The organism is Salinivibrio sp. IB574 (genome assembly GCF_001996205.1).
In the GTDB taxonomy this organism is placed as follows: domain Bacteria; phylum Pseudomonadota; class Gammaproteobacteria; order Enterobacterales; family Vibrionaceae; genus Salinivibrio; species Salinivibrio proteolyticus.
On the sequence record NZ_MUFN01000006.1, the window covers coordinates 1 to 57,671 of the forward strand.

Below are 57,671 nucleotides of genomic sequence, written 5' to 3' on the forward strand. Positions count from 1 at the left end.
GGTTCTTGTTTTTGTTGGTAACTGTCGAGTACTAATCTCACAAATTTTACTCGGTTTTGCACCATTACTCTACATTAATACAAAATATAAATATAACTCTGAGATAGTTTCTTTTGTTTTGCCTTCTTTCTTTCAAGCTATACTTTTTTTTATTGCTATGCTTTCAATTGTTATTTCAGTGATTGAGTATAGGAAAGGTAATTCAAAATATCTTCACGTGTCTGCACTAGTTTTTGTTTCTGTATTATTCTCGGGGCATCTAGATTACATATACTTAACTGATGAATATCACAATGGGGAAATTTTTACTGCTTTTCACCAGCTATATGATATCGGATCAAAAGCCTATTCTGAATATATACCTACTAAAGGCTTTATGCATATAGCTATAGGTTATGTTAATCAAGTTGTCTTTAATGGTGCATATTTAACTTTGTATCCCTCTATCATCCTATCAACGTTCTTATTTTCTGTTTTTTTGGTTTTTCTTCTCAAAGCCTTTTTTAGTAATATAAGTGTATTTTTCATTCTGTTAGCCGGTTTGCCAACCTTTGGTTATAATGCCCTAATTATTCCATCTTTGTTAATTATTTCGAGAGTCATTAGAACTGGGCAATTGATTCCTACGATATCTATTTGTAGCTGGCTATTCTTTATATACTTTCTGTATTACAATGCATTTGCTATTGTTTTTGTTTTATCTGTTCTTCCAGCTTTAATATATTTAATTAAACATCTTGAAGTGGGAGAGATTAGAAATAAACTTAATATCATCTGTTTGTTTTTTATCACATTACTTTTAGCTGTTTGTATAGCAAATCACGAGTATATATATGAATCAGCTAGGTATGTGTTGACTAATGCATNGCTCTATTGGGGAAATTATGGTTCGCGTTCTGAGCTAGTTAAAGCAAACTTTTGGTTTATTGCTTTCTCTGCTTTGTTTTCGATATTCCTATTTGATAGGAAGTCTTTTAGTAATGATAAGATATTATGGTTATCTTATTTGTTAGTGTCTCCATTATTAATGGTAAGCTATCTGGTTTCGAGAGCGGGCGGAGACTTCCCTAGAGCCTTCCACTATAGTATTTTTTATTTTATAGTTATACTAGCTTTTGTTATTTTTTATCTAAAGGGAAAGAAAAGATTATTTATATCAACGGTGCTGCTTATTAGTATATGTATTATGAACAATCATAATGCTTTAAGTATTCGTGATGGTTTTCGTAATTTTGTAACTAAGATGATTTCACCTAGTATGGTTCTGTCTAGTGATAATCAAATCCCCAAGCTTGGTAAGGGGTTTATTGAAAAAGAACGTCTAAATGACTTAAAGTCAGAGTTTGAATTAGTTAAATATCTAAATGAAGATGAAAGCTTTCTAATTATAGATTATCATACGGTGCAAACTGCTCGTTACGCATTATATGATCTTCGTATACCTACAAAATCACATGCTATATTAAATGTGCCAAGTGTTAGAGCACAAAAGATTGAATTAGAGCAAGTATCTTCTCGTAATGTTAAGATAGTAAGGTTGAGTAAGGGCCTTTTACGCTATCACCTATTTCATAAATACTTGTTATCATTACAGGATTTTTCTGCATTTGAATATAACGGGAGATTATATTTAGTCAGTCAAGACTATATCGAACGCTTACCTAGCTCATTGAAATTGAAGTTAGTGAATAGTTTAAGTGCAATGCTTTCTGTTAATGACTTTTCATCATTGCCATACAAGTGGGGGAGAGCCCTGTCAAATGAGAAGAACCTCTTAGAAGCGCTTAAACTTCCTCATCGTCTGCTTGGTGTTAATAATTATTCTATCCAATCTGGTAGAGTTTTAGGTCATGACCCTTATGCTGTTTTTAAGCTAAATGGTTTGATTGAAGGAAAAAAGATTGATCTCTTAAGTGTAAAACTGTCTGGTAAGTTTGATGATCTATGTAGGGCTCAGCTTTTTTGGTCCAGTGATAAAGACTTTATAGAACCTCAAAGTGTAAGGTTCACTTTTTCCAATGGAGATAACCTTTTACCTATTCATATGAATAGCGTATGGACGTCTAGTGAAATTAGATTTTTGAGGTTAGATTTGGATTCTTGCGCTCATAAATCTATTGTGATTGAAGGGTTTAAGTTTTATAAATATCGCTAGGTGGCGAGCTCAGTCGTCTGAAAGCGATGGCGAGTGGTTATAGAATGAGCGTCTAGTATAACATCATATGCTAGACGTTTTTAGACCAATGTCGGTATACGTAGTTGAAAAGTTGGTTGCTGTTCACTACATGTCACTGAGTTCAATATACGATTAAAGTAGTTCCGACACGATCCACTAGGATAGCGTCAAAATAGACGATATCGAAAAACATGGTTTCAGATGTAGTGTGGTTACGCTGCGTTTAAGCAAAACGTTCAATATGTTTAAAACATAAAGTACCGTAGGCATGATGGCATTGCAAATGAGCGTGCGACTGTTATCGACATCACATCTTCTACTACTTATATCACGCTTTTTATATATAAAACATATGCTTATATTTTACTCCGCCTGATAAAGTAGTAATCTCGACTGACAAATATAACTAATAAGGTTGATAACAATGAAGTTGATGTTTAAAGCAAAGTTGCTGTTACTTGCCGTTGTTCCTTTGGTGCTATCTATCTTGGTAACCAGTATAGTTACTGCCTACAATGAGCAGACACTAATCGAAGAGAATATTGCAACATTTCGCGAAAAACTTGTGGGTGAACGTAAAAAACAACTAAAAGAAGTGACACAAGTAGCGGAAAATGTGGTTAAACGTATTAACCCTGGTAGTAATCAGGTGCGTTTAGCTGAGGTGAAAACTGCGCTTAGCGACATCAAGTTTGGCGATTCCGGTTACTTTTTTATGTACGATAAAAAAGGCGTTAATGTGTTTCACCCGATGAATCCAAGCCTAGAGGGGAAGAATCTAATTGATTTAACCGATCCGAAAGGAAATAAGGTAATTCAAGGTTTGATCGAAACGGCGCAGCGTGGCGACGGCTATTTTAACTTCATGTTTGAAAAACCGGGTACTAATGAACTCATTGATAAAATTGGCTATGCAGTAATGGTGAACAACAATCAATGGATGTTGGGAACAGGTGCATATATTGATGATATTGAGCATGAAGTTTCTAAATATCGAATTACAGCTGAAGCCGCATTAGAGGCGCAGATCTGGCGATTATCTCTATTCGGATTGGGAACAGTGGTTATTACCGGACTGGTCGTTGGTTGGTTTGCGCAGCGCATGGGGCAGCCTGTTAACAACATGCTTGAGAAGCTCAATGATATTGCCAGTGGCGATGGGGATTTAACGCAGCGTCTGAGTGTAAATGGGCATGATGAAATCGCACTGTTGGGACATGCGTTCAATCGGTTTGTTGAAAAGCTTCAAGGGACGATTCAGCACGTTGCTCAAGTCACGGCACGTGTCACCAGTACCGCGAATGATATGGCCAACCAGACGTCATCTGTTGCAAAGAAATTACAAGTTCATGATAACGAAACTGAGCAAGTTGTAACTGCTGTTACAGAAATGAGTTCAGCAGCCCAAGAAGTGGCACAAAATACGACTCAGGTAGCGGATGCGGCAACATCTGCGACGCAAGACGCGCAAGATGCGCAAGCTCAAGTACATGACTCTATTGCTTCTGTTCAGCGTTTAGTGGAAAGGATGGGACAGTCGAGCAATGAAGTTGATCAACTGAAATCTCAGTCTGACAAGATCACTTCTGTGCTATCAGTGATTGGCGATATTGCTGAACAAACTAACTTACTTGCCTTAAATGCGGCCATTGAAGCGGCTCGAGCCGGCGAGCAAGGCAGAGGTTTTGCAGTAGTAGCCGATGAGGTTCGAACATTGGCCAGTCGAACGCAAACGAGCACTCATGAAATTCGCGACATGCTAGATGGGCTGCATGTTCACGTTGACAGTGCGGTGAAAACCATTGCAGAGAGTGATCAAGAGTGTAAAGCGATGGCAGAATCTTCAGCAGAAATTGGTGAAAAAATTACATCGGTGAGTGCGGCCTTTGCGCAAGTAAATGATATGACGTCGCAAATTGCGAGTGCGGCTTCTGAGCAAACGACGGTTACTGAAGATATTCATCGGAATTTGGTGTCTATACGTGACATTGTGGCTAGTCTACTTGTATCGAGCGAGGCTTCTTCGAGTGCTGCAGCTGATCTAAGTGCATTGGGACAAGAATTAGATGCGTTGGTAGGACAATTCAAAATTTAATTAAAAATTTACAACATATAAGAGTAATAGAGGGCGTATTGTAAATGCGCTCTTTATTTTTAGATGCACATCAAAAAGTGATCCGCTTCGATAAAAATAGCTTCTGACGTCCTCTAATTGTTTTTTATCTACGAGAGACGGTACTATAAGCTTATCTTTATCAGACTGTAAAATTAAAATGACGGATTATGCAATTGGCATCGACTTGGGGACCACTCACAGTAGTATTGGTGTTTGGCAAGGCGATAGCCCCGTACTCATACCTAACTCACTTGGCGAATATTTAACGCCTTCGATTATTAGTTGCGAAGGCGATCATGTTTTGGTAGGTAAAGCCGCTTATTATCGTAAGTTTACGCATCCAAAAAGTACGGTAAGCGTGTTTAAGCGTTCAATTGGTACAGAAAAAACCTATCGTTTGGGTAATAACAAGGTATTTAATGCACGAGAGCTGTGTTCCATAATACTCTCGACATTGAAAAAGGACGCTGAGATCTACCTAAATACTGAGATAAGAGAAGTGATTGTTTCAGTACCTGCGTATTTTAACGATCAGCAGCGCAAAGAAGTGAGGTTAGCGGCTGATATGGCTGGTCTAGATGCGGTACGCTTAATCAATGAGCCGACCGCCGCTGCGCTAGCTTACCATGTAGATAAAAAAGATGATGGTCAATATCTTGTTTTCGATTTAGGTGGCGGAACATTCGATGTTAGTATCGTAGAGTATTCAGCCGGTCTCATTGAAGTTCATTCATCTGCTGGCAATAATCGTTTAGGAGGAGAGGATTTTACGGAAGATTTAGTGGATGTAGTGCTAGAGCGAGCGTGTTTAGATCGAGAGACGATAAGTTTAACTGACATTCAAGCCATTTACGAGGCATGTGAGAAGGCTAAGAAGCAGTACAGTAAATCGATGTTTATAGAGTATGCGTTTAAGAACGAGGAAGGAAGTAAAGAGCAAGGAATTTATCTCTCTGACAGTGATCTCGACACGATTTGGCGACATACCCTGAGAAAGCTCAAGCAGCCACTCGAGCAATCTTTGAGAGATGCTAAAGTGAGTGTCCATGAGATTGATGATGTTATTTTTGTAGGAGGCGCAAGTCGTCTCCCCCATGTACAAAAAATGGCAACACGATTATTAAGTCGATTTGGTCGCCGAGATCTTGATCCTGAGACGGTTGTTTGCCTAGGCGCTGTAACGCAGGCTGCATACAGAATGAGACACAAGGCGATTGACGATCTTGTGATGACAGACGTATGTCCGTATAGCTTGGGAGTAGCAGCAGAGGTCAATGGTCAGTCGGGCATTTTCAGCCCGGTACTGGAGAGAAACACGACAGTCCCTGCTTCTCGTGTCCAACGTTATTACACGAAGCATGACGCCGAAAATGAAATTATAATCTCAATATATCAAGGTGAGTCCTTTTGGGCTCAAGATAATATCCATATTGATAATATTGCGATTGATGTTTCTAGCTGTTCGGCAAATCATCCTATTGATGTTCGATTTAGCTATGATGTGAATGGTTTACTTGATGTGAATGTTGATGTCCTAGACAAGCCTATCCAAGTTGAAAAAACCATAGATATGAGTCCTACTGGAATCAGTAAAGAAGAAATAGAGGCCAGTCGAGAAAAATTAAGCAAGCTAAAAGTTCATCCGAGAGAAAAAATACCTAATATTGTGTTGTTAAATAAATTACACAAACTCTATGAAGAAACACTTGGTCATGCGAGAAAATCTATTGAGATGTTAATTATCTCTTTTGAGGAGGCATTAAGCTCTCAGGATTCTCGACATATAGATAAAGCCCGCCAACACATTCACGAGGTGTTGGCGGACCAATATGATTAAACTAAATGTAATCTGAGAGATGAATATCCCCCTCTCTTTTAAGAGCGTATGGCCATCCTTTAGATGTAATGGATGGCCTGTCTTTGGCTGGAGCTATTAAATAAGTTAACCATAATAGCGTACTTAGCCAATAACTACCCGTCAATACAAAGACAGAAAGCCATAACGTAATCCATATGCCGAGTAGTTTTCTCTTTTTGCGAATAATACAAGTTCCAACTAATAGACGAGTAAGAATTAAATTTAGTAAAATACAAAAAACAAAAAGAGGGCTGACAACAATAGCTTCATTATTAACGATTGGAGTAATAACGCTGTGGTAAAAACCAACGTCGGCCGATGATACGGTGAAAGAAAAAATAGTAACCAATAACGATTGAATAAATAACATCTTATTACTTGGCCACTTAAATGCTGACGGTTTTTTATGCCTCGCTTCTTCTAATTCTCGATTTAGCTTCTGTTCGACATAGAAAGAAAGCACTGAGAATGTAAATACACTCTCTTCACCTCGGTTATTATTTATTCTTTCGATTTGTTTCGTATTAAATCCAACTTTGTTGGTGCTTGTTTGCATAAAACAAAGTAGATAGCACATTCCATGCAAATAGTTTAATAGGCTGCCATTAAATTCATTACAATCTTCATTTGTATTGTTTTCTTGAATCACTTCACATTGATTTATGATCTCCTTTTCATCACCAAATAATACAGCATTAAACATAGGCCATAGATGCGAGGTGCTCTGATATGTATCCATAGCCATAATACTGTCTTTAAGAATATGTTTTATCTCACTGTAGTTTTCATTATTACCTACAAGTATTTCAATTATTTTATATATGATGAGTGCTTCATGAGTCGTACCATTTTCTTTATTGTAATGGCACGCTTGTACAAGCTGCATAATCGTATTTTCTTTCGATATGTTTTCAAAGTTCTTCTTAAGAAAATCTGGATTGTATGAGTGAACATATTGACAGTAAATCTCTCGTTGGCAAAATATATCTGCTGTCCCAGTTTCCAATATGTCTTTGGCATAATCAATATCATTTTTTAATGCTATCCGAGTAATAACATCTAGCTGAGATTGGGGTAGAGGTGGTGCGTAGTGACTCATTTTTTTCTGTATGCATTTCGTATATGAATACGGGAATGATAGATGGTATAAGTAGAACTCAGCCCACTTTGTTGTGTCTGCGCCAGTAGTGGTTTTTACTTTTTTATAAAGTGTATTGTTATGCACTTCTCTTTTCGCAAGCTGTTCATTGTAATCATCCAATTCAGGCTGCAATATAGTAACATCTGATCTCGCCGACAATAGATCGTAGAGATTTTTAGGGATAACAGGATGTCGATTAAGTGCGTCTTGCCATTCATCACTTGTGGGTGTTAATACATCATCTTGTATAAACTCTTCATAATTTAGCCACTCAGGCGAATAATACATCGATGATATTTTTTCGAAAATAGGAATTTCTCGAGCACGGTCAAGTTCTTTTTGTCCTTTATCCAAGATAAAGCCAGCAAGATACTTCCATCGATAATGTGTAATATCTTGATTATTTAGTTTGTCAATTGCACATTGGATCCCTTGCCATGCGCCATGATGTAAATGCCACCAAAGCGAAGCTAGACATCCTTGTAGGGTTGTAAGTTCAAATATAATATCAACTTTTGGGAGAAAACCTTCATCAATAGCATGGTAGAAGAGCATATCGGTAATTGCTGACTGACTGAAATGACTATGAAGTGGATAAGTCATCGCCATTGCATATGGTTGACTAATCCAGTCCATTTGTCGCTGAATAGCTATCGCCCACAAAGCGAATGTTGGGTCGGTATCGATGTAAAAAGATTGTAAGAGAGAAAGTATTGATTTATCACTTTTTTCTAGCGTAGCTAGTCTCTGCAACGAGAGTAAAAAACATTTTTCATTTTTGAGATAAATACAATGCTTTGCTAGGAGAATTAATAGCTCTGCATTAAGGTTTTCTTCTGCTAATGCGCGAGAAACTAACCACAGATGCGTCTCTCGCGAAATGCCAACATGCTTGTAATCGAGTGCTTTAATACTCCGTAATAGCCAATAAATGGTGTTTATATCATTTAATGTGGTAACTCTATCTTGATGGATAATATGGCTAAGTGCATTAAGATCAGCATTGTTAACAGCAATAGCCAATGATTGATAGTAGCACAGTGTTATCCGCTGATTTTCTAAGCATCTATCTGCAATAACGCTCACACTCTTTGGATTATCCAACTGTCTCCAACTGTCAAGCAAACAAGCCAGCTGGTAGTCTTGCCGATCACCATTGTAGAGAGCGCCCCAGTCTAGAAGTACCCATAAGTCTTGTATAACTTCTGCGGATATCCAAAGGTTGTTAGCAGCAAAATTAGCAAGTTCTTTTGATAGTGGTATAGACTGATCGAGTGGTAAAGACTCAATGATATCAATCCACTTTTTCCACTGGATTTTGAAGTCTTTAGAAATGGCCTGACTAAGAAATGTTATTATTTCGTTCAATATGATATTAAATTGATGGTAATAACTGTCAGGCTTTCTTACGCCTATATCTTTACTACTGTTTGATAAAGCTGACTTTTCGATTAGATCTAGCGCTATTTCATACTGTTCTCGTAATTCTCTAAAGCCTTCTGGATTATCTTCTGGATGATTCTCTCTAAGTTTTAGCTTATAAACTGTCTTTAATTCTTTAAGACTCGTATTGCTACTTAGGCCAAAGTAATCAAATGGATTCATTATCTATCTCACTTTCGATTAAAGATTCTAGCGACTCTGGCATTTCAAAATTAGGCAATGTGATCTCTTCCCATGGAATCCAATGGATAGGGTTCTCTTTATCTTGGAAACTAATTTTTAGACGGTGGCGTAACCTTTTCTTTATATCTGGATTGAGAAACACATTATTTCTTTCATTATCATTAATGTCGAAAACTAGGTAAGCCCAATAACAGCTTCCGAATATCCATGAGTGTGAGTATTGATACCAAGAGTTATAAAAAAATCGAGCCTTGTGAGCAATCACGCTATGAATATAGTAGAATTCTTCTTCTGATAACCAATCAATTTTGAGTCCTTCTCTTGCGAGAAAGCAAGCCCTACCATAGTCGTATCCTCGTGTTCCACCCAAGCCTACTAGATCGTAAGACATCTTGACGAAATCTATTTCAGCTTTCTCTTGTCCTGAAGGATATTGTCTGGAAAAAGTGGACCACTCTTTAGATGTGTAACTTGCATATTTGGCATATAAGTGGGAGAGATTGTGGCCGTGTGTCCCTTCGAATATCAGTCTATGAATCTGATGGTAAAGAGAAGCTCTATCTTCAATTCCCCAGTCTCTCTCAAGTATATGATAGCAACAGGACTTGTCTGTAACCCAATACGGGTCTAAGTATTTTCTTTCTCCTTCGAAAATACTAGTATGAGGAGCCCCTAGCGTCAAAAACCAAGCTTTGTATCCATTACTGCTCTCTTGCATTTCTTGAAACCGATTATTCAAATAAATGCTATAAGATATGATCTTATAGGGAAATAATGGATCGTCTAGAGATAAAAAGCTTTAATTTTGGGCTAATGTCACATATTTATTAATAAAATCGTTAGTTTCCTAATTCTGCAATAACCTTATTCTTTCCTTTTTCTTTTGCTTCATATAATAATCTATCTGCTTCCTCGAGGTTAAGCAGTTGCGTTTTTTGGTTGTAGTAGCGTAATCCGACACTAACAGTGACCTGTATTGGATTAGAAAGAAAAAATGGTGTGCTTTTTTCTATCGATGTAACTATGTCTTGCCCATAGCTCTTTGCGCTGTCGAAGTTATCAAACCTTGCTACAACGGCAAACTCTTCTCCTCCAATTCTTGCTATGGTCTCTTCTTTTTTTGAGACTCTTTTTAAAATTTCAGCGACATACTGTATGACAGTATCGCCGACACTATGACCGAACTTATCGTTGATAGATTTGAAGTTATCGATGTCTAAGATAAGTAACCCTACGTGATCTAGGCCATTGTATTCATCAAGAATTTCAGAGAAAAACCTCCTATTTTTTAAACCAGTAAGACTATCCGTTGTTGATAGCATTTGTAGTTTCCTATTAGCTTCTTCCAAATACTTGGTTCTGCGAGCTATGGCTACTTTAACGCTAATCTTGTGAATCAGATAAGCGCTAATCATGATTAATAGTAAAACAAGAATTAGGTCAGCTGAGATATTAGTCATAGTAGCAACATTTAGTAACAGAACATTATCAAGAAACTAGGAAATAACCTGTTAATTTTCATAGAAAAATTAATCGACTATCATCCAATGAAAAGAAATACTATTCAATATCACACTGTGTCTCTTTTTCGAGACAACTGTAGATTTAAACTAACACATTAACTAAATATGTTTACATTTGTGTTAGTCGATTTGAGTATATGTTTACTATTTGTATCTAATGCTTTATTGCTAGCATTTATTGACATGATTATAATTTATGCGGATTGCTTGTGTCTAGTTTATCAGCAGCAACGTAGATTGATATGCGCAGTTATGTGAGGTTGAGGCGTTTTAGCTTCTAGCGTTGTGTATTTGTATGTCTGGGTATCTCTTATGTTGACAGTTTTAGTTTGTCGATAAAAAAGAGAAAGCAATATTGGGGATTAGAGACGTATCCATGACGGCGTTGGTGTAACCTTCTTCTCTTTTCCAGTCTTCCAAATCGCCGGATTTCAAGTCGCTGACACCTGTTTTACTAGGATGGTCGTCCTCCCAGTAATCCGCATTACTACGCGTGGAATGGTCGGTTTAATACCTTTTTTCCTGAGCACCTGAAGGACGATATCTTGAAAGCTAAATTGGAAAGGATGAACAAGCCAGTCGGCCTGTTCATCTTTTTTGTTTGTGGTTATCGCACAATTAGGCCGAGTAAGATGCCGACCACACCAAAGTCGGCATCGCTAAAGGTGGTGTTGGCAAAGCCCAGATCGCCGAGCACAGGGAGCAAGAACACGGGCAGGAAGGTGATTAGTAGGCCTTGCGCAAAGGCGCCTAAGATTGCGCCGCGTCGTCCGCCTGTGGCATTACCGAATACCCCTGCAGCTGCGCCGACGAAAAAGTGGGGCACCACGCCTGGGATAATCACTGTAAGCCCCAGTATATAGAGCAGGAACATACCGACAAGCCCAGCAACAAAGCTAGATAAAAAGCCTACTAACACCGCATTGGGCGCGTAGGGGAAGACGACGGGACAGTCGAGTGCTGGCTTGGCATTGGGCACCAGTTTGTCGGAAATCCCTTTAAACGCTGGCACAATTTCGGCAATCACCATTCTTACCCCTTGCAAGATCACATACACCCCGCCTGCAAAGGTGATGGATTGCATTAGTGCAAACATAAACCAGTGTTTACCATCACTTACCTCGCGCACAAAGTCTCCGCCGGCAAACAGACACGTCACCATAAAAATAATCCCCATGGTGAACGAGATGGCGACTGGCGTATCACGCAAAAACAACAGGCTTTTGGGCACGTCCATGTCTTCGGTGGAGTGGGCTTTGTTGCCAAACTTGCTGCCAATAAAGCCGGCTAACACGTAAGAGAGGGTTGAAAAGTGGCCAATGGCGACTTCATCTGAACCCGTGACTTGTTGCATGTAGCGATGGGCGATGGCAGGAAAGAACACCATCACCGAGCCGACAACCACAGAGCCTAATGCGACCAATGAGATCCCCTCCATGCCGCTGGTGGAAAGGATCGCGGCGACCATCATCGACATAAACAAGGTGTGATGGCCGGTTAAAAAGATGAATTTCCACGGGGTTAAGCGTGCGATAAGGATGTTAACCAGCATGCCGAAGAACATGATCATTGCCATTTCCTTACCAAAGGCTTCTTGCGCGATGGAGACAATGGCTTCGTTGTTGGGCACCACGCCACTGATACCAAACGCATGCTGGAAAATGGTGGCAAAATCCCCGAGCGAGCTGACTACCAATGAGGCACCGGCCCCTAGGATCACAAAGCCTAGAATGGTTTTGATGGTGCCTTTGATGCATTCAGTCGCGGGTTTTTTCTGGGCGATTAAACCAATTAGTGCAATCAAACCCACTAATACCGCGGGCTCAGAGAGTACGTCTTTCATCAGGAAGTTAAAAAAGGGCATAACGTCACTCCTTATAGGGCACCGAGTGCTTGTAGGGCCTCAGACAAGCGGGTTTTCATTGCCTCTTTGTCCACCATGTTGTCGAGTGCGACAATGCGTGGCGATACGTTCATCGCTTGTAACTGTTGGGCGATATCGTTGGTGGCGACGAAAATATCGGCCTCTGTCCCAGAGACTGAGCCCAGATCGATATGGTCGATACTGGCTTCGACGCCAAGATCGTTGATGATTGTTTTGATGCTCATTTCCATCATTAGGCTGGTGCCAAGACCATGGCCGCATACGACTGTGATTTTCATAATTCTGACCTTTTATTTGGGTTAACAGATGCGTTTTCAGCATGTTCGTTGTTTTAAAGCCGACAGCGAAGGGCGAGCCCTTTGTGTCTTTGCGTTTTGTAGCTACTGATGTAAGGGTTAGTAGTTGGCGATAATGGCTAATACTTCATCCACGTTGGTGGCGCGGCTGATCTGCGCGATGTGTGTGTCATTCATAAAAAGGTTCGCCAGTTGGGAGATAGCTTCGATATGGCTATTACTGTCGGTGGCCGCGAGGGTGACCAGCACCTTAACCGGATCGTTTTCGGCGCTGTCAAAATTGACGCCGTTTTTGATCACTGTGATAGCCAGGGCGAGGCGGTTAACGCCATCTTCAGGGCGTGCGTGGGGCATCGCGATACCTGGACCCACCACATAGTAGGGACCGAGTTCTTGATGTGAGCGATAAATCGCGTCGACATAGCTCGGCGCAATGGCACCGTTATCCAAAAGTGCTGCGCAGGCTTTGTTGATGGCATCTTGCCAATCGTTGGCATCTTGGTGAATGCGGATAACGTCGGCGGTAATCAGATCTCGTAACATGGCTCTATCCGTTTTAAAGGTTTTATTTGGTTGTTGGAGAATTGTTGATAACTCTATCGCTGAAAACTGAGCAATAAATGGACAATGATCACAATTGGTAGCGCTATCTGATAGCGCTACCATAAGATGTGATAGCGCTATCATTTTTTCTGTCTACCAATGCGTCATGCTACAAAGAGGCCATGCGGGGCACGGATTAATCGCTGATGGCTGTGATAGGATACGGTGTCATAAGATGATGAGTAATCAATAGATATAATGAGTGAACCAAGAAAACGACGCAATACGGGTAAAGTTACGCTTGCGGATGTTGCCAAACAGGCTGGGGTAGGCACCATGACGGTTTCCAGGGTGTTGCGCACCCCGGATGCTGTCTCTGACAAATTGCGCGATAAGGTTCAACGCGCCGTTGAGCAACTGGGTTATATTCCTAATAAAGCCGCGGGTGCTTTGGCATCAGCGCAAAGCTATGCCATTGCGTTGATCATTCCTTCTCTATTGGAAAAGGCGTGCGCCTTGTTTTTGCCTCGTTTTCAACAGCGGTTGAATAAAGCAGGCTATCAATTGTTGCTGGGTTACAGTGATTATTCGGTCCAGCAGGAAGAGGATTTATTGGCCGGTTTTCTAGAAAGCCGACCTGCGGCAGTAGTGCTATTTGGTAATGAGCATACGCAGCGTACCCATCAATTGCTTGAGGTGGCCAATGCGCCTGTTCTCGAAATCGCTGAGTCTTCATCAATGGTAGGCTATGCCAGCATGGGCGCGGATCACCATGAGATAGGTAAGGTGAGTACGGAGCATCTCTTAAGCCAAGGGTTTAATAATATTGGCTTTATTGGCGCGCGAGGTAACCATGCGACCTTACAGCGCAAACTGCAAGGCTGGCAGGGCGCGATGATTGAGCATTACTTAACCCCTGACCATTTTTTAACCACCCACGAGGCGCCATCGGCACAATTGGGAGCTGAAGGGTTGGCGAAATTGTTGCTTCGCGATGTCACGTTGGACGCGTTGGTATGTAGCCATGAAGAGATAGCCATCGGCGCGTTGTTTGAGTGTCACCGACGGGTGTTAAAAGTGCCGACTGATATCGCAATTATCAGCTTGGAGGGCTCCTCCATGAGTGAGCATGCCTTTCCGAGCTTAACGAGCGCTGAAATTGACTATCAATCCCTCGGCACTCAGGCAGCGACAGCGATTTTGCAAGCCATTGAAGGCCAACCGCTTACAGGCGCTAGAACTATCCCATTTAAACTCGTACACCGTACCAGCACCGCAAGAAAAAACTAGTTTTTTGGCCGTTTTATAGGGACAGACACTTTAGCCAAAGAGCTCAGGATGCGCTTGACAGGACAGGCGCGAACGCGTTACGAGGAGTATTAAGTGGAAAGTGTTCGGCCAAGCGTGAGCAACGCCGAACACGTTTGATAACGAAAGGCTATGTCTAGCCGTTATGTGCCTTTAGTGACTAAGATCGACCAAAGGCTCTGGCTTCAGTTGGACTTTTTGTTTTTTCATGATGTTGGCTACATTGTCGACGGCTTGACTAACGTCTTCTGCATTCGTTAACACGGTGTACTCAAGATCGAAATGTTTTTGTTCGCCAGCTTTTATGGTCGGCACTAGGCCTAACGGCCGTTGATATTTTGTATTATATGCATAGCTTGTACCAGGCTCTATTCCCGTTACATAGCCCTGTTTTAATGTGTCAGTGTTTTTCCAAATTGTTAGCACTGGGAGCTGATCGGTTTTAAATAGCATCGACACACCAGAGTTGGCGTCTTTATTGTGTAAAACAGCAAGAGAGCTGCCTTCTGGATCACTAATGGGCTTTAAGTTAAATACCATTTCATCAAAATCTTTTGTTGGTCCTAAATAGGTTTGCCAACTTTTAAGTCCCCCTTTTGCATAGTCATTAAATGGAGATATTTCACTTGCTGCTGCATGGATTTTGGCGCCTTTCTCTAGAATGGGTTGACCAAAGTTTGAGTGGTAGATGACTTGATATTCATCGTCGTAATCAGCTTTGTTGGTGAGTGTATCGTTTATTGAGAAGGAGTTTTCGCCAGGAATGATACTCAAACGCGTTTCTGTCGAAAGGTTTGATTTTTTAAAGGTACTCTCTGCAATAATTCCGGTGACAGTAATTGTATGTGGGGCTTCATCGTCTATTTCGACTTTCACCAGTGAGGCGGGAGTGTTTTGAACCCGTCCATGAAGGCTGAGCAATTGCCCATTGTCATCAACACCGGGGTGGCCTGTCCATTCGTACCCACAGCGAACAAGCATTTCGTTGAAACCATCTAACCAGCCAAGGCCGTTTCTGCTCTCAAGATCAATAAAAGCTGGATTGACTATCTCTTTGACGGGTGAATCCCACCCAAGAATTCGCTTACCCTCCTTGCGCACTTGGTAGATACCCATGCCTCGAGTCGGTACGAGCGTCAGTTCTAATTCACCGTTATCGATGGTGATAATGTCCACGCCATTTTGTTTGCCTGTGTTGAGTCGCTTTTTCTCAATAGAAAAAGGGGTGGTTGTGTTAATCCCAAGTTCTTGCGCCGATGTTTTCCAATGATCCACGTAGGTGTTAGTTGCGCTATCAGTGAGTACAAATTCTGCTGAAAGGGCGTAAATAGGTGTTAGTAGGGCAACAGTTGCTAGGACATTTTTGATTATCATCTTAGTCTTCCTTATTTGTTGTGTTTAGCTGAATCGTTTCAGCTTAAATGCTACGCTCATTATTTGAACAGACAAATTGCTGAAAGTGACCTTGTGATTCAGCTCTTTAATTTTTATTAACTGCTTTTGAATCATGAGTGCTGACTCACGTTCAGCATTACACAGTTAGCGGGAATTATCGGGGACAGGCACTTTTGGTTAGTCTAGTTAAAGCTACTCCGTTAACATACAGCAGAGTGGTTTTCGGTATCTAAAGGAGACAGCCCATGGCTGAGCATGACACAGAAAAGACCATTCCCGAGCGTGACCAGCGGCGGTTTGCTGTATCTGCGAATCGGGACAAAGGCAGTCACCGGATTCGTTATGTGGAAGCGGGTGGCGCCTCGGTGGATAATGATGAGTGCACATTTTGCCAAGCGGTGCCGGTGTTGAATGAACCGCTGGAGAAGAACGAGAAGTGAGACGCTTCGCTTCTAGAAACGAGAGACTAGATAGAGCAGATCGCGCTCGCATTGAGGTTCTTGCGTTTTCTGTACTCTGTATTGCGTCATCGATATTCGAGCATAGGAATACAGTTCGCTTCGCTTACAGTATAAGGGAAAGCAGCCTCGTGCTCGCATCGGCGCTCTTGCTCTTTCTGTATTCCGTATTCTGTTTTCTAGTTTCTAGTTTCTAGTTTCTAGTTTCTAGTTTCTATCTCGCCTGATATTCTCGGGACAGGCACCTCACTTTTTCCGCAACGCGCAAAACTGTACTGCCAACACAGACTGTGTGATTTATCTCTCTCTTTGCTAATGACTCCAATATCAATAGTCGATCTTTCTCACATCTGTGATGTTTACAGATGGTGAAACTTTTCTTTCATCTGCATTATTCGTCCATATCGAAACGTTTCGATGGTGTTTTCCTGAGAGAAATCGCTGTTCATAAGAAAACGTGCCAGCGCACAGTGAGCGCTGATTACGTCCATCGTGAGTGAGAAGGTGATGAATGAATAAGCATGGTTTGCTCCATCCAGAGCTTGCACGGCTCGTAACCCAAATTGGACACACCGATGAATTGACGGTGTGTGATGCGGGGCTGCCGATCCCCAACTCGGTGTCGCGTATTGATTTGGCGCTGACCCAAGGGGTGCCGAGCTTTATGCAGACGGTCGAGGCGGTGTTAACTCACACCTGCATTGAGTCGGTGGTGATTGCGGAAGAGCTTGCAGCAGTTAGCCCAGCGCTGCACCAATCCTTGCTTGCGCGACTAGAGCAAGAGAGTGCTGCGCGTCAGCAGCCGATCACTGTGACCACGATTAGCCACGAGGCGTTTAAAGCACGCACGGTGCAGAGCAAAGCGGTGGTGCGCACCGGAGAGTGCACGCCTTATGCCAATGTGATTTTTCAAGCCGGTGTCACCTTTTAGGTGAGCCTAAGCGAGTAACCACGATGACGCAACCTATCTTACAACTCCGCCAAGTCGTAAAAACCTTTCCCGGGGTGCGCGCCCTCGATGAGGCGAGCTTAAATGTCTATCCCGGTGAGGTAATGGCGCTACTCGGCGAGAACGGCGCGGGTAAGTCTACCTTGATGAAGGTCCTCACCGGGATTTATCACGCCGACAGTGGCGATGTGAACTATCAAGGCGAGCCGGTTTCGTTTAAAGGTCCGCGTGATTCACAGCACGCGGGGATCAGTATTATTCACCAAGAGCTCAATTTGATCCCAGAGCTGACCATTGCCGAGAACATCTTTTTGGGCCGCGAGTTTACTAACCGGTTTGGCAAGATTGACTGGGCCAAGATGGTGGAAGAGGCCGATAAGCTGTTGGCGCGTTTAAATGTGAAAGCCCGCAGCACTGTGCCACTTGGCAGCTTGAGCTTGGGCGAGCAGCAAATGGTGGAAATTGCCAAAGCGTTGTCGTTTGAGTCGCAGGTGATCATTATGGATGAGCCGACCGATGCTTTGACCGACACGGAAACTGCCTCCCTGTTTGCGGTGATCAACGAGCTGCGAGCGCAAGGCTGCGGCATTGTTTATATCTCTCACCGACTAAAAGAAATTTTTGAGATTTGCGATCGGATCACCGTGTTACGTGACGGCAAGTTTATTGGTGAGTGTCCCGTGAGTGATACCGATGAAGACGGCCTGATTGAAATGATGGTGGGCCGCAAACTCGCCGAACAATACCCGCGAAGCGATGTCACCCCTGATGGGATAAGCCTTGAAGTGGAAAATGTCAGCGGTCACGGAGTGAAAGCGGTGAGTTTTCAGCTGCACCGTAGTGAAATTCTGGGTGTATCGGGCCTGATGGGGGCCGGGCGCACGGAGTTAATGAAGATTATCTATGGCGCCATGCCGCGTGAAGCCGGCGTGATTCGGCTTGATGGCAAGGTGATTAACCCCGTGAGTCCGCAAGATGCGCTGGCCAACGGCATTGCTTACATCTCTGAAGACCGCAAAGGTGAGGGCTTGGTGCTGGGTTTATCGGTGAAAGACAACATGTCACTCAGTGCACTCGATAAGCTCACCCACTGGGGCAGAATACAGCCGCGCGATGAAGTGATGGCAGTGGATGATTTTATCCGTCTTTTCAACATCAAAACCCCCACCCGCGAGCAAATCATTGGCAACTTATCGGGCGGGAATCAGCAGAAAGTGGCGATCGCCAAAGGGCTGATGACCAAACCAAAAGTGCTGATCTTGGATGAGCCGACTCGGGGGGTCGATGTCGGTGCCAAAAAAGAGATTTATCAGCTAATTAACCAATTTAAAGCCGAGGGCATGAGCATCATCTTGGTGTCATCAGAAATGCCCGAAGTGCTTGGCATGAGCGACCGCATTCTAGTGATGCACGAAGGCCGCGTATGCGGTGAGTTTGATGCCAAAGACGCCAACCAAGAAACTCTGCTTGCCTGTGCGGTAGGCAAAGATGCCAATGAGGATGCAGCATGAGTGAGAATGCAATGAATAAGTCCCAGCCGTCAGAAGATGGACGCAAACCCCTGTTCAGCAAAGCGTGGTTGATTGAGCAAAAATCACTCATTGCCCTGCTGGTGCTGATCGTGGTGGTGTCATTTTTAAACAGCAACTTTTTCATGGTCGACAACCTGCTTAACATCCTGCGTCAAACCTCGGTAAACGCCATTATTGCCGTGGGGATGACATTGGTGATTTTAACCGCGGGTATCGATTTGAGTGTTGGCTCGGTGTTGGCGCTGTGCGGTGCGTTTGCCGCGAGTTTGATTGCGGTTGAGGTGCCAGTGTTAGTTGCAGTGCCCACCGCCTTGTTTGCAGGTGCGGCAATTGGTGCCATGACTGGCGTCGTGGTGGCCAAAGGCAAGGTACAGGCGTTTATTGCCACCTTGGTAGCAATGACCCTCTATCGCGGTGTCACCATGGTGTATACCGATGGTCGCCCCATCTCAACGGGCTTTACTGATACCGCCGATGCGTTCGCTTGGTTTGGTACCGGCTACCTGTTGGGCATTCCCGTCCCCGTGTGGCTGATGGCAATCGTGTTTATCGGCGCTTGGTATCTGCTCAATCATACCCGTTTTGGCCGTTATATTTACGCACTTGGTGGTAATGAATCGGCGGCGCGGTTGTCGGGCATTAATGTCGATCGAATCAAGGTGGGTGTGTATAGCCTGTGTGGCATGCTCGCAGCGCTGGCGGGGATCATCGTCACCTCGCGCCTGTCCTCCGGACAACCGACTGCCGGCACTGGCTATGAGCTTGATGCGATTGCCGCGGTGGTGCTGGGCGGCACCAGCCTGATGGGCGGTAAAGGCAAGATCATGGGCACATTGATTGGTGCGCTGATTATCGGCTTTTTGAACAACGCCCTTAATCTGCTGGACGTGTCGTCTTACTACCAAATGATTGCCAAAGCGGTGGTGATTCTGCTCGCCGTGCTGGTGGATAACAAAAACAAATAGCTGTTTGAGACAGTGCTTTTTAAAACAGAGCTTATTGGGAGCTTATTGGGACAGGCACCTTTATTTCTCTTTAAGTTGGCAGGACAGACACTTTTATTTCTATTGAATTAGCAACTAAAAACAACACCCTACAAACACAAAAGGACTGAACGCATGAAAAAACTGACTACCTTGATTACCACTGCGCTACTGTCGTCCACGCTGAGCATTAGTGCGCAAGCGGAAGATAGAATGGCAATCGTGGTTTCAACCTTAAACAACCCATTTTTTGTCACCATGAAAGAGGGTGCGGAGCAGAAAGCGCAAGATCTTGGTTATGAGCTCTTGGTGCTTGATTCGCAAAACGACGCTAGTAAAGAGTTGTCGAATGTGGAGGATTTAACCATCCGTGGCGTTAAAGCTATTTTGATTAATCCGACTGACTCTGACGCGGTCTCGAACGCTATTCGTATTGCAAATCGCGCGGACATCCCGGTTATCACCCTAGACCGTGGCGCGAGTCGTGGGAAAGTGGTGAGCCATATTGCTTCTGATAACGCTCAAGGCAGTAAAATGGCGGCGGAATACATCATCGGCAAAGTCGGGGAGCGTGCCAAAGTGATCCAACTTGAGGGTATTGCCGGCACCTCAGCCGCACGCGAGCGTGGTGAAGGCTTTATGGACGCCATCGAGGGGACCGACGTTGAGCTACTCGCCAGTCAGCCGGCGGATTTTGACCGCACCAAAGGTCTGAACGTGATGGAAAACCTGCTTGCCGCACACCCAGATGTGGAAGCGGTATTCGCCCAAAACGATGAAATGGCATTTGGCGCGTTGCGCGCGGTGCAGGCATCAGGCAAAGATGTCACTATTGTTGGTTTTGATGGCACCAAAGATGGTATTGCGGCCGTTGAGCGTGGTCAACTGGCAGCCACTATTGCCCAGCAACCGGGTATGATTGGCGAATTGGGTGTTGAAACTGCCGATAAGGTGCTGAAAGGCGAGTCGGTAGACAGCTACATCCCTGTACCGCTGAAAGTGATTAGCCAAGAAACGATCGCTGAATAAGCCGTCAGGGAAACGTATAGTGAGCACCATCGGGTTCGCACTGGGTGGTGCTTTTTTGATTTAAAAACGGGAAGGAATAGTAATGAGCCGATTGGTTGTTCTTGGCAGCGTCAATGCTGATCATGTTTTACGTGTCCCTCACTTTCCGCGTCCGGGCGAGACATTACACGGCCACGATTATGCCGTAATTGCCGGCGGCAAAGGGGCCAATCAAGCGGTCGCGGCGGTGCGTTGCGGTGCCGATGTCGCGTTTATCGCCAGCGTGGGTGATGACGCATATGGACAAAATATTCGTCAATCTTACGCGCAAGAAGGGATGAATGTCAGTGCGGTGAAGGTGCAGGCGAATACACCGACTGGGATTGCGATGATCCAAGTCACTGAGCAGGGCGAGAACAGTATTGCGCTCTCGGCAGAAGCTAATGCGGCTTTGACAGCAGAGGCCATCACCGCCGATCTTGCCAAGATAGCCGAGGCTGACTATTTACTGATGCAGTTAGAAACGCCGATGTGTGGCATTGAAAAGGCGGCGTTTCATGCCAAAGCGGCAAAGACTCACGTGGTGCTTAATCCCGCCCCAGCCGCACCGCTGAGCGACGCGCTTCTTGCTGCAGTCGATATTATTACCCCGAATGAAACAGAAGCCCAAAGCCTGACCGGTATCGCGGTAACTGATACTGCCAGTGCGCAAGCGGCTTCGGACGTGCTCCATGAAAAAGGGGTAGGGATTGTACTGATCACCCTCGGTAAACAAGGCGTATGGCTAAGCGAGCAAGGCCGGCAAGAAGGCCAGCTTATTCCTGGGTTCCGTGTCGATGCCGTCGATACCACTGCCGCTGGCGATACCTTTAACGGGGCATTGGTGACAGGACTGATAGAGGGACAGACACTTTATCAGGCGATTCGCTTTGCGCATGCCGCGGCGGCATTATCCGTGACCCAGCGTGGCGCACAAACCTCGATTCCTTCTCGTGCAAATGTTGAGGCGTTTTTGGCCCACCAAGATGCTTAATCCTTATTTCACCTTAGTCAGCGGAGCGCGATAAATGGCGACCATGAAAGATATTGCCAAACGGGCGGGCGTGTCGACATCGACGGTCAGTCATGTCATTAACAACACCCGTTATGTAAGTGAGGCCATTGCTGAGAAGGTAAACCAAGCCGCGAAAGAGCTTAACTATTACGCCCCGTCGGCACTGGCGCGCAGCCTGAAAGTGAATCGTACTAAAACCTTTGGCATGCTGGTGACCACTTCCACCAACCCGTTTTTTGGCGAGGTAGTAAAAGGCGTCGAGCGCAGCTGTTACCACAATGGCTACAGTTTGATTTTATGCAACACGGAAGGCGACGCTGAGCGTATGCGTGCTTCAGTTGATACGCTGTTGCAAAAACGGGTCGATGGCTTGATTTTGATGTGCTCGACCTTGGAAGGTGAGCGGATTGAAGGCTTTGATCGTTATCCGGATATTCCCGTGGTGGTAATGGATTGGGGACCGATTGATTTTGCCTGCGATAAAATCCAAGACAATTCCTATCAAGGCGGCTATTTAGCGACCCAGCACTTGATTGACTGTGGCCATCGCCAGATTGGTTGTATCAGTGGTCCTTTGCTTAAACAACAAGCACAGCGGCGTTTTCAAGGCTTTAAAGATGCGCTGCGTGATGCTGGACTTACTGAGAACGCTGATTGGATGGTAGAAGCGGACTTTGAGTGTGAAGGCGGCTATCAAGGCATGCAAGCGATCGCTGCGAGCGGCTCCTTGCCGAGCGCGATTTTTGCAGGCAATGATATGATGGCAATGGGCGCGATCAATGCTGCTAATTCACTCGGCATTCGGGTACCCGAGGATCTTTCTATCATGGGATACGATGACATCCACCTCGCAAAATTTGTCTCGCCCTCCCTGACCACCATCCACCAGCCCAAGTACCGTCTCGGTCAAGCGGCCGTCGAAACGCTACTCCACAAACTGGATGATCCTCAAAGTGATAGCCAAACTGTGCAGCTCGAGCCAACGTTAGTGGTGCGCGAGAGTGTGAAGCGGGTATAGCTATTGGGCGAGCTATAAATAAACTATCGGGGACAGGCACTTTGAGCGCTTTAAGCTAACGGAACTAACGGGACAGACACCTTTATGTTTATGAGCAAACGGGACAGACACTTTTGAACACTCGGGGGACAGTCACTTATATGATTGCCCTAGCGGTGTAAGGGTGAAGCCGTTATGATGCCTGTCCTCAATGGCCAACCGGTAAATCGCCTCGTTATGTTTTCAATTGTCGACCAAAACCAACACTTTGTGGTGATCAACAAGCACCACGGCGTTAGCGTGCAAAAAGAAGCCGATCACGCGGCATTGCTGCCGGCGGTCGCGGCGCATATTGGGGTTGAGAAAGTCTACCTTGTGCATCGGTTAGACAAGATGACATCGGGCTTGCTGCTGCTGGCAACCTCTTCGCATGCGGCGTCTGTCCTCTCAGGGTTGTTTGCTTCGCGCGAGATAGAAAAGTTCTATTTGGCATTAAGTGCCAAAAAGCCGCGTAAGAAGCAGGGGCTGATCGTTGGGGATATGACGAAGGGACGGCGAGGTAGCTGGAAATTGTTAACCAGCAAAGATAACCCTGCCAGAACGCGCTTTATCTCTATTGCTGGTGGTGAGGGGAGGCGACTTTTTCTCTGTCGGCCCTACACAGGCAAAACCCATCAAATTCGCGTGGCGATGAAAAGCATTGGCTCTCCGCTCATCGGTGATGATTACTATGGCGGCGAGCCTGCCGATCGTGGCTACTTACACGCTTATGGGCTGCAATTTACGTGTCGTTTTGCCGATGATCAGCCTGAAACACGCTATAGCTATGTGCTGCCCCCGAGCCAAGGCGAGTTGTGGCCAGCCTTACCAGTAGAGTGGGATGTCCCGTTTTCACTGCTCTAATTCTGTTTCGCAGAGTACAGGGAAGTGATGCACTGATTACCAAACAAATAGCTTAAAAATCGCGAGAATAATCGTCATCGCACCAAGCCCAATCCAACCTAAGGTGCGTGTAACCGTAGGGTTTTGATTGATAGCAAAGTGTGGGAATAGGATTGCCCACATTGAAACAAATGGTACGACACCAAACGCTCTTTCTGTGTAAAAATTAGGGGTGGCAGCAAAAGGTGGAATAGCGAGGTGCCAAAAACAATAAGTCCCCACGACGACCATGCAAATGACCGCTTCTTTGAATGAGGTTTCCTGAGAGTTGGTAAAAAGATAAAAACCAACCGTCACAATATAGAGCAAGGCGGCTATCACAGGTAAGTGTCTCTTGGTTTTGCTGGGTGAAGGGGCCTCGACCGACCCCCATCTTTTTAGCTAGTACAGCTTGGTGCAGTAATGGCGTTTTTGAGGATTTGTCGGCCGCGGGTGTCGCGAACCAAAATGGTATAGCTGATACCACTGTCTAACATACTGCGGATATCGTTATCCTCGCAATAACGACGCTTTAAGCCGGAAAAGAGCTGCCCCGGTGCTTTTTTGGCATTCTTCTCCAGAAGCGTCAGCTCAATAATGGCATCTTGCGCACGAGCGCGAACGAGCGAGTAGCCTTCAATATCCATCGGCAGTAATTGTGCAATCATGTCGGCACGTTGGATTGCGGCTTCTGCGGCTTGATCATGCTGGGTGCTGCTACATGCACTGAGCACTAGCCCCAGGCCGGTCATCATCAATACTTTTACTAATTGCATTAGACAGGATCCTGCGGAAGCACTTTTTTGAAAGGTTTAACGGTTACGTCTGCATAGACGCCAGCGGCTACATAAGGGTCTTTGTCAGCCCAGGCTTGGGCGGCTGATAATGACTCAAACCAAGCAATAACGGTTGACCCCGTAAACCCAGCTTCGCCCGGCTCGTCGCTATCAACGGCAGGGTTTRGTCCTGCAATCATCAAGCGGTTTTCTTTTTCCAGTTGGCGTAAGCGCTCAAGGTGTGCGTCACGCGCTTGCTTGCGTAGCGGTAGACTGTTCTCTACGTCTTGCGAATAGATGAGATACCACATCGTCATTGTCCTTGATAGATGTTAATAACCACTAGGATACAGAGTCCAGATTTCTGAGTACAGTGTATTAGTGAGTGTATTGGGGGGACAGGCACTTAAGCATCTAAAGTGTCTGTCCCCCCAACACCCCCAACAAGCTAGAATCAAGCCTGAATATCCCTTTACCTTCCTGTTACTGGAAGGCTTATTCTTCTGGGAAAACGGTCAGGAGATAATATGGGATGTTGTAATCAACCCCCGGAAGGTGGAGCTAAAGGGCTAAAGCCGCTCTTAAAAGCGGTGGGTGTGTTGTTTGTATTGATAATGGTACTGGCTTATTGGATTGGATGAGGCATTAGCGAGTTTATTTCGTGTTTACGCTATTGAGATGCACTCAACGACAAGCCTTACTCACTTGGGATCATGACGCCGGTCATGCGCTTTAGGCCAAGTGTTGGCAAGGCCGCTTGGATACTCGATAGTGAACCCACGACGTTTCCGTCTCCCAAATGAGAGCATGTACTTAACCAGGTTTCACGCGAGATGTTCAGTTGAGTGAGCAGATGTGGTCTCGGGAGTGAATTGGCGTTCTGACTCTGATCGCACGTCCATTCTACCAGAGCTAAATAATCCATAAGGCGAAAAGGGATACCGTCGGGCATCGACTTTCTCGGGTTCCCGGCGAAGGGGAATAAGCCGGCTGGCGTCGCTTTATTTTGCTTGAGTGATTCAACGCGCTTTTTAATCGATGTGTAATTGGCATGTTCAGGCCGTTTGCTAATGCCTGCGCGCACTGGATTCAAATCGACATAGGCCATGGCCGCAGCGAGTGCTTTTTCATCTAATAAGGCTTGGCTTTTAAAGCGTCCCTCCCAAAAATGCCCTGAACATTGATCCTCTCGGTTCGCTTGCGTCGAAATATATTGATTAAGCAGCTTCATAAACCAGCTGACAGACATCAAACGTTCGCGCCAGTTCTCAATGATGCGAAAACACGCTTTTCGCTCTGAGTGAGAGAGCGATTCACCCTGATGAAAACGCTGGATAAGCGCAGGCGCTTGATGAAAGGCTAGCCAGCGTTCAATAACCTCGATGTTGGTCAAAGACTGAGCCGCGTTTGCGTTGATATGTAAAACAACGTGATAGTGATTGCTCATAATAGCATAAGCACAAATATCGATACAGAACACTTTGGCTAATGCGAGTAAACGCGTTTCTATCCATGCGCGACGATGCTCATAGCTTTTTTGCGACTGAGCATCATAGCCGCACAAATACGAGCGGCGTACACAACGTGATACGCAATGATAATAGGGTGTGGCGGCCAAATTTATTTGCGATGCGCGAGCTTTGGTCATCGTCTCTCTCCCTTGGCTCCGGATAGAGGTAAATCGTACTGTATAAATAAACAGTCTTCATTGTTTCTGAATTGGATTTTCGTGACAGTGCAAGAAATGGTGTAACTACGAGAGTTGTTACTTGCTAAATGTGTCTGTCCTAGGAGTAATTCTCTCGAATACTAAGTAGGGCGTCGTGGCATAACAAGGACAGTCACTACAAGGTGACTGTCCTGTTAGGTTTATAAAGTGCCTGTCCCCACAAGAAGAAGCTAGGCAGGGGCGCCGCTGTGAAAGCGGAATTGGCTGTCGGGCGCTTGGATCAACTCAGCTTCGCGCTCGCCGATGGTTTGGATGCGGTCGCGAATGTCCTCGCCGGCGATGGTTTCTGCAAGGGTGAGGTAATCTTGATAATGGCGTGCTTCCGAGCGCAGTAGCGAGATGTAGAACTTTTGCAGTTCATCATCGAGGTACGGGGCGACTTTAGCAAAGCGCTCGCAGGAGCGTGCCTCAATGTAGGCGCCAATAATCAGCTTGTCGACCAAGGTAGCCGGCTCGTGAGTGCGTGCCGCGCGCATTAATCCTTTGGCGTAGCGACCTGCTTCTAACGGTTGATAAGGAATGCCGCGTGCGTCCATGATTTCAATCACTTGCTCAAAATGATGAAACTCTTCTTTGATTAAGCGGACCATTTTATCAATCAAGGCTTGGCCGTGGGCAAACCCCGCTTTAGGGGTTAAAGGCGCGCTGAGACCGTTTTTGCGCGCATGGAAGATCCCATCGCGAACGCCGCGATAGACAAAGTCCTCATAGGGTTTGGCCCATGCTAGCAGTTGCTCGCCACTCGCTGCGTCAACCGCATATTTACGGATCAACCACATCGCGGTTTGGCTGGCTTTTAATTCGCAGTTCGCGTGATCGCGCAAAAGAATCGATTGATTGTCAGGCTGAATGGCCGCGTCAATCCAACTATCGGGGGTTTGACAGTGCAGAAAACCATGAATAGGGATGAGTAGGGTATTAATTTCTTGGCGTAGCATGCCGGAAACACTCTCAGACTGACAACAATGGCTGGGCATTATAAACAGATGGGATGCGAGCGCAAAGAGCTGGCAGCGCAGGAGGCGCTGCCAGGTGGGCGAATTCGGCCTACTTGTTCGATGCCCAAGGGGAACGGTATTGAATACCGAACTTGTCTAAACGCGGTAACTGCGCTTTGAGTCTGGCCAGATAATCGAGCCAGTCACGGCGCTCACTGTGGCTCCAAGCCGCTTCTGCAATGGCGGTAAGTCTTGGAAATACCATGTAATCGAGCCTGTCCTGATTGGTGATCAGTTCACTCCAGAGTGCACATTGCACGCCTAGCATATGCTCACGGGCGGGATCGTCACTGGCAAGACTTGCCAGCGGCTCATATTGGTAGGCTTTTTCTAATGGCGTGACGCCCGCCCAGTCGAGGCCAGGCTCGGTGGCAGCATAATCTTGCACCATATCGAGATAGGTCGCCTGACCCGGGGTTAAAATCACATCAAACCCATGCTGCGCACAATGCAATGCGGCATCTTCGCTTTGCCATGAATAGATCACGGTGTTTTTGCTGACTTTATCGCCGTGCTGCACTTCTTCCCAGCCAACCATACGTTTGCCCAAGGCGCGAAGCTTTTGCTCAGCATAGGTCAGTATCTGTCCCTGTAGCGAAGCGGTCGTTTCTCCGTTCATGCGTCTGTCCCGATAAACTGGGCTATCCGTCCATACCCCGTCAGGGACTTCATCGGCACCAATATGAACCCATGAGGCGGGGAAAAGCTCGGCGACTTCACTTAATACCGTATCTAAAAATCGATACGTGCCATCGAGGGCTGGCGATAATACGTTATCGGTGTAGTGTTGTACGCTGCGGTAAGTAGAGCGGTCGTCGGCATCGTGTAGCCAATCAGGCAGTGCTTTGATGGCTGCGCGACAGTGACCGGGAATATCAATTTCTGGAATGACGGTAATACCGCGGGCTGCGGCGTATTCAATCACGTCACGTACGTCTTCTTGGCGATAATAACCTTCGTGACGTTCTGCAATATGACTGAATTGCGGGGCAAGGCGGGTATTGGGGCCGCGTTGACTCCCATAGCGCGTCAATTCAGGCAGGGCTTTAATCTCCAGTCGCCAGCCTTCATCGTCGGTTAAGTGCCAGTGAAAGGTATTGAACTTAAAATAGGCTAACTGGTTAATCAGTCGCTTTACCGTGTCCACCGAATGAAAATGGCGCGCGCAATCGAGCATCATCCCTCGGTAAGCAAAGCGTGGTGCATCGCTGATTTTTATTGCTGGTATTCGAAGTTGTCTTTCATGCTCTTGGCAAAGTTGTAACAGCGATGCGCAGCCGTGAATAAACCCGCGTTCAGCACAGGCTTGGATCACCACGCCTTGGTCGGTGACGGTGAGCTGATAGGCCTCATCACGGTGTGTGATATCTCGAAGTGCAGAGTCGGGTAAAGGCCGTAAGATAATGGCATGATCGCCAGTGACCGCATCTTGGTGGCGTGGGTCGAGTGCAATATCAGCTTGCGGATACATGCGAACCCATTCGTTGCTTAGCCACTGTGCGGCGGGAAGGGCCTGTGAATCCACCGCGATTAACGGTGTTGTGGGTGAAAGCGTAAAGTACCCTGGCTGGTGGCGCACCGATTTGGGCACCGGAATAATGGCGTGCTCGGCGGGATGAACATCTGGAATCGTTGATCGTGTGGTATGAGTGTGTGCCAAGTTAATGGGAGTGAGCATCACTGAATATTGCTCGCCATTGGCATAGAGCAGTGCATCTTTAAAGCCCGCACAAAGGAACCGCAATGGCGGCGTGTGGGCATCAAACTCGATGTATAAGCTCTGATTGGCATCGAGAGTTTGATGCGCCGGTGTAATGACGCAATAGCTGCCAACTTGCTCAATACTGCCTTGTGACAGGGTATTGGGGTTGATGAAGCGATCAAACAGTACCGCAATGGACAGCGCTTCCAACGAACGGTCGGTGAGGTTATGCAAGGTTAACCCCATTCGGCTGCGCGGCGGGGTATCATTGGGATACTCGTTGATCACACTAAGATCGAGGCGGTAAGTCATCACGCGTTCTCCTTGTTCGAGTGGCCGTTGCCAATCAGTGTTTGCGCACTGATGGCGAGCATAAACCAGCTTGCATGTGGCAACCACTGCTCGCCCCATCGCCAGTTTTGCGCCATATCATCGCAATATGGCGCGGGGTTGAATGCAATCTGTGTTTCATCCTCCATTCCTGAAGTAATGCCATTGCAGATCCCCCCTTTGGCATTAAAAAAGCCCAAGTACGGTAGGTAATCTGGGTTGTTGTGGCCATGTCCATCGAGCATACAGATATCAAATGGGTTTAAACCGAGGATCCAATTAAGCGCCCGTTGGCTAAAGGTGTGGAGGGCAGTATTTACTGCATCGTCATGAATATGGCGCGTGGCATGACATGCAAAGGTCGCCAGTGATCCCAAGCGTGCATTCTCGCCTTGCCACCAATAGCCGGTTTCATTGTGGTGAGGAATAAAATGACGCACCTGTTTGACGCCATCGACGGGTTTGACGTACTGACGCGGATACGCGAATGGATTATCGGCGGTTTGTGTTAGGTTGAGCTCAAACTGGCAGGCGCGTTCCAGTGCTGTTTGTGCGATAGCCTGATGGCTGGGGTCGGTTTCTACATCGAGGTAGCGAACTAATACCAACCCGGGTAGACCCGCATCGGCGGCATGGTAAAACGGGCGGCTCCCATCAGCATTTGCTGACCAATAATACTGGCAAGTTTCATAACTGCGTTGCCGTGCGACCAGCTTTTGCATCCAGCCTCGAGCCTCGCTCAAGAAGGGACAGTCACCGTTCGCACTAATGTGTCTGTCCCCGGTAGATTGCTCCTCGGTAGATTGTCGAGTGGCGTGATGTAACTCGCATGCGGCGAGAAGGGCGCAGGTTTCGTCAATAATGTTGGGCTCACCGTCATCAAGGTAATGGTGGTTATTTTCAACCAAATGCCAGTAGCCGCGAATGGCAGCGTCTAAATAGCGTGCTTGTTGATCAGACTCGGCGTAAAGCCGGGCTCGGCTTGCGGCGGCAAGGGCCGCAATCGCCATGCCGCCGCCTTGACGAAAACCGGCTTGGTAAGCCTCACTCATCACCCCATCTTGCGTCGCGTAAGCGCAAAGGGTGCGGCGCTCTGGGTCTTTCGACCATTGATCAAACACCGTCATATAAAAAAAGCCACTGGGGTGTTGCATACRGAGAAGAAAATCGGCGCCGTGTTTCGCTTCATCGGCTAATCGCGTACGCATAAACGCGGGCAGCGTGTCCGAGCTAAACTGGCTGGCAAGATCTGCCAGCCCCCAAGCCAACAGCGGGATTTGTTGCGGATTGAAGTAATTGGCATAGGAAAGGTGGCTCAGGTATTTGCTCACATCGCCAGAGGCATCGTACCAACCGCCGGACACATCCACGCGTTCATCAGAGCCAAATACCTTGGCGCGCTGATCCGCGTGTTCGTAAATACCGCTACACCGCTGCGATTTAAAGTAATGGAGCAGGTCGGAAAACGTGGTGTGAAACAGACAATTATCCCTTATCTCAAACGGATGGGAATATACCGGTGTGTCTGTTAACAGCACGAGTTGATAGCGTCCGCGATGTGCAAAGGCAGAAAAATCGAGGGTATAAGCTGTGCCCATCTGCCAGTTGTTTAACTGTGTTCCTTGGTGTAATTCAAACTGCGCCACCACGTTATCGAGTGATACTGTGTCTGTCCCACTAACAAAAGTGTCTGTCCCGGTACTTTTTTTTGCATCTTTTTCGGCATCGTTAAAGTGCCTGTCCCCAGAAGACTGCCCAGAAGAGAAGGCAATTTTATCGGCAGTGTTAAATGTGCCTGTCCCCCTAAGAGGAGGCAGGGAAATCAGTGCCACGGGCGTGTTGGTGAGGCGGTCGCTGTCACTGACGATCACCGCGTATTTGTCACCGTTTAACGAGTAGCCAATGTGATTGGTCAGCACTTGCATGATGGTATCCTTATTGGACTCTATTGCTCGTACAAATAGCAGCGCACATAGTGGTTGTCGGCGAGTTTGGTCACGCCGGGTAACTGCTCAGTGCATTTGGCTGTCGCATGTGGGCAGCGGCCAGCAAAAGGGCAGCCGACCGAATCCGGTGTCCATAGGGGGATCTCACCCTTGTTGCCCTTTAGTTTTTCATGAATAGACTTGCTCGGGTCGGGTACGGCCGAGACCAACAGCTGGGTATAAGGGTGTTGGGGATGGTGAATAATCTCTTCGGTGTCTCCCCATTCGACCATATGGCCGACGTACATCACCGCCAAGTCTTCGGCAATGTAGCGCGCGGTGGCGATATCATGGGTGATGTAGAGCAGCGACATTTGCTTCTCCACTTTCATCTCTTCCATGAGGTTAAGTACACCGGCACGAATCGACACATCCAGCATCGAGGTTGGCTCGTCGGCGAGTACCACTTCCGCGCCCACGGCGATGTTTCGCGCCAAGTTAATCCTCTGACGCTGGCCGCCCGACAGTTGGTGGGGAAATTTCTCCGCCGTTTCTTTGGCGGGCGTCAGGCCCACTTGTTCGAGCAGCTCGAACACTCGCTCTTTCAGTTGTGCTTTGTCGCGCTTGGCGACTTTTTTGTGGATCAATAATGGGCGCGCAATATGGTGAAACACATTGTGCGTGGGGTTGAGCGAGCCAAAAGGGTCTTGCCAGACCATTTGCAGGCCTTCGCGATAGCGCATCAGCTCATCACGTTTTTTAATGGTGGTGATATCGCGGCCGCGATATTCAATGCAGCCATCGGTCGGGGCATACATTTTGGCAATCATTTTCGCGGTGGTTGATTTGCCCGAGCCCGATTCCCCTACCACGGCAAGTCCACGGCCTTTATACATTTTGAACGAGACATCATTGATCGCTCGCATCATGGGTTGTTTAAGGGCATGGCTGTTAATAGGGAAATCTTTCACCACGTTTTTCCCTTCAACCAGCAGTTCTCCAAAACCTGTACTCATCACTGACTTCCTCACATTGGCGCGTTATTAGAGTTTTTGTTGGGCGATAGGCTCACCGTATAGATGGCAGTTGGAATACCGGCCCGATTCGATTTGGCGCAACGTCGTTTGGGTGGTGCGACAGCGCTCATGCACCTGAGCACAGCGCGCTTGAAAGCGGCATCCTGTCGGGATTTCGAGCAAGTTGAGCGGATTGCCCGGGATCCCCGTGAGCTGGCGTTTAGGTCCGGTAAGTGAGGGGAATGAGCTGCCCAGCCCTTCGGTGTAGGGGTGATAGGGATTGTTGAGCACCTGTTTGGATGGCGCGACCTCAATCAGCTCACCGGAATACATGATCCCAATCCGATCGGAAAACTCGACCATGAGCGATAAATCATGGGTGATAAACAGAATCGAAAAGCCAAACTCTTCTTTTAACGCGTAGATTTTTTGCAAGATCTCACGCTGCACCACCACATCTAATGCCGTGGTGGGCTCATCCATGATGATCATTTTCGGGTTGAGGGCCAGTGCAATGGCAATGACCAAGCGTTGACGCATCCCGCCCGAAAACTGATGCGGATAATCGGTCAGACGGCTGGGATGAATATCGACAATTTCTAGCAAGCCTTGAGCCCGCTTCACCGCCTGTTTGCGGGTCAGGTTGGTGTGGCGCATCAGCACATCGCAAAACTGCTCTTCGAGCGTCAGCACTGGGTTGAGGGCATTCATGGCGCTTTGAAACACCATCGACATCTCGCGCCAGCGAAAGTCGCGCATCCGAGCGTCGCTGTAATCGAGGATATTCTCGCCGTTAAAGATGACTTCGCCGCCGGTGATAAAGGCAGGTGGCTTATGCAGGCGCATCAGCGAAAAGGCAACGGTGGATTTACCGCACCCCGATTCGCCAGCCAGGCCGAATACTTCACCGGGGGCAATGTCAAAACTGACGTGATCGCAGGCTCGGACATCACCGGCATCGGTAATGTAGTCGACGCACAGGTCACGGATTGAGATAAGTGGGGTGCGACTCATGATTTATCTCCACTGATCAGCATGTGTTCGGCAACGGGATTCTCGTCGCGGGCTTTCTTTTCTTGTTGGCTGAGTTTTTTCCAGCGCTTCATCCCTTTTTGCGCACGTAATTGCGGGTTGGCAATTTCATCCACCGCGAAGTTGAGTAACGCAAGCCCCGTCACCAGTAAGGTCAGCGCAATACAAGGCGCGAGCAGCTCCCACCACGCGCCAATCAGCATGGATGAGGAGGTTTGTACGTTATAGAGCATGATCCCCCAGCTGATGGTGTTGGGATCGCCAAGGCCCAAGAAAGAGATAATCGACTCCATGGCAATGGCATACATCACCGAGCCAATAAAGCTAGCACCAACAATGGGCACGAGGTTAGGCAAGATCTCGACAAAGGTGATACGAAAGCGCGATTCACCCAGCACTTCGGCGGCTTTCACGAACTCTTTTTCGCGCAGGGCAAGGGTTTGTGAGCGAACCACTCGTGCCCCCCAAGCCCAGGAGGTACAGCCAATAATGATGGCGATCGTCAGCGGTCCGGCTTCGCCGATAAACGCGGCGAGCACGAACAAGAGCGGGTATTGCGGGATCACCAACATAATGTTCATTGCGGCGGTGAGTACATCGTCAACCCAACCGCCTAAATAGCCAGCGGTAATGCCGATTAAAGTGGCGAGCACACACACGGTGATGCCAGCCCCAAAACCCACCGCTAACGAAACACGGGCGCCATGCACTAACTGCGACCAGACATCACGGCCCATACGGGTGGTGCCAAGGACATGGTCGGCCTTTTTCGACATCAGTAGGGTGCGACGATCATCCGCTAAGTGTGTAGCGACCCAGCCGTCTGGGTTGGCTTGCGCCGCTTTGACGATAAAGCTTGGGTATTCATGCGGATTGCCGGTACGTTTATCCGGCGCATGCTGGGTCAACAACGGCGCTAAGACCGCCATCAAAATAAACAAGCCAACGATGATCGAACCGGCGCGGGCAATCTTATTGCGCACGATAAGCGTGAGGAGATCTTTCATATTATTTGCCTCCTTTGCGCAGGCGTGGGTCAAGGACCACGTACAGCATGTCAGCAATTAAGTTAAACGAGAGCATAAACAAGGTCATAATGAGTAGCTGGCCTTGTAGGACTTGATAGTCGCGCGCGTTGATCGCATTCAAAAGCACCGAGCCAAGACCGGGGTAGTTAAAAATGATTTCCACAATCAGTTGGCCCCCGATGGCAATACCCAGCGACATCGATAGCGCGGTGACACTGGGCAAGAGCGCGTTCCGCGCCGCATAGTTAAACACCACGCGGTTTTCGCTTAACCCTTTGCCGCGAGCCATGGTGATGTAGTCTTCCGCAAGCAGGTTAATCATGTTGTTACGCATGTTGACCAAAAAGCCGCCGACTTGAATGATGGAGGCACAAAAAAGCGGGAGTACAGCGTGATAGGCCACATCTTTAATAAAGGTCCAACTGGTCCAGTCTGGGGTCACGCCTGGCGTGTAGGCGTATCCGGTTGGAAACCACTTCAACCCAATGGCGAAAATAAACAGCGCCAGCATCGCGATAACCACTTGMGGYACYGCTTGGATAATCAGCATGCCTGGGGTGATCAYRGCATCGTATTTCCCGCCGCGYTTCCARGCGGCAAAAATGCCCAAAATCGARCCYAGYGARAAMGASAGCAGCACSGCACTGCCGGCGAGAAASAGCGACCAGCCAAASGCTTTGCCGAGGAGCTCGTTAACCGACAACGGATAAAATTGGATGGAGGTGCCTAAATCCCAGCTCAGCACGTTTTTCATGTAGGTGAAATACTGCGTATAGAGGGGGCCATCGACAAAGCCCAGCAGTTGTTTCATTGCCTCAATCCGCTCTGGAGTGACCTGCACCGAGGCATTGGCAAACATCATGGTGACCGGATCACCGGGCATGGCACGAGGAATAATAAAATTGAGTGTTGCTGCCACTAAAAGGGCAATCATGTAAAAAGTTAGCCGTCGGAAAAAATAACCCATAACCCACACCTTACACAGCGAAGTGGTGATGTTCTTGGTGTGAACACCGTGGAAAAGCGGGCGCGCAAGGCGCCCGATAGTGGTTACTGGACGGGCTTAAGGTCCAGCACGTGAAGAAGACGTTCAGGAATGTTGGCCCAGATAGAGGGGCGGCCTTTCGGATTGTCTTCGTTCCACCAACCGGTGAAGCGGGTTGTGTTGTATTGATACATTTGTGCACCAGAAAGCACCGGAATGGTGACCTGATCCTTGGCGATAATCGCTTGGATTTGGTGGGCAATTTCCAGTTGCTCGGCTTTATCCGCGGTTTTGTAGAAGCTGTCTAACAGCTTGTCGAGCTCAGCATTTTGGTAATAATGCATCGCGAACCGCGGCATGCCATCCCCTTTCTGTAGGTTGGAGTTATACGCGCTATTCCAATAGGTGTAAGGGTCCGCACCGTGGAAGTAGTTGGTGTAGGCGACGTCGTAGTCGGCTTCAAGCATCGCTTGGTTATACACCGAGAAATCAGGCGTACGTGCCTTGGCTTTGATGCCGGCCTCGGCAAGTTGCTCAACCGCAAGCTGAACGGTGTTGTTGAAGTCGGTCCAGCCATTAGGAGATTGGATTTCGAGCTCAAACGATTTGCCTGACGGCGTTTCCACAAAGCCATCACCGTCTTGATCTTTAAAGCCGGCTTTCGCAAGCAGTGCTTTGGCGCCGTCTAGATCATACGTATTGTATTGGCGATATTTCTCATGCACCGCTTCGTCGGACCATGACTCAAAGGCATAACCTAAGCCAGACGCGAAGTCGTTCACTGTACCACCGCCATAAAACGCGATATCAATGATGGTTTGACGGTCTAGCGCCATCGAAAATGCACGACGGAAGTCGACATTGGTCAGCGCTTCACGCTTGGCAGGATCAGGGTCATTAAAATTGACCATAAAGGCTTGGGTGCCAGCGGCAGGATACCAATAGTGATGGTTTGGATTGGCCGCGGCATAGGTGCGATCAATGTCAGGAATAAACGAGGAGGTCCAGTCCATTTCGCCACTGATCACTTTACTTAAGAACTGGTCGTTATTGGCGATTTGCGGCACGCGCAGACAGTCGACATCAAGGTTGTCGTTATCCCAATAATACGGGTTACGACATTGGATATAGAGCTGAGAGGTGAAGGTATCGATAGTGGTGAAGGGGCCAGAGCCTACCGGGTTTTCATTGGTGTAAGATGCTGGGTCTTCGATGTTTTTCCAAACGTGCTCGGGCACCACTGGCACTTTGACGATCTCGTACGGTACGTTGGAATTGGCCTCGGTGAGTTCAAAGCGGACGGTATAGTCGTCGACTTTTTTCACATCATCAATCCATTTATTAATCCCAGATTGGTCGAGCTCAGGATGGTTTTTAACCAAATCAAATGAATACACCACATCGTCGGCAGTGTAGGCTTCGCCGTCTGACCATTTCACCCCTTTGCGTAGGGTAAAGGTGACACTTTTCAGGTCATCCGCCATTTCATAGCCGCTCGCGATACGAAAGACAGGCTGGTTGCCTTTCATTTCGTTAAATACCACTAAGGGCTCATAAACAAAATCAGTCGTGGTGTGCAGGTAGGTGGCGCCAAGGAAAGGGTTGAAGTTACGGACAAAGGTATTGAATTCTTTCGGGTGGATAGTGAGCTCACTGCGCTCGGCGGCACTGACGCCAGCACTTGCGCTCAGCGCACCAATAATTGCAGAGGCAAGTAGGGTCTTGCTGGCAAATCTAATGTTACTCGAAAACATAGCCATTCCTTACTGTTGCTTTCAGTTCACGTGATGGATAGTGAGCTCGTTGCTTACAACCTTCGCGAGCTCAAGCTTGCCGATGCACCGGCATCTAGTTGTCTGTTGTCTGGTCATCGTATACATCAGCAATCGATAACACAGCGGCCGGTGAACCTCTTCAAATAAGCATGCCGATAGAACGCCTCGCAACGTCATTAATCGTTAAAATCGTAAAAAACCACTTTCATGACGTTAAAACCGTTAAAATCGATCGGGATAAATTGAAGATGTATTCTGACTCGCTTTCTCTTCTGAGATAAAAACCAGAAACGGAACTAGATTATACCAATAAATATCAATGACTTATTTGTTACCCTCTCAAGGGCGACACATGTCACATGTTTCTTTGAGCTTATTTTTAATCAAGAATTTAATCTTGCCGTTTTGTTGTGACACCCCCCACAATCTTGGTTTTTAGCTCCAACTATCGCTCAGGCTTGGACTGATATCGGCATCAAAGCCCCCGTTTATTTGCGTGAATTATTATCGCGTAGGTTGGTGGATCCTTGTTGGGACAGGCACTTTAGATTTATGGGGACAGACACTTTTGTTGCTTTTGTTGGAGTGCTTAATGGGACAGGCACTTTAAATGTATAGAGTCTGAATATTTAAAGTGTCTGTCCTGATTAATTGCTTATTGGGTAAGGAAAGAGAAAAGTGCCTGTCCTCAATAGGAGAGGCACGTTGGGGGGAAGGTGGTACGGGGTGTGTTAGTCTTCGAGCAGCAGCTGACGCAGCTGTCGGTAGTAGGTTTCTAACTGGGTACGATCGGTATTGTGTTTGTCACAGTGGTCAAGAATATAGCGAATAGAGCTGAGTACTGTGCGCCACCTTGGTGTTTTGGGTAAAGTTTCCAGCAATAAGTACTTATCCAGTGTGCGGGTTTGTAGGCTACTGCGGTCGAGGTAGACCCGCCACAGCCCGCTTTGTTCGGCAAAATCGAACTTACTTTTACCCGTCGTTTTTTCCCAGTATTCGAGTCCAGCCACCATCGCATCGACAATGAGTTGTCGGCGCGCTTGCGCTTTATCCTCTTGCTGGCTCTGGGCTTGGCTCACTAAGGCTTCAAACTCACCGCCCATGGCTTTTAGTTTATCCAGTTGGCGCGCATCACCGCGGAATGCATAGCCAGACAAAGCCTCAATCGCACTTTCTAAACTTTGGATCCGCGCCAGCGAGACGGGCGTATCAGTGTTCATCACATATAAGGTGGTTATCTCAGAAGCCGCCGGGAAACGCAAAATCATGCCCTCTAGATCACGATGCTGGTCGCCGATATAAACAGTCAACTTACCTTGATAGCGTTCGAGCTGTTGACTCTCATCCGGCTCGTGGATCAGGGCATGACTATGCATACGCTTGAGATTGGCATCTTGCTGTTGAAATAACGCAGCGGCAGATGCATTGGCAAACCGGATTTGACCATCGCTGCCTACCCCGATGATCGCTTCAGGGGCGAGGGATAATTGTGAAATCAGCCATGACTGGGTTTCGAGCAGACTCGCCTGTCGCTCTGCACTTTGCGCTAATGCGGCTTCCAATTGCTGATTTTCTTGCTGACGTCGCTCGGCATCACAGGCGGCAAGGTGCGTGGCAATACGTGCGGCAAGTTCTTGCTTATTGAACGGTTTACTCAAATAGTCATTAGCACCCACGTTAAAACCATGAATGCGATCATCAGGTTGATTAAGGGCAGTGAGCATGATGATGGGAAGCGCCCCATGATGATACTGCTGGCGTAATCGCTCACAGACTTCAAAGCCACTTATCCCGGGCATGAGTATATCGAGCAATACCAGCGCAGGACGTTCTTTTTCGACCTGTTGTAGCGCCGTTTCGCCATCGCTAGCGGTAATAACCTGATAACCCTCCATTTGCAAAAAGCTGGTTAATACTTGTTGATTGGTGGGTTCGTCATCAACCACCAAGATCAGTAAGCCATCATCGCAAGTGGCGGTGGTTGCGTTCGTCTTATTCTCGACGTCCTGTGGGGTAAAGGGTTGCCAGAGAGGAGAAGGCTGTTCGTCATTGGGTAAATGAACAACCGGTTCGTCAGGCGCTTCGATCGCGGGTAGGGTAAAACTAAATGTGGTACCGATTTGTGGCTGACTGCTTACATAAAGCTGACCGCCCATAAGCTCAATCAGCTGACGTGTGATCGACAAGCCCAGCCCAGCACCATGCTGATAGTGGTAGTGATCGCTGACCGCTTGAGTGAGTGGCTCAAAGATCACGTTCAGTTGCTCGGGCGGGATCCCTTGCCCGGTATCGACTAACTGAATACGAACCCTGTCATCAATTTTTTCCGCACTCAACACTATCTTACCGGCATCAGTAAACTTCACTGCATTACCAATCAGGTTATACATTACTTGCTCAAGGCGCTGGGTATCGGCACAGACCCACAAAGAGGACGAGGGGAGCTGATTGATGATACGGATTGGCTTATCTTTTTTGAGATGTTCAGCCAAAGAAAGGACAAGACGCGCTAGGCTGGTAATATCGACCGCCTCGTTTTCAAGCGAGAGCTGACCATAACGCATTTTATGATAATCGAGCAGATCATCGACTAATTTCGCCAACCGTTGGCCGCTGTTAACAATGATCGAAAGTTGATACTGATGATCACGACTAATTGGACCATTCGCACCAGCAATCAAGGCGTCGGCAATCCCAATCATGCCATGCAAAGGCGTGCGCAACTCATGCGAAGTGGTAGCCAGAAACTCGTCTTTGAGCTTGTTAGCCAACTGCAACTCTTGGTTTTGCTCTTGAATCGTCGCCAAGCTTTGCTCAAGTGTTTGATTTTGCTGGTTGATAAGCTGAAGCTTCTCACGGATAGCGCGCCGCATACGAGAAAAGCTGACCGCCAACCGCCCGATTTCATCATGCCGACGCGTGTGATGAATTTTTGTATCTAGATCGCCCGCACTCACTTTCTCTGCGGCCCATGTCAGCTGCAACAAAGGGCGAGTAATAAAGTTCGACATACTGTTCGATGCAGCCACCACGGCAAAGCCAGCCAACAGCATCGCAACAATAAACAGCTGTTCGAGTTGGCGAACTCTCGCAAACGCAATGTCGATTGGCACTTCGGCGACAAGCGCCCAATGCAAGCCATGGGTTGAGATAGGCGCAAAGGCCGCCAGCATGGTGTCGCCGGACGCATTGTCATAGCGTTCAACCCCTGTGTGATTATCCAGTGCCTTTTCAATCACTGCCAGACTGTTGGCAATCGTCTCTGGGGTCGATGAATGGCCGCGCACTTGCAGATCGTCTCCGACTAACAAGGTTTGAATGTCGGATGAAGAGGAAGGGGTCATTAACGCGGTCAGCGCGTGATTGGGAAGCCGAAACAAGGCATAACTGTGCAGGTAGCCTTGCTGAATAATGGGAGCGCCGAGCCATGCATAGGCGTTGCCATCCGGATCTTGGGCAAAGTCTGACATGACGACATTAGGGTGAGGATCGCGTTTACCTTTCACCTGCCCATCTTGGCGCTTTAGCGCGGCAAAGGTGTGACCCAGCTCGCTATCTTGGTAAGGGCCCGTCAATAAATTGGTCCCATAGTTCGAATGCTTTTTGACTGAATAGGTGACATTACCTTGTTTATCGACGAGTAGAAGATCGTCAAAGTCTGCGCGTGCCAATAGTGCTAAATAGGCGCGATGATAACGTTTGTGCAGTAAGCGGTAGCGTTCTACACCGGGATAATTCGGCGAGCCTTTGCTGACGGGTGTTTTTATCGCGTGACCTGAACCGGGATGGTAGCGAGTTTGTGCATACTGCCGGGCGGAATCAATATCAGGGCCTAGGCTGCGGAAGGCATTCACTAAGCCATAAAAGTGACCGCCACTGGCATAGGCGAGCTCTGATGCGACGAACCCTAACACTTCAGACTCTTTAGCATCAAAGTAATCACGCACTTGTTGTTGTTTGCTATCGCGTACAGAAAGTAAGTGTGCGGTGCTTTGCTCTTGCAAATCCTTGCTGTGAGCATTGAGAAAAAAAAGTGCCACGAGAATCAGAGGCAATAAGCTCAACAGGAGAAAAGCCAACATCAAGGTGTGATGAAGGCGCTTAAACGGGGGAGCGATAAACAGCTTTCTCATGATCAACAGCCTTGTCCTTAAAGCAGCTATTTAATGATTCTGTCTGCAACGCTAAACAGGCAGAAGGAATGCTACACAGTGACGTTACTTCCTTTTTTTGCTTTGACAAGCAAGTTGGTCGAGAAGCGTGTGGATCGGCGCATTTTTATCACTTTTCCCGATAGTTAGTGGTTTTGTTGAAAAAAAGCCCCAGCGCTGCTGGGGCTTTCTCATCACGTTTAAGCGTCAGTATCGATTCAATACTGAGGCTTGGTTGCCGGTGCTTGAGCGGCAGCTCGCGCTTCAGCACTACCAGCCGCTTTCGCGTTGGCATTGGGCACTTTAAAGGCGGCGATGCGCACTGGCGCATGATCAACCACTTGGTTTGGTGCAGGCGCTTTCATCATTGGTGATGTTGCGCGACGATAACGAATGGTTGATTGAGGCGCTGTGATAACAGCTTCACGCTCAATCACTTTCTCCGTCACCAAGGCCACATTTGGATCGTGCTCGGGTGTAGTCGCTGGTGCCGGTGATGCGGCTACCGATGGCGTGGCCTCAACCACAGGGGGTGTTGACATTGGCTCAACGGCTGGCTTCTTCTCTGGCGTTGGCGCTGCGGCGACACTCGATGTGCGCATCACAATCACTTTACCCATCGCCATTTCAGGACGTGCAACACCGCTTGCAATCACAGGTGCGGCTTGGCGTTTGTCTTGGCGACGACGGTCCTGTTTGACTTTGATAGGTTGCTCGGTCGACCAGACTTTACCCATCGCCATTTCTGGCGAGGCCATGCCGGTGGTGAGTGGCATCGGGCTTTTCACCATTGGACGGCGACGACGACGCTGGCCGCTTGCGCGCAGGTGACGAGGAGAACGACGATTACGGCGCTTCTCTTCACGTGCAGGCTTGTCTTGCTGACTTTGGCCGTTGTCTGTTTGTTGCTGTTTAGCTTGCTGCGCCACATCGGCACCGACTTGTTGGAGATCTTTCCCTTTTGCCGGTTCTTGTGGTTGTGCAGACGCGGTCATTGCATCGGGCTGGTCTTTGTTGACACGCACGCTGCGGTTTAGCTTACGGCGTTGGCGACGTTGTTTCACCTTCTCCGTTTTTTCTGCCTTGTTATCCGCGTTATTGTCCGCTTTCTCAGGCTGTTTCTTCGCCGTTTCTACCTTGTCAGCTTGGGCTGACTTTGGCTTCTCGTTACGGTTTTTCTTGCCTTTACGGTTATTGTCGCGACGCTCATCTTGCGATTTGTTACTACGGCGCGGCTTGTTGTTACGGTTGCGATCTTGCGCGTTGTCATCTTGCTCGTCTTTTTGCGGCGCGGCCTGATTTTGACGAGGTTTATTGCGTCCACTTTGATCGCGTTTGCTACGTTGTTGACGCGTCGATGAACCCGATTGGCGGTTGCTCGATTGCGTGCTCGCTTGACTTGGCGTTGCCTCAGACGTGTTGTCACTTGCAAACAGGCCAGACAAGAACTTACCTAACTTGGCCAACAGACTTGGCTGTTTAGGTGCTGTCTCAGTGGCGGGCTTCGCGGCTGGCGCTGGTGAGCTTGGCGCGGCAAATCCTTGTAACACAGGTTCTTCACGCTTTTTCGCCGGACGCGCTTGTTGTGGTTCTTCGCGCGTTTCCGCTTCTTTTAGCGACTCAAGCTGGCTTGGCAGATGGTACGACAAGCTTGCCATTTCTTCGCCGCCGCGGATGCGCACCACATCGAAGTGTGGGGTTTGCAGATCCGCGTTTGGCACCACAACCACTTTAACATTGTGGTACTTCTCAATATGTTGTACCGACCGACGCTTTTCGTTAAGCAGGTAAGAGGCGACAGGCACAGGGACAATACCCAGAACTTGCGCCGTGTTTTCCTTCATGGCTTCTTCTTCCATGAGACGCAGAATCGACAAAGAAAGCGATTCGTTGTCACGGATAACACCCGTTCCTTTACAGCGTGGACAAATATGATGGCTGGCTTCGGCGAGAGACGGGCTCAAGCGTTGGCGTGACATTTCCAGCAGACCAAAGCGTGAGATACGGCCAATTTGCACTCGTGCACGATCCATGCGAACCGAGTCACGTAGCTTATTTTCCACTTCACGTTGGTGGCGCACAGGCGTCATATCGATAAAATCGATAACCACCAAACCGCCCAAATCACGTAAGCGAAGCTGGCGAGCGATCTCTTCCGCGGCTTCTAAGTTGGTTTGTAGCGCTGTTTCTTCAATATCACTGCCTTTGGTGGCCCGTGCCGAGTTGATGTCGATAGACGTCAAGGCTTCGGTCGGGTCAATAACAATAGAGCCGCCTGACGGGAGACGTACTTCGCGTTGGAAGGCCGACTCAATCTGGCTTTCAATTTGGTAGTGGCTGAACAGCGGCACTTCGCCTTCATACAGTTTGATGCGGCTGACAAAGTCTGGGCGTATTAACTGGATGTGTTCTTGAGCGCGTTTGAAGACTTTTTCGCTGTCGATCAAGATCTCACCAATATCGCGACGTAAGTAGTCACGAATCGCACGTGCAATCACGTTACTTTCTTGATGGATCAGGAAAGGGGCAGGGTTGGATGATGCCGCTTCTTTGACTGCTTGCCAGTGGTTGAGTAGTACTTTCAAGTCCCACTCTAATTCTTCGGCCGATTTACCGACACCAGCGGTGCGCACAATCAGGCCCATACCTTGCGGTAGTTCAAGGCCTGACATGGCCTCTTTGAGCTGGTTACGTTCTTCGCCTTCGATACGACGCGAAATGCCACCGGCACGCGGGTTATTTGGCATCAAGACCAAATAGCTACCTGCTAAAGAGACAAAGGTCGTCAGTGCCGCGCCTTTGTTACCGCGTTCTTCTTTGTCCACTTGGACAATCACTTCCTGGCCTTCTTTCACCACATCTTTGATGTTAGGACGGCCTTGATAGGTATAACCGGAAGGGAAGTATTCGCGGGCGATTTCTTTTAGCGGGAGGAAACCGTGTCGTTCAGCGCCGTAATCAACAAATGCCGCTTCCAGGCTAGGTTCAATACGGGTGATACGTCCTTTGTAGATGTTAGCTTTTTTCGATTCATGGCCAGGGCTTTCGATATCAAGATCGTACAGCCGTGGCTCACCGGATTATGCAGTTGGCGTCCGCCGTGTTTAAACTCATGGCGGATATCTCTGACACTGGCAAACAGCCATCGTGTCAACACACTAACGGGTGCTTTTGGCTTACGTCTTACGCCGAGTGCTGCGTAAAGCACGAAAAGCATTCGAAATTATGGATATTTTAACAGGCAAGCCCGTTATGTCGCCGAAAAGTGATTCCCTTTTCTGACTAACGCCGCAACTATAGCAGCCAGACCAGAGTCCAGCAATCGGCTTTCGCTGCTTGTGTCGGGTTGGTAGAAAAAGCGGACGAATGTGCGCGTTTTTTGCACGATTATCTTTGCTGCCATGTATTCAGCGGTGTTGAGGGCAGGGTTTAGATAGGTGCATGTCCCGTCGCTTAGAGGTACAATCACTCGCTATGACAGAACAAAAATCAAAAGTGCGATTTATCGAAATTGACGATGACATCGCCGGCCAACGTATCGACAATTTTCTGCGAAATCAGCTGAAAAATGTCCCAAAAAGTATGATTTATCGCGTTCTTCGTAAAGGAGAGGTGCGAGTTAACAAAAAACGAATAAAACCAGAATATAAGCTTCAAGCGGGCGATCTGATCCGCGTGCCGCCTATTCGGCTTCCTGAGCGCGATGAGCAAGTGGCGCCAAGTACAAAGCTAGACAAAGTGGCAGAGTTAGAAAACTGCATTCTTTATGAAGATGACCATCTCTTGGTGTTGAACAAGCCATCGGGTACAGCGGTGCACGGCGGAAGTGGGCTACAATTCGGTGCGATCGAAGCCATGCGTGCGTTGCGCCCTAAAGCGCGTTTTTTAGAGTTGGTGCATCGTATTGACCGTGATACCTCTGGGATCTTGTTGATTGCGAAAAAACGCTCGGCATTGCGGCATCTTCAAGCACAATTTCGTGAAAAGACAGTGCGAAAAGATTACTACGCGCTCGTCATGGGGGAGTGGCCTGCGAAACAGCGTAAAGTTACGGCACCTCTATTAAAAAATGAAGTAAATAGCATTGTGCGTGTGAACCCCAATGGCAAGCCGTCGGAAACTCGCTTTAAAGTGATTGAGCGTTTTGCTGAGGCGACGCTGGTGCAGGCTAGCCCAGTGACGGGACGAACGCACCAGATTCGCGTACATGCACAGTACATGGGTCATCCACTCGCGTGGGATGACCGCTACGGTGATCCGCGCTTTGATGCGTATACCAAACAAGTCGGACTTAATCGACTCTTTCTACATGCGGCGAAAATTCGCTTTGTGCATCCGGGCCGTGAAGAGACCATGGATCTCGACGCGCCGATGGAAGCAAAGTTACAACGTGCGCTTGAGGGGTTGCGGAAGAAGACCGGCAAATAAGTGCAACCGGACGGTCCCTATCTGGCACTTTCCTTAAGTAGTGGAATAGCGAGGCAAGCATGAGTGAAAGCGGACAAGTGATAGCGCAAGACGTGACGGCGATGAGTGAGGGTGAGCAATCACTCTCGGTGCATCCGTTACTTAGACCCTATTCGCTGCTTATCTTTGATTGGGATGGCACCGTGATGGACTCTATCGGACGGATTGTCTCGAGCTTAGAGGCCGCTGCTGCGCTCACCGGCCATCTACCCACGCTTGCGCCGGAACAACTCAAACAAATGATCGGGTTGAGTTTAGAGAAGGGCTATTCGTTGTTGTATCCAGACGCGGATCCTAAATGGTATCCGCACTGGATTGCGCATTACCGTCAACAGTTTGTGCATGATAATCCAACCCCTTGCCAGCTTTATCCTGGGGTGAAGGCTACACTCAGAGCATTAAGGTCAAACGGATTCAAGCTCGCCGTGGCCACTGGAAAATCGCGTGCTGGGCTTGACCGTGCGTTAGCCGAAACAGGAACGGCTGACCTGTTTGATGTGACACGCTGTGCCGATGAAACAGCCTCTAAGCCTGATCCGCAGATGATCGAAGAAATATTGACACAAACAGGTGTCGGCGCAGCGCAGGCGTTAATGGTGGGTGATACACATCATGATATGCAACTGGCAGCGAATGCGATGGTCGACCGTCTTGGTGTGACATGGGGAGTGCACGATCAACACACCTTACAGGCTTACGCGCCGATTGCGGTGGTTGACTCACTAAATCGCCTCATTCTATGAGGCACCAGTAAAACGGCGATCTTTCAGGCACCGTACTCCAGCGCACAGTCTATGAAGGGCACTGGACCAAGCGTCAGGCTTTGCCCGGGGCATGGGATGGCGCCTTAGCCACTCATCTAGGCACGGCGCCGCTTTGTCTGCAGTGTTAAATAACTGAGACGTCTTCTTTCTCGAGCATTTCGCGCAGGCGGATCAGCGGCAGTCCAATTAAGGTGTTGGGGTCGCGGCCGTGCATAGCATTAAATAACGCAATGCCCAATCCTTCGCATTTGAAACTACCGGCGCAATCTAACGGCAATTCTTTATCGATATAACGTGTGATCTCGGCTTCGCTGAGATCGCGAAAGTCGACATGAAAGGGCTCGACATCGGATTGATGGTGGCCGGTTTTACTGTTAATGACTGCAATGCCGGTATAAAAAGTGACTTGCTTGCCACTGGCTCGCAGCAATTGCTCAATGGCCTTTTCACGTGTGCCGGGTTTTCCGAGCACCTCTTCATCAATCACACAGACTTGATCAGAGCCAATGATCAACGCGTCACCATACAAAGGCATACCGGCCATGGCTTTCTCTAATGCGAGACGTTCGACCAAGTCAGTCGGGCGCTCATTTTCTTGCCGGCTCTCATCAATGGCGGGTGAAAATGCGGTAAAGGGCAGAGCGAGTTTCTTAAAAACCGCTTGTCGATAAGGGGAGCTGGATGCCAACACGATTTTAGGTTGCATGACATGTCCTTTCATGTATGTGAGTCTTTATGCGCACAAAAAGCTTGGTTTATCTTCATGCTTCAGTCTAACCTGAAAGTCGTCAACGTGCGATGTGCATGATGCAGTATGGCCGGATCTCGGCTAGAACCAAGGCGTTGATGGTAAGATGGTGAGAGGAAAGCCTTCTCACTCTCGTGATTCATTGTGTCTTTTGCCAAGAAGACAACAAAGGGCCTGAGCACAGGCAACATTTTCTTTGACTCCAGCGCATTTGGAGGCTAATATTCGCGCCCTATGCAGAAGGTAAAGCTACCGCTGACGGTTGATCCATTCCGCAGTGCACAAAAGCGGCTTGACTACGATGGCATCGTAGATAAATCGCGTTTGGCGCGCCTCGGTGAGGCAGCCCAAAGCATTGATAGTGATGCTGAGGTCACGCTTTCTTTCGACATTGATGCCCAAGGGTTGAAAACCGTGTCTGGCCATGCGGCCGTCACAGTAAGTCTTGAGTGTCAGCGTTGTTGGGAATCGTTCTCCTATCGCTATGAAACTGAATTCGTTTATAGCCCGGTTTTCAATGAAGACCAGGTTGGCAACTTACCGGATGCTTATGAGCCGGCATTAGTCGACGAAAACGGTGAGATTGATCTGATTCAGCTCGTCGAAGACGAGTTGATTGTGGCCTTGCCACAGGTCGCCATGCACGAAGACACTGACTGCAAAGTGAGTGCTGACAACATGGTGTATGGGGAAATCCCACTTGCTGATGAGCGTCCAAATCCGTTTGCCGTACTAAAAAACTTAAAGCAAAGTAACGAGGAGTAGGGTCAATGGCCGTACAAAAGAACCGTAAAACCCGTTCTAAGCGTGGTATGCGTCGTTCACACGATGCACTGGGTACTCAAGCAGTATCAGTAGACAAATCTAGTGGTGAAACTCACCTGCGTCACAACGTGACTGCTGATGGTTTCTACCGTGGCCGCAAGGTTATCAACAAGTAAGGTTGAACCTTGACTGGGCTAACCATTGCACTTGATGCGATGGGCGGGGATTTCGGTCCCCAAGTGACAGTGCCTGCCTCCGTGCAGGCATTGTCTCGTTTTGCGGACCTAAATGTGATTTTAGTGGGCGACCAAGCACAAATTGTCGCACAGCTCACTCGATGCGACGCACAAAATCACTCCCGACTTTCCATCGTTCATGCCCCAGACGTGATCCCTAACGACATGCGCCCGTCAACGGCGTTACGCCGTAGCACTGGCACATCCATGCGTATCGCGATAGATAAAGTGGCGCATGGCGAGGCAGACGCTTGCGTCAGTGCCGGAAACACCGGCGCACTGATGGCACTTTCCAAACACCTTCTAAAATTGCTTCCCGGCGTTGACCGCCCCGCGCTGGTGACCGCCTTACCCGGCGCAAACCAACAACGTAAATGGTTGTTAGATCTTGGCGCGAATGTGTCTTGCGATGCAGATACGTTGTTTCAGTTTGCGGTCATGGGCGCGGTGTTGGCCCAAGCAGAGCTCGGGCGTATGCCACGTATTGGCTTATTAAATATCGGTGAAGAAGAGATTAAGGGAAACGACTTGGTAAAGCGATGTGCCGATATGTTGCAATCTTGCCAAGCAGTGAACTACACCGGCTATATAGAAGGGGATCAAATATACACGGGCCAAACTGATGTCATTGTTTGTGATGGCTTTGTCGGTAATGTCGCGCTTAAAACCAGTGAAGGCGTCGCCAGCTTGGTGATTAACCAAGTAAAAACACATCTCAATCAGCATCCCATCAAGCGCTGGATCGCGAAATGGCTATTTTCTGATCTTTTTAATCAACTAAAACAGCTGAAACCCGACCAGTACAACGGCGCAAGTTTGCTAGGATTGCGCGGCATCGTTGTCAAAAGCCACGGACGCGCTGATATCGCCGCTTACGAAAATGCTATTTGTGAAGCGGTGCACGAGGTCGAACGGCAGATACCAACCAAGATAAGTGACCGTTTAGAGGCAGTTCTTCTCGAGAGGCATTAGTAGTCTTCATGTATAGTAAGATTTTGGGCACAGGCAGCTACTTGCCTGAACAGGTTCGCACCAATGCTGACCTTGAACAGATGGTAGAAACCAGTGATGAGTGGATTGTCACTCGCACCGGTATTAAAGAACGTCGTATTGCTGCGCCAACAGATACGGTTGCCTCAATGGCTTATCAAGCTGCTGTGCAAGCAATTGACATGGCTGCCATCGATAAACATGACATCGACCTGATTATTGTGGCGACCACCAGTGGTGAACGCGCTTTCCCAGCGGCGGCCTGTGATGTGCAAGCCATGCTAGGCATTCAAGGCTGCCCGGCGTTTGATATTGCCGCAGCCTGCTCTGGCTTTGTGTATGCGCTGAGTGTCGCTGACCAATACGTTAAAAGTGGGCTGGCTAAAAATGCCTTAGTGGTAGGGTCTGATCGCCTTTCACACACCTGTGATCCTGATGATCGTTCAACCATCATCTTATTTGGTGATGGTGCTGGTGCCGTGGTGCTTTCTGCCGATGAAAATGATGGCATCTTGTCCACTCACCTCAAAGCCGACGGTAAATTTGGTGAGTTATTGAAACTTAAATACCCTGAGCGTGGTCAGTCCTTACCAGCCGATGAGGCTTGGCTGTATATGGCCGGCAATGAGGTATTTAAAGTCGCGGTAACCCAGTTGGCGAATATCGTGACCGAAACACTTGCCGCCAACCAACTCGAAAAATCAGACATTGATTGGTTGGTGCCGCATCAAGCTAATTACCGGATTATTAAAGCGACGGCGAAGAAGCTGTCAATGTCGATGGATCAAGTGGTGTTGACGTTAGACCGCCACGGTAATACGTCGGCAGCATCGGTACCGACCGCACTCGATGAAGCCGTACGGGATGGGCGTATTCAACGCGGACAAACCGTGTTACTCGAAGCCTTTGGCGGTGGTTTTGCGTGGGGTTCCGCGCTGGTCAGGTTTTAAAATTAATAGGAAAACAGCTATGTCTGCTACTGCGATTATTTTTCCCGGTCAAGGTTCACAAGCCGTAGGTATGCTGAGTGAATTGGCCGACCAATATGGCGTTGTGCAACAAACGTTTGCCGAGGCGTCAGAAGTCTTAGGGTATGATTTGTGGGCGCTTGTGCAACAAGGGCCAGAAGCGGATTTAAATGAAACGCATCGCACGCAGCCTGCGTTGCTGACCGCATCTGTGGCTATCTGGCGTGTATGGCAATCACAAGGTGGTGCAACACCGTCATTGCTTGCAGGCCATAGCTTGGGCGAGTACTCAGCCTTGGTTTGTGCAGGTGTATTGGACTTTAAAGAAGCCGTTAAGCTTGTCGAGTTGCGCGGTCAGTTGATGCAAGAAGCCGTTCCTGCAGGCGTAGGGGCGATGTCAGCGATTATTGGCTTGGATAACGATGCGATTGCGGCAGCCTGTGAGCAAGCAGCGCAGGACCAAGTTGTTTCACCCGTTAACTTCAACTCGCCTGGCCAAGTTGTGATTGCAGGTGATAAAGAAGCGGTTGAGCGTGCCAATGTACTGTGTAAAGAAGCAGGCGCTAAGCGTGCACTGCCATTGCCGGTGTCTGTTCCATCGCATTGTGCGTTGATGAAACCAGCTGCGGAGAAATTAGCGCAAGCACTTGAGCAGGTGAGCTTTAATACCCCTGAAATCCCAGTGATCAATAATGCGGATGTAGAAACACCGACTGATCCAGCGGCGATCAAAGACGCTTTGGTACGTCAGTTATACGGCCCTGTTCGCTGGACAGAAACTGTGGAGCGTATGGCTGCAGAAGGCGTTGAGCAGTTACTAGAGTTTGGTCCGGGCAAAGTGCTGACTGGGTTAACAAAACGCATCAATAAATCGCTAAGCAGTGCGGCGGTTAATGATAGCGCGAGCTTAGCGTCTGCCAACGCCTAAGCGTTGAGCTGGCAATAACATTCTGTGACTGCCGACCGAGGTCGGCAGAATCAACTAAAAGGGTAACCGAATGAAACTAGACGGAAAAGTAGCGCTAGTGACTGGCGCGAGTCGAGGCATCGGCCGTGCAACGGCAGAGTTACTTGCTGAGCGTGGTGCCACTGTGATTGGTACGGCAACCAGCGAAAACGGTGCAGCAGCGATTAGCGACTATCTCGGTGAAAAGGGTAAAGGGTTGGCGTTGAATGTCACCTCACCGGAGTCGGTCGCTGAGGTGCTCGACACAATTAAAAAAGAATTCGGCGATGTTGACATTCTGGTTAACAACGCAGGCATCACGCGTGATAACCTATTGATGCGTATGAAAGACGATGAGTGGCAGGACATTATGGACACCAACTTGACGTCGATTTTCCGTTTATCTAAAGCGGTATTACGTGCGATGATGAAAAAACGCTGTGGCCGTATTATTAATATTGGCTCAGTGGTTGGTGTAATGGGTAATGCGGGTCAAGCAAACTACGCTGCAGCGAAAGCGGGTGTGATAGGCTTTACCAAATCCATGGCACGAGAAGTGGCTGCACGTGGGATCACCGTTAACACAGTTGCACCTGGTTTTATCGAAACCGATATGACCAAAGCACTGAACGATGATCAGCGTTCAGCAACATTGGCACAAGTGCCAGCTGGTCGTTTGGGCGACCCTCGAGAAATTGCTGCAACTGTTGCATTCTTAGCCTCTGACGATGCTGCCTATATCACAGGCGAAACATTGCACGTCAACGGCGGTATGTACATGATTTGATCTCTAACGTTGCAATCTCGAATGACACACGTCAAACTCCGATTGATTTGTCCCCAAATCGTGGTTTGACCAGCGGTGGGGGTCTTGCAACTTCCACATTAATGAATAAACTACAGCACATATCGCATCTGCGAATCTTGTAAGGACTAGTATTAATATGAGCAACATCGAAGAACGCGTAAAGAAAATCATCGTTGAGCAACTGGGTGTAGACGAAGCAGAAGTGAAAAACGAAGCTTCTTTCGTAGACGACCTAGGCGCGGACTCTCTGGATACCGTAGAGCTAGTAATGGCTCTAGAAGAGGAATTCGATACAGAGATTCCAGATGAAGAAGCCGAAAAGATTACCACTGTTCAAGCGGCTATCGACTACGTAGTTAGCGCTTCTGAGTAATCCCTGATTCCCACCAGGCGGTCTCCTTGACCGCCTGTGTTCTTTTTAAGCTATTCTAATTTCCAAACTTATATTCTCCGGAGAACATCATCGTGTCTAAGCGTCGTGTTGTTGTGACTGGCATGGGTATGCTATCACCCGTGGGTAACTCAGTTGAGTCGTCATGGAAGGCCCTGCTGGCTGGCCAAAGCGGTATTTCGGCTATCGAGCACTTCGATACCACCAACTTTGCCACTAAGTTTGCCGGCATGGTAAAAGACTTCAACTGTGAAGATTACATGTCGAAGAAAGATGCACGCAAAATGGACTTGTTCATCCAATACGGCATTGCTGCCAGTGTTCAAGCCATTCAAGACTCCGGACTAGCTGTAGATGACAACAATGCACACCGTATTGGTGTGGCAATTGGTTCTGGCATCGGTGGTCTTGGTCTGATTGAACAAAACCATCGTGCATTGGTGGAAAAAGGCCCACGTAAAATCAGTCCTTTCTTTGTTCCTTCTACCATTGTGAACATGATCGCCGGTCATGTTTCTATCAACTATGGCATGCGTGGCCCGAATATCTCGATTTCAACGGCCTGTACCACAGGTCTTCACAATATTGGTCATGCTGCTCGTATGATTGCGTACGGTGATGCCGACGCAATGGTTGCCGGTGGCGCAGAAAAAGCCTCCACAGAGCTTGGTATTGGCGGTTTTGCGGCAGCGAAAGCACTGTCAACCCGCAATGACGATCCGCAAGCGGCGTCGCGTCCTTGGGATAAAGATCGCGATGGTTTCGTGCTCGGTGACGGCGCCGGTATTATGGTGCTGGAAGAGTACGAACACGCCAAAGCGCGTGGCGCGAAAATTTATTGTGAGCTGGTTGGCTTCGGCATGAGTGGTGATGCTTACCACATGACCTCACCGAGCGAAGACGGCTCTGGCGCTGCATTAGCGATGGAAGCGGCGATTCGTGATGCGGGTATTACGCCAGACCAAATCGGTTACGTGAATGCTCATGGTACATCGACGCCTGCGGGTGACGTGGCTGAAAGTAAAGCCGTTCGCCGCGCGATGGGTGACGCAGCAGACCGTGTTCTGGTATCTTCGACTAAGTCGATGACAGGACACCTTCTTGGTGCGGCCGGATCCGTTGAGTCGATTATCACTGCGATGTCATTGATTGATCAGGCGGTACCGCCAACGATTAACCTCGAAAATGCCGACGAAGGTTGCGATCTGGATTATGTTCCGCATGAAGCCCGTGACGTGAAAATGGATTACGCATTGTGTAACTCATTCGGCTTTGGTGGCACCAATGGTTCTCTGATCTTCAAGAAAATCTAATTGCACGCGTGTTGAGCGCAAAGTGATTAAAGATTTTGATATAGTAACGGTCCGATTTATCGGGCCGTTTTTATTTGTGGAGTGACGAGGCATCATGCAGTGGGTCAATGGACAACCGAGCGCAACAGTACCGATCACCGATCGGGGACTGCAATTTGGTGATGGTTGTTTTACCACGGGCCAGAGTGCTCAGGGTGTGCTGCAGCAGGCTGATGCCCACTTCGAACGATTGATGAAGACCTGCCAACAGCTCGCGATTGATGGTGTCGATTGGTTACGGCTACAGCAAACGGTCGCTCACGCTTGTGCGCAGTCAAACCAAGAGCAGGTGGTCAAAATCGTGATCACGCGTGGGCAAGGTGGACGCGGCTACAGCCCCGCAGGGTGCCAGCAGCCAACCGATATCGTGACCCTTCATGCTTTTCCTCAGCATTACTATCAATGGCAGCAGCACGGGATTTCGTTGGCGACCACCGAAAGACAGCTGGGTGCCTCCCCGTTGGTAGGCCTGAAACATCTGAATCGGTTGGAGCAAGTGTTACTCAAGCGCGAACTTGACCAACGCAATAAGCTATCTTCAGCCACTGTCGACGATCTGGTGGTATGCGATCTGTTTGGCAACCTTGTCGAGACCACAGCCTCAAATCTCTTTTGGCGTCAAGGCGCCGATGTGTATACGCCCGCGCTGCGCTATGCCGGCGTGGATGGGCTGATGCGTCAGCGCGTTATTGCGATGCTTGAGGAAATTCCTGGTTATCGCTGTCACTTAGTGCAACAAGGACCGGATGTGCTTGATCAAGCGGAGGAAGTCTTTATCACCAATACCCTAATGAAAGTGGTCCCTGTGAATCACATTGACCACATATCGTATTCTGATCATACGCTGGCAAGCGCATTACGGCAGAGGTTAAACGCGTGCTAAAAAAGCGAATATTCGGGCTGATCAGCCTATTTATGTGTCTGCTTGTCGCGCTGGCAGGCTGGACGCTTTGGCAGACAAAAGCCTATGTAGCGTCACCGTTAAATCTTGAGTCACCACAACTGGTGACGATTGCGAAAGGGGCGCATTATCATAAAGTTATCAATCAGTTTGAAGATAAAGGTTGGCTGACTGCGACAGTATGGGCCAAGGTAGCACCTCGGGTGTATCCTGAGCTGACGCGGATTCAAGCGGGTACCTTTCAAATTCAGCCGGGGCAAAGCTTAGCTGAGGTGTTCGCAACCTTACGTGAGGGGCAGCAATATCAAGATGCCATCACCTTTATTGAGGGAAGCACCTTCGCACAGTGGCGCTTACAAATGGCATCGGCACCGCATCTCGAGCAGACATTGACGGCGCTTGATGAAGCTGACATCGCCAAGCGGTTAGGGGCGGAGTACACCAAGCTTGAAGGCTTGTTACTCCCCGAAACCTATGCCTATGATGTGGGGGATACGGATTTGTCCTTGTTGCGTCGCGCATACCAAGCGATGCAAGCGTCGCTCGATAAGGCATGGCAAAATCGGGCCGATGACCTGCCGATCGACTCGCCGTATGAGCTGTTAATTTTGGCCTCCATTATCGAGAAAGAAACCGCGATCGATGCCGAGCGCACCAAGGTGGCTTCCGTCTTTGTCAATCGGCTGCGTCGGGGAATGCGTTTACAAACCGACCCGACGGTGATTTATGGCATGGGCGACAACTATGATGGCAATATTCGTAAGCGAGATTTACGCACCCCGACGCCTTACAATACCTATGTGATAAAAGGGCTACCGCCAACGCCGATCGCCATGCCGGGTATGGCATCACTGATGGCGGCGGCACAGCCTGCCACCACTCAATACTATTATTTTGTCGCGACAGGGAAAGGCGGCCATCAATTTTCTACCACGCTGGCCGAGCATAATCGAGCGGTGCGTGATTACCTAAAAGTGTTAAAGAGCCAATGAAGAACCATTTTATTGTTGTAGAAGGCCTCGAAGGGGCGGGTAAAAGCACGGCTATTGCAAAGGTGAAGCAGGTGCTACACCAACATGGCATCGATGACGTGATCACCACCCGTGAACCCGGTGGCACACCGCTGGCCGAGCAAATGCGTACCTTGGTTAAGCAAGGTCACCCGGATGAGCCTCTCACCGACAAAGCCGAGCTATTACTTTTGTATGCGGCGCGCGTACAGCTGGTGGAAAACGTCATAAAACCGGCTTTAGCGAACGGCCAGTGGGTGATTGGCGATCGCCATGATATGTCCTCGCAAGCCTATCAAGGTGGTGGCCGTGGCATGGATGCTGCGCTGATGCAAAGCCTTAAAGCCACGGTATTGGGGGATTTTGCGCCCTCGCTGACCTTGTATATGGATATTGAGCCTAGTCAGGGGCTCGCTCGTGCTCGCGGTCGTGGCGAACTGGATCGGATTGAAACCATGCAGCTCGACTTTTTTGAACGGACACGAGCACGTTATTTGGCACTTGCTAAGGCGGATCCGAGCGTGGTGACTGTCGATGCGGGACAGCCACTCGATWCGGTTTCTCGCAGCATTGAACAGGCCTTAACCCAATGGCTAACGACACAAAACACGCCATGAGTGACACAGTAACGCCATCTATCCCAGCACCGGAGGTGTTGCCTTGGTTTGCACCGATGTGGTCTCACTGGCAACACTTACTGACGCAACAACGTTTGCCGCATGCGCTATTGCTCGCGGCGCCAATCGGCAGTGGCCGTGGCGAGTTGGTAAGCGTGCTGGCAAAAACACGCTTATGCCAAACACAGACAGAGCAGCCTTGTGGGCACTGCCATAGCTGTCAGCTTTATGCAGCCGGCAATCACCCGGATGTACATTGGCTAAAGCCAGAAAAACCCGGCAAACAAATCAGCATTGATGCGGTGCGTCAATGCCAGCGTAAAGCGACTGAAACGTCTCAACTGGGTGGCGCACGATTCATTATTATCGAATCGGCAGAAATGCTCGGTGAAGCTGCCGCCAATGCATTACTCAAAACGCTTGAGGAGCCACCCTCATCCTGTCATTTTGTCTTGCTCAGTGATTCGCTAGACACCTTACTGGCGACAATCATCAGCCGTTGTAGCGTGTGGAAAGCGCCCCAGCCGGAGATGCAGGTGGCCAAGCAATGGGTCGAGCAAGCACTACAGCGAGATGTGCCTTATCATGCGGTGGCGCTATATCGTGGCGCACCATTGGCGGCAAAAGAATTTGTGGCCTCAGGGGGATTGGATCATCACCATGCGGTTGTGACTCAGCTAGCGGACTACTTGGTCACACGCTCGGGCCTATTTGACACGCTCGACCAGTTGGTTTCACACTATCCCGCTTCATTGGACTGGGCCAGCTACTTTTTGCTTGATGTGATGAAGTGGCGCCAAGGGGCGACCAACGCGCTCATTCATCACCATCACCAACCCGTGGTAGTAAAAGTGGCTGAGGCGCTAGAAACCCATCAATTACACAGTCAGCTGCGCGCGCTACATCATATGCAACGGCAACTGACCAAGCATTCAGGGCTAAACACGGAACTTGTGATTAGCCAGTGGTTATTAACGATTGGAGAATAACGTGTTAATAGACTCTCATTGCCATCTCGACAAACTGGATTATGACGCACTACACCAGAATGTCGCCGATGTATTAGATAAAGCGAAGGCAAGAGGTGTCGATTACTTTCTCTCGGTGGGGGTTACGCTGGATAGCTTCCCCGCGATGTTGGAGATGATTCGTCCTTACCCTGAAGTCTTTGCCTCGTGTGGTGTTCACCCACTCGATATTGAAAACGGGTTCGATTATGACCGTTTAAAGGCCCTTGCCGCGGATGATCGTGTGGTGGCCATTGGTGAGACAGGATTGGATTACCATTACCAACCTGAGTTAGCCGAACAGCAACAAGAGATTTTCCGCCAGCACGTGCGTTTAGCGGTAGAGCTAAATAAACCACTGATTATTCATACCCGCGCGGCACGTGAAGATACACTGACGATTTTACGTGAGGAAGGGGCTGAACGTGTGGGTGGCGTGCTACACTGTTTTACAGAGAGTTACGAGATGGCCGAAGCGGCTATTG

The 57,671-nt window shown here is 48.3% G+C and carries 48 protein-coding genes (1 of these 48 running past the window's edge); 26 read left to right on the forward strand and 22 right to left on the reverse strand.

The window, feature by feature from the left end:
- Positions 1-2,600: 2,600 nt before the first annotated feature.
- Complete coding sequence (locus tag BZJ17_RS04310) at positions 2,601-4,271, forward strand: methyl-accepting chemotaxis protein (protein ID WP_077639879.1); 1,671 nt, start codon at positions 2,601-2,603, stop codon at positions 4,269-4,271.
- Positions 4,272-4,449: 178 nt separating this feature from the next.
- On the forward strand, positions 4,450-6,129 hold the full coding sequence (locus BZJ17_RS04315; RefSeq protein WP_077639880.1) for an Hsp70 family protein: 1,680 nt from the start codon (positions 4,450-4,452) through the stop codon (positions 6,127-6,129).
- A 1-nt stretch (position 6,130) separates the two neighbouring features.
- Here BZJ17_RS04315 and BZJ17_RS04320 read toward each other — a convergent pair whose 3' ends face one another.
- The 6 genes from BZJ17_RS04320 to BZJ17_RS04345 all read right to left on the reverse strand — a co-directional run bounded on the left by BZJ17_RS04320 (position 6,131) and on the right by BZJ17_RS04345 (position 13,164).
- A complete protein-coding gene (locus tag BZJ17_RS04320) occupies positions 6,131-8,896 on the reverse strand; it encodes a J domain-containing protein (protein ID WP_077639881.1) in 2,766 nt (921 codons plus the stop codon).
- The gene (locus BZJ17_RS04325) at positions 8,883-9,635 is read right to left on the reverse strand and encodes a DUF1266 domain-containing protein (RefSeq protein ID WP_077639882.1); all 753 of its coding nucleotides are present in this window, start codon (positions 9,633-9,635) and stop codon (positions 8,883-8,885) included. The genes BZJ17_RS04320 and BZJ17_RS04325 overlap by 14 nt, the downstream gene beginning before the upstream one ends.
- Before the next feature lie 121 nt (positions 9,636-9,756).
- Positions 9,757-10,377: a GGDEF domain-containing protein gene (locus BZJ17_RS04330; RefSeq protein ID WP_077639883.1), complete on the reverse strand. Its 621-nt coding sequence runs from the start codon at positions 10,375-10,377 to the stop codon at positions 9,757-9,759.
- 670 nt (positions 10,378-11,047) lie between these two features.
- Positions 11,048-12,304 (reverse strand): PTS ascorbate transporter subunit IIC, encoded by a 1,257-nt coding sequence (locus BZJ17_RS04335; protein ID WP_077639884.1) that lies wholly within the window; start codon positions 12,302-12,304, stop codon positions 11,048-11,050.
- 11 nt (positions 12,305-12,315) lie between these two features.
- Positions 12,316-12,603 carry a PTS sugar transporter subunit IIB gene (locus tag BZJ17_RS04340; protein WP_077639885.1) on the reverse strand — a complete coding sequence of 96 codons (288 nt, stop codon included), beginning with the start codon at positions 12,601-12,603 and terminating at the stop codon, positions 12,316-12,318.
- Positions 12,604-12,720: 117 nt separating this feature from the next.
- Positions 12,721-13,164 carry a PTS sugar transporter subunit IIA gene (locus tag BZJ17_RS04345; RefSeq protein ID WP_077639959.1) on the reverse strand — a complete coding sequence of 148 codons (444 nt, stop codon included), beginning with the start codon at positions 13,162-13,164 and terminating at the stop codon, positions 12,721-12,723.
- A 258-nt stretch (positions 13,165-13,422) separates the two neighbouring features.
- Here BZJ17_RS04345 and BZJ17_RS04350 point away from each other — a divergent pair, with 258 nt between their 5' ends.
- A complete protein-coding gene (locus BZJ17_RS04350; protein WP_077639886.1) occupies positions 13,423-14,454 on the forward strand; it encodes a LacI family DNA-binding transcriptional regulator in 1,032 nt (343 codons plus the stop codon).
- Positions 14,455-14,625: 171 nt separating this feature from the next.
- On the opposite strand, the gene BZJ17_RS04355 is transcribed toward BZJ17_RS04350, so the two are convergent.
- Positions 14,626-15,846, reverse strand: coding sequence for an aldose 1-epimerase family protein (locus BZJ17_RS04355; RefSeq protein WP_077639887.1), 1,221 nt, complete (start codon positions 15,844-15,846; stop codon positions 14,626-14,628).
- A 266-nt stretch (positions 15,847-16,112) separates the two neighbouring features.
- Here BZJ17_RS04355 and BZJ17_RS04360 point away from each other — a divergent pair, with 266 nt between their 5' ends.
- From BZJ17_RS04360 to BZJ17_RS04395, 8 genes are all read left to right on the forward strand, one after another.
- Entirely contained in the window at positions 16,113-16,307 is a 195-nt protein-coding gene (locus tag BZJ17_RS04360; protein WP_077639888.1) for a hypothetical protein, read from the forward strand.
- A 529-nt stretch (positions 16,308-16,836) separates the two neighbouring features.
- The gene (rbsD, locus tag BZJ17_RS04365) at positions 16,837-17,256 is read left to right on the forward strand and encodes a D-ribose pyranase (RefSeq protein WP_077639889.1); all 420 of its coding nucleotides are present in this window, start codon (positions 16,837-16,839) and stop codon (positions 17,254-17,256) included.
- 23 nt (positions 17,257-17,279) lie between these two features.
- Entirely contained in the window at positions 17,280-18,785 is a 1,506-nt protein-coding gene (rbsA, locus tag BZJ17_RS04370; RefSeq protein WP_077639890.1) for a ribose ABC transporter ATP-binding protein RbsA, read from the forward strand.
- On the forward strand, positions 18,782-19,771 hold the full coding sequence (gene rbsC / locus BZJ17_RS04375; protein WP_077639891.1) for a ribose ABC transporter permease: 990 nt from the start codon (positions 18,782-18,784) through the stop codon (positions 19,769-19,771). The genes rbsA and rbsC overlap by 4 nt, the downstream gene beginning before the upstream one ends.
- 153 nt (positions 19,772-19,924) lie before the next feature.
- Entirely contained in the window at positions 19,925-20,818 is an 894-nt protein-coding gene (rbsB, locus tag BZJ17_RS04380) for a ribose ABC transporter substrate-binding protein RbsB (protein ID WP_077639892.1), read from the forward strand.
- A gap of 82 nt (positions 20,819-20,900) precedes the next feature.
- Complete coding sequence (gene rbsK, locus BZJ17_RS04385; protein ID WP_077639893.1) at positions 20,901-21,830, forward strand: ribokinase; 930 nt, start codon at positions 20,901-20,903, stop codon at positions 21,828-21,830.
- A 34-nt stretch (positions 21,831-21,864) separates the two neighbouring features.
- Positions 21,865-22,869 (forward strand): substrate-binding domain-containing protein, encoded by a 1,005-nt coding sequence (locus BZJ17_RS04390; protein ID WP_077639894.1) that lies wholly within the window; start codon positions 21,865-21,867, stop codon positions 22,867-22,869.
- 216 nt (positions 22,870-23,085) lie between these two features.
- Entirely contained in the window at positions 23,086-23,751 is a 666-nt protein-coding gene (locus tag BZJ17_RS04395; protein ID WP_077639960.1) for a TIGR01621 family pseudouridine synthase, read from the forward strand.
- Positions 23,752-23,787: 36 nt separating this feature from the next.
- Here the strand turns inward: BZJ17_RS04395 and BZJ17_RS04400 are convergent, their stop codons facing one another.
- From BZJ17_RS04400 to rne, 14 genes are all read right to left on the reverse strand, one after another.
- The gene (locus tag BZJ17_RS04400) at positions 23,788-24,111 is read right to left on the reverse strand and encodes a hypothetical protein (RefSeq protein ID WP_077639895.1); all 324 of its coding nucleotides are present in this window, start codon (positions 24,109-24,111) and stop codon (positions 23,788-23,790) included.
- A 56-nt stretch (positions 24,112-24,167) separates the two neighbouring features.
- Positions 24,168-24,545: a type II secretion system pilot lipoprotein GspS-beta gene (gene gspS2, locus BZJ17_RS04405; protein WP_077639896.1), complete on the reverse strand. Its 378-nt coding sequence runs from the start codon at positions 24,543-24,545 to the stop codon at positions 24,168-24,170.
- Positions 24,545-24,856 (reverse strand): YciI family protein, encoded by a 312-nt coding sequence (locus BZJ17_RS04410; protein ID WP_077639897.1) that lies wholly within the window; start codon positions 24,854-24,856, stop codon positions 24,545-24,547. Before BZJ17_RS04410 ends, gspS2 begins: the two co-directional genes overlap by 1 nt.
- Positions 24,857-25,242: 386 nt before the next feature.
- Complete coding sequence (locus tag BZJ17_RS04415) at positions 25,243-26,193, reverse strand: transposase (RefSeq protein WP_077639898.1); 951 nt, start codon at positions 26,191-26,193, stop codon at positions 25,243-25,245.
- 251 nt (positions 26,194-26,444) lie between these two features.
- Positions 26,445-27,212: a tRNA isopentenyl-2-thiomethyl-A-37 hydroxylase MiaE gene (gene miaE, locus BZJ17_RS04420; protein WP_108743776.1), complete on the reverse strand. Its 768-nt coding sequence runs from the start codon at positions 27,210-27,212 to the stop codon at positions 26,445-26,447.
- A 109-nt stretch (positions 27,213-27,321) separates the two neighbouring features.
- Entirely contained in the window at positions 27,322-29,286 is a 1,965-nt protein-coding gene (locus BZJ17_RS04425) for a family 20 glycosylhydrolase (protein WP_077639900.1), read from the reverse strand.
- Positions 29,286-31,229 carry a glycoside hydrolase family 9 protein gene (locus tag BZJ17_RS04430; RefSeq protein WP_077639901.1) on the reverse strand — a complete coding sequence of 648 codons (1,944 nt, stop codon included), beginning with the start codon at positions 31,227-31,229 and terminating at the stop codon, positions 29,286-29,288. The genes BZJ17_RS04425 and BZJ17_RS04430 overlap by 1 nt, the downstream gene beginning before the upstream one ends.
- A 20-nt stretch (positions 31,230-31,249) precedes the next feature.
- Entirely contained in the window at positions 31,250-32,245 is a 996-nt protein-coding gene (locus BZJ17_RS04435; protein WP_077639902.1) for an ABC transporter ATP-binding protein, read from the reverse strand.
- A gap of 27 nt (positions 32,246-32,272) precedes the next feature.
- Positions 32,273-33,259 (reverse strand): ABC transporter ATP-binding protein, encoded by a 987-nt coding sequence (locus BZJ17_RS04440; RefSeq protein ID WP_077639903.1) that lies wholly within the window; start codon positions 33,257-33,259, stop codon positions 32,273-32,275.
- On the reverse strand, positions 33,256-34,284 hold the full coding sequence (locus BZJ17_RS04445; RefSeq protein WP_077639904.1) for an ABC transporter permease: 1,029 nt from the start codon (positions 34,282-34,284) through the stop codon (positions 33,256-33,258). The genes BZJ17_RS04440 and BZJ17_RS04445 overlap by 4 nt, the downstream gene beginning before the upstream one ends.
- Before the next feature lies 1 nt (position 34,285).
- Positions 34,286-35,272: an ABC transporter permease gene (locus BZJ17_RS04450; protein WP_077639905.1), complete on the reverse strand. Its 987-nt coding sequence runs from the start codon at positions 35,270-35,272 to the stop codon at positions 34,286-34,288.
- 83 nt (positions 35,273-35,355) lie between these two features.
- On the reverse strand, positions 35,356-37,044 hold the full coding sequence (locus tag BZJ17_RS04455) for an ABC transporter substrate-binding protein (protein WP_077639906.1): 1,689 nt from the start codon (positions 37,042-37,044) through the stop codon (positions 35,356-35,358).
- A gap of 752 nt (positions 37,045-37,796) precedes the next feature.
- Positions 37,797-41,198, reverse strand: a complete 3,402-nt coding sequence (locus BZJ17_RS04460; RefSeq protein ID WP_077639907.1) for a response regulator — start codon at positions 41,196-41,198, stop codon at positions 37,797-37,799.
- A 236-nt stretch (positions 41,199-41,434) separates the two neighbouring features.
- Positions 41,435-44,281 carry a ribonuclease E gene (gene rne, locus BZJ17_RS04465; protein WP_077639908.1) on the reverse strand — a complete coding sequence of 949 codons (2,847 nt, stop codon included), beginning with the start codon at positions 44,279-44,281 and terminating at the stop codon, positions 41,435-41,437.
- A 409-nt stretch (positions 44,282-44,690) separates the two neighbouring features.
- On the opposite strand from rne, the gene rluC reads away from it, so the two are divergent.
- Together rluC and BZJ17_RS04475 are read left to right on the forward strand one after the other, a co-directional pair.
- The gene (gene rluC, locus BZJ17_RS04470; protein ID WP_077639961.1) at positions 44,691-45,644 is read left to right on the forward strand and encodes a 23S rRNA pseudouridine(955/2504/2580) synthase RluC; all 954 of its coding nucleotides are present in this window, start codon (positions 44,691-44,693) and stop codon (positions 45,642-45,644) included.
- 59 nt (positions 45,645-45,703) lie between these two features.
- Positions 45,704-46,426, forward strand: a complete 723-nt coding sequence (locus BZJ17_RS04475) for an HAD-IA family hydrolase (protein ID WP_241836758.1) — start codon at positions 45,704-45,706, stop codon at positions 46,424-46,426.
- A gap of 145 nt (positions 46,427-46,571) precedes the next feature.
- Here the strand turns inward: BZJ17_RS04475 and BZJ17_RS04480 are convergent, their stop codons facing one another.
- On the reverse strand, positions 46,572-47,153 hold the full coding sequence (locus tag BZJ17_RS04480) for a nucleoside triphosphate pyrophosphatase (protein ID WP_077639909.1): 582 nt from the start codon (positions 47,151-47,153) through the stop codon (positions 46,572-46,574).
- A 276-nt stretch (positions 47,154-47,429) separates the two neighbouring features.
- On the opposite strand from BZJ17_RS04480, the gene yceD reads away from it, so the two are divergent.
- The 13 genes from yceD to BZJ17_RS04545 form a co-directional block, all read left to right on the forward strand.
- Positions 47,430-47,960 carry a 23S rRNA accumulation protein YceD gene (yceD, locus tag BZJ17_RS04485; protein ID WP_069589094.1) on the forward strand — a complete coding sequence of 177 codons (531 nt, stop codon included), beginning with the start codon at positions 47,430-47,432 and terminating at the stop codon, positions 47,958-47,960.
- Between the two features lie 5 nt (positions 47,961-47,965).
- Positions 47,966-48,136 (forward strand): 50S ribosomal protein L32, encoded by a 171-nt coding sequence (gene rpmF, locus BZJ17_RS04490; protein WP_069589095.1) that lies wholly within the window; start codon positions 47,966-47,968, stop codon positions 48,134-48,136.
- A 9-nt stretch (positions 48,137-48,145) separates the two neighbouring features.
- Positions 48,146-49,168 (forward strand): phosphate acyltransferase PlsX, encoded by a 1,023-nt coding sequence (plsX, locus tag BZJ17_RS04495; protein ID WP_077639910.1) that lies wholly within the window; start codon positions 48,146-48,148, stop codon positions 49,166-49,168.
- Positions 49,169-49,176: 8 nt separating this feature from the next.
- Positions 49,177-50,136, forward strand: coding sequence for a beta-ketoacyl-ACP synthase III (locus BZJ17_RS04500; RefSeq protein ID WP_077639911.1), 960 nt, complete (start codon positions 49,177-49,179; stop codon positions 50,134-50,136).
- A gap of 19 nt (positions 50,137-50,155) precedes the next feature.
- Positions 50,156-51,082, forward strand: a complete 927-nt coding sequence (gene fabD, locus BZJ17_RS04505; protein ID WP_077639912.1) for an ACP S-malonyltransferase — start codon at positions 50,156-50,158, stop codon at positions 51,080-51,082.
- A 70-nt stretch (positions 51,083-51,152) separates the two neighbouring features.
- Positions 51,153-51,887: a 3-oxoacyl-ACP reductase FabG gene (fabG, locus tag BZJ17_RS04510; protein WP_077455999.1), complete on the forward strand. Its 735-nt coding sequence runs from the start codon at positions 51,153-51,155 to the stop codon at positions 51,885-51,887.
- Positions 51,888-52,044: 157 nt separating this feature from the next.
- Positions 52,045-52,281, forward strand: coding sequence for an acyl carrier protein (gene acpP / locus BZJ17_RS04515; RefSeq protein WP_002541727.1), 237 nt, complete (start codon positions 52,045-52,047; stop codon positions 52,279-52,281).
- 92 nt (positions 52,282-52,373) lie between these two features.
- Entirely contained in the window at positions 52,374-53,612 is a 1,239-nt protein-coding gene (fabF, locus tag BZJ17_RS04520) for a beta-ketoacyl-ACP synthase II (protein ID WP_077639913.1), read from the forward strand.
- A 94-nt stretch (positions 53,613-53,706) separates the two neighbouring features.
- A complete protein-coding gene (gene pabC / locus BZJ17_RS04525) occupies positions 53,707-54,534 on the forward strand; it encodes an aminodeoxychorismate lyase (RefSeq protein WP_077639914.1) in 828 nt (275 codons plus the stop codon).
- Entirely contained in the window at positions 54,528-55,544 is a 1,017-nt protein-coding gene (gene mltG / locus BZJ17_RS04530) for an endolytic transglycosylase MltG (protein ID WP_077639915.1), read from the forward strand. Before pabC ends, mltG begins: the two co-directional genes overlap by 7 nt.
- Positions 55,541-56,179 carry a dTMP kinase gene (gene tmk / locus BZJ17_RS04535; protein WP_077639916.1) on the forward strand — a complete coding sequence of 213 codons (639 nt, stop codon included), beginning with the start codon at positions 55,541-55,543 and terminating at the stop codon, positions 56,177-56,179. Before mltG ends, tmk begins: the two co-directional genes overlap by 4 nt.
- Complete coding sequence (holB, locus tag BZJ17_RS04540; protein WP_241836759.1) at positions 56,152-57,168, forward strand: DNA polymerase III subunit delta'; 1,017 nt, start codon at positions 56,152-56,154, stop codon at positions 57,166-57,168. Before tmk ends, holB begins: the two co-directional genes overlap by 28 nt.
- Position 57,169: 1 nt before the next feature.
- Positions 57,170-57,671, forward strand: partial view of a YchF/TatD family DNA exonuclease gene (locus tag BZJ17_RS04545; RefSeq protein WP_077639917.1) — the 5' portion only. 278 nt of this gene lie beyond the right edge of the window; only the first 502 of its 780 coding nucleotides appear in the window; its start codon is at positions 57,170-57,172; the stop codon falls past the right edge of the window.

Excerpts from the sequence above, each read along its gene's own strand:
- BZJ17_RS04310 (WP_077639879.1), top strand. The coding sequence starts at position 2,601 with ATGAAGTTGATGTTTAAAGCAAAGTTGCTGTTACTTGCCGTTGTTCCT.
- BZJ17_RS04315 (WP_077639880.1), top strand. The coding sequence starts at position 4,450 with ATGACGGATTATGCAATTGGCATCGACTTGGGGACCACTCACAGTAGT.
- BZJ17_RS04320 (WP_077639881.1), bottom strand. The coding sequence starts at position 8,896 with ATGAATCCATTTGATTACTTTGGCCTAAGTAGCAATACGAGTCTTAAA.
- BZJ17_RS04325 (WP_077639882.1), bottom strand. The coding sequence starts at position 9,635 with ATGCAAGAGAGCAGTAATGGATACAAAGCTTGGTTTTTGACGCTAGGG.
- BZJ17_RS04330 (WP_077639883.1), bottom strand. The coding sequence starts at position 10,377 with ATGACTAATATCTCAGCTGACCTAATTCTTGTTTTACTATTAATCATG.
- BZJ17_RS04335 (WP_077639884.1), bottom strand. The coding sequence starts at position 12,304 with ATGCCCTTTTTTAACTTCCTGATGAAAGACGTACTCTCTGAGCCCGCG.
- BZJ17_RS04340 (WP_077639885.1), bottom strand. The coding sequence starts at position 12,603 with ATGAAAATCACAGTCGTATGCGGCCATGGTCTTGGCACCAGCCTAATG.
- BZJ17_RS04345 (WP_077639959.1), bottom strand. The coding sequence starts at position 13,164 with ATGTTACGAGATCTGATTACCGCCGACGTTATCCGCATTCACCAAGAT.
- BZJ17_RS04350 (WP_077639886.1), top strand. The coding sequence starts at position 13,423 with ATGAGTGAACCAAGAAAACGACGCAATACGGGTAAAGTTACGCTTGCG.
- BZJ17_RS04355 (WP_077639887.1), bottom strand. The coding sequence starts at position 15,846 with ATGATAATCAAAAATGTCCTAGCAACTGTTGCCCTACTAACACCTATT.
- BZJ17_RS04360 (WP_077639888.1), top strand. The coding sequence starts at position 16,113 with ATGGCTGAGCATGACACAGAAAAGACCATTCCCGAGCGTGACCAGCGG.
- rbsD (WP_077639889.1), top strand. The coding sequence starts at position 16,837 with ATGAATAAGCATGGTTTGCTCCATCCAGAGCTTGCACGGCTCGTAACC.
- rbsA (WP_077639890.1), top strand. The coding sequence starts at position 17,280 with ATGACGCAACCTATCTTACAACTCCGCCAAGTCGTAAAAACCTTTCCC.
- rbsC (WP_077639891.1), top strand. The coding sequence starts at position 18,782 with ATGAGTGAGAATGCAATGAATAAGTCCCAGCCGTCAGAAGATGGACGC.
- rbsB (WP_077639892.1), top strand. The coding sequence starts at position 19,925 with ATGAAAAAACTGACTACCTTGATTACCACTGCGCTACTGTCGTCCACG.
- rbsK (WP_077639893.1), top strand. The coding sequence starts at position 20,901 with ATGAGCCGATTGGTTGTTCTTGGCAGCGTCAATGCTGATCATGTTTTA.
- BZJ17_RS04390 (WP_077639894.1), top strand. The coding sequence starts at position 21,865 with ATGGCGACCATGAAAGATATTGCCAAACGGGCGGGCGTGTCGACATCG.
- BZJ17_RS04395 (WP_077639960.1), top strand. The coding sequence starts at position 23,086 with ATGTTTTCAATTGTCGACCAAAACCAACACTTTGTGGTGATCAACAAG.
- gspS2 (WP_077639896.1), bottom strand. The coding sequence starts at position 24,545 with ATGCAATTAGTAAAAGTATTGATGATGACCGGCCTGGGGCTAGTGCTC.
- BZJ17_RS04415 (WP_077639898.1), bottom strand. The coding sequence starts at position 26,193 with ATGACCAAAGCTCGCGCATCGCAAATAAATTTGGCCGCCACACCCTAT.
- miaE (WP_108743776.1), bottom strand. The coding sequence starts at position 27,212 with ATGCTACGCCAAGAAATTAATACCCTACTCATCCCTATTCATGGTTTT.
- BZJ17_RS04425 (WP_077639900.1), bottom strand. The coding sequence starts at position 29,286 with ATGACTTACCGCCTCGATCTTAGTGTGATCAACGAGTATCCCAATGAT.
- BZJ17_RS04435 (WP_077639902.1), bottom strand. The coding sequence starts at position 32,245 with ATGAGTACAGGTTTTGGAGAACTGCTGGTTGAAGGGAAAAACGTGGTG.
- BZJ17_RS04440 (WP_077639903.1), bottom strand. The coding sequence starts at position 33,259 with ATGAGTCGCACCCCACTTATCTCAATCCGTGACCTGTGCGTCGACTAC.
- BZJ17_RS04445 (WP_077639904.1), bottom strand. The coding sequence starts at position 34,284 with ATGAAAGATCTCCTCACGCTTATCGTGCGCAATAAGATTGCCCGCGCC.
- BZJ17_RS04455 (WP_077639906.1), bottom strand. The coding sequence starts at position 37,044 with ATGTTTTCGAGTAACATTAGATTTGCCAGCAAGACCCTACTTGCCTCT.
- BZJ17_RS04460 (WP_077639907.1), bottom strand. The coding sequence starts at position 41,198 with ATGAGAAAGCTGTTTATCGCTCCCCCGTTTAAGCGCCTTCATCACACC.
- rluC (WP_077639961.1), top strand. The coding sequence starts at position 44,691 with ATGACAGAACAAAAATCAAAAGTGCGATTTATCGAAATTGACGATGAC.
- BZJ17_RS04475 (WP_241836758.1), top strand. The coding sequence starts at position 45,704 with ATGAGTGAAAGCGGACAAGTGATAGCGCAAGACGTGACGGCGATGAGT.
- BZJ17_RS04480 (WP_077639909.1), bottom strand. The coding sequence starts at position 47,153 with ATGCAACCTAAAATCGTGTTGGCATCCAGCTCCCCTTATCGACAAGCG.
- yceD (WP_069589094.1), top strand. The coding sequence starts at position 47,430 with ATGCAGAAGGTAAAGCTACCGCTGACGGTTGATCCATTCCGCAGTGCA.
- rpmF (WP_069589095.1), top strand. The coding sequence starts at position 47,966 with ATGGCCGTACAAAAGAACCGTAAAACCCGTTCTAAGCGTGGTATGCGT.
- BZJ17_RS04500 (WP_077639911.1), top strand. The coding sequence starts at position 49,177 with ATGTATAGTAAGATTTTGGGCACAGGCAGCTACTTGCCTGAACAGGTT.
- fabD (WP_077639912.1), top strand. The coding sequence starts at position 50,156 with ATGTCTGCTACTGCGATTATTTTTCCCGGTCAAGGTTCACAAGCCGTA.
- fabG (WP_077455999.1), top strand. The coding sequence starts at position 51,153 with ATGAAACTAGACGGAAAAGTAGCGCTAGTGACTGGCGCGAGTCGAGGC.
- acpP (WP_002541727.1), top strand. The coding sequence starts at position 52,045 with ATGAGCAACATCGAAGAACGCGTAAAGAAAATCATCGTTGAGCAACTG.
- pabC (WP_077639914.1), top strand. The coding sequence starts at position 53,707 with ATGCAGTGGGTCAATGGACAACCGAGCGCAACAGTACCGATCACCGAT.
- holB (WP_241836759.1), top strand. The coding sequence starts at position 56,152 with ATGGCTAACGACACAAAACACGCCATGAGTGACACAGTAACGCCATCT.